Below are 56,771 nucleotides of genomic sequence, written 5' to 3' on the forward strand. Positions count from 1 at the left end.
TCGGCGTCGGCAGCGGCGAGGTGCTGGTGCCGATGCACCAGGTGGGCGCCGACGTCGTGGGCGCCGCCCTGGCGCTGCCGCTCCCCGCGATCACGGCCGCCCCCGCGTCCGAGACCGTCGACCCCGCCCCCGCCGAGGAGGTGCGGGCCTGCCCCGGCCCCCTCGTGCGCCTCTCCGACGAGTCGGGTCAGGACGCCACCGCCATCTCCGGCGTCGGCACCGCCCAGACCGGCGAGGCCGCCTCCACCCCCGAGGCGGCCATCGACGTCAGCGCCCTGCTCTCGCCCGACGACCGCACCTCCACCGCCGACTCCGCGCCGCTCCGCATCGCGCTGCCGGCCGACGAGGCCGCCACCGGCGACACGCTCTTCGCCGCCGCCCAGTCGCAGAACATCGCCGAGGGAGACCTCGTCGGCCTCGCCACCGCCGCCTGCGGCGAGGCCTCGGCCGACAGCTGGTTGGTAGCCGGTTCGACCACGGTCGGCCGCACCAGCTTCGTGGTGCTGGGCAATCCGGGCGACGTGCCGGCGGTCGTCGACCTCGCTCTCTACGGGGAGCAGGGGCCGATCGACGCGCCGGGCGCCTCGAAGATCGACGTGCCCGCGCGCTCGACGCGCATCCTGTCGCTGGCCGGGCTCGCGCCCGACCTCGCCTCACCCGTGCTGCACGTCACCGCCGAGGTGGGTGCCGTCACGGCCGCGCTGCAGCAGAGCGTCGTGCGGGGTCTGGCGCCCGGCGGCGTCGAGCTGGCCGGTGCCACCGCGGGGGCGTCGACCGAACAGGTGATCGCGGGCATCCGCGTGTCAGGCACCTCGTCGATCGCCGAAAAGGTGGGCAGCCCCGAGACGGCCGATCTGCAGAGCGTGCTGCGCCTGGTCGTGCCGGGCGCCGACCCGGCGTCGGTGACGATCAAGGTCGCCGAGGAGCGCACCGGCGGCACCGAGACCGAGTACCAGCTCGGGCTGACGCCGGGCGTGGTGACCGAGTTTCCGCTGCAGGACATCCCCGACGGCCTCTACTCCGTCACCATCGACTCCGACCAGCCCGTGGTGGCCGGCGCGCGCACCTCGACGATCGTCAACGGGACGACCGACTTCGCCTGGTACCAGCCGGTCGAGCAGCTCGACTCGCCGTTCTTCGTCACCATCGCCGACGGGCCGGGCGCCCGGCTGCACCTGGTGAACGAGAGCGAGGGTGACGCCGACGTGGTGTTCACCAAGACCGACGGATCCGAGTCGAGCGGCACCTTCGTGCCCGGCGCCCGCTCGCTCTCGCTCGAGCCCGGCTCGTACCTCGTCACGTCGTCGGTGCCCGTGGGTGCGGTGGTGAGCTACTTCGGCGACGGCGTGCTCTCGTCGTACACGATCGCCCGGCCCGGCCCCGAGGCGACGCCGATCACGGTCTACCCCTAGCCGGGGCGGCGGCGCAGCCGGCCCCGTGCCTCAGAAGTGCCGGAACCGCTCCGGCGCCAGATCCCACGGATCCTTGCCCAGCAGCTCCGCGACCGCCCGGAACACGCACGACTCGATCGCGAGCCGCCGATGCGTCTCGTCGTCCTCGTGCAGCCGCGACATCCGCTCGATGGGCAGCCGGAACATGATCACCCGCGATGTCGTGACCGCCCAGCGGTCGACGTGGTCGGGCGAGCCGAAGCTGCCGAACGGCATGGTCGCCACCTCGAACCGCACCCCGTCGAGCTCGGCCGGCCAGAGGCTCTTGAGGTACTCGGCGGTCGACGCGACGGTCTGGTCGAAAAGATCGATGCGCGTGCGCAGGAACGGCAGGTGCGGCCCCGCCACCGACGAGCGCAGCTCGCGCCCGTGCCGGCTGCGGCTGCGCGCCCGCACGGCCGCCGATCGCGGAGACCTGCGGGAACGTGCCATGCCCCCAGTCTAGAGCGGCGCCGACCGGCTCCGACCGGCATCGGCCCGGCGCCGGCTGCTCCTGCGGGCGACACGGTGCGCGCCTGCGGCCCGGTGTCGGAGGCCGCGGTTAGGCTGGCAGCGATGACGAACAGGGAATGCTCTCGGCCCTCGTGCCGTGGTGAGGCCACCACGACGCTCACCTACGACTACGCCGATTCGCTCATCGTCGTCGGCCCGCTCAGCCCCGTCGCCGAGCCGCACAGCTACGACCTCTGCGCCCGCCACATCGACCGCTTCTCGGCCCCTCAGGGCTGGCAGGTCATGCGGCACGTGTTCATCGAGAACTAGACGCTCCCGCTGCCGGCGGGGTTCCGGATGCGCGTTCCGCCCGCTCCCCGGCGAGCCGCCGTTCGCGCGCCGAGAGGAACAGCGGGAACGCGAACGCCAGCGCCACGAGCGGCACCAGCAGCACGTAGAGCCAGAGGCCGCGCATCCGGAGCCGACGCCCCTCGACGACCATGAGCACGATGGCGGCGACCGCCACCACGGCGAGGTCGACCCCGAGCGAGTCGACCGACGGCCCACTGCCGAACCACTCGCCGAGGAAGTCGCGCCGCTCGACGATCGCGACGACGTTGAACGTCCAGGTGCCGACGAGGCCCACCACCGCCAGCACGAGGTAGACCACGGCGGCGGGCGTCCACCGCCCCGGGGCATGGCCGCGACCGGCCGCGCGAACGCCCCCGCTCCCGGCGCTCCCGGCGCTCACGCGCGCACCCCGTCGCTCCCGGCGCTCACGCGCGCACCCCGTCGCTCGCCACGCCCACCGTCTCGCCCGCCCCGTGCGACGACGACGCCGCCACCGCCGCCGCACCCGACGCCGCAGCCGCAGCGGCACCCGACGCCGCAGCGGCGCTCGACGGCGGGGTCGGCGCCGCACCCGACGGCCCTCGCTCAGGCCACGGCGCCGCCGCCGCCCCTCGACCCACCCGGGCCGCCCGAACCAGCACCGCCGCCGCCGCGAGGAGCACCCCGCCCGCCACCGCCCAGCCCGCCACGAGCACCGCGCCCGACGGCTGCATGATCGACTGCCCCGCCAGCGCCTGCGCGGTCAGCACCGCGAGCCCGCCCGCGTACCCCGCCACGACCACGACCACGAGCCGCCGCCGCACCCGGTCGTCGGCAAGCACCCGCACCCGCCGCCCGAGCAGGTCGAGCCCGATCGCGACGAGCGGGATCAGCTGCAGCGCGTGCATGCCCACGAAGTGCGGGATGCGGAGGTCGCCCGCCACGGTGCTCCACCCGAGCACCGGCAGCCCCGGCCCGCCGTCGGCGAGCCCCACCGTGTGCGCCCCGACCACACCCTGCCAGTCGTCGAGCTGTGCGGCCGTCGGCCCCGTCATCAGGAAGGCCAGCCCCATGCCGACCAGGGCGAGCGCGGCCCCCGCCCGCACGGCGAGGGTGAGCGACGGCGTCGGCAGCCGGAACCAGAACAGCAGCACCGTCGTCACGAAGGTCGCGACGTAGAGCACGGTGATCGAGACGGCCATGGTGGCCCAGACCGCCGCCGAGAATCCGCTCGAGACGTTGAAGTGGCTCGTGGTGCCCGCGGCCGCCGCACCCACGATGGCCACCTGCTCCACCGCGAGGGCCACCGCGATCACGATGCCGGCCCCGTGCGCCAGCCGCCGGAAGCGGGGGAGGTGCGCTATCAGCCACGCCCACGTGACGCTGTACACGAGGATCGACAGCGAGAACTTCAGCGGCTTCAGCCACACCTCGGCCCCCGTCACCTGCCGCGGGTCGACGAGCGCGCCCACGAGACAGACGACCGAGCACAGCACCATCAGGGCGGCGACGGCCATCAGCGGCCGGTGCCAGCCGAAGGCCCGCAGCAGGGCGGGGCGGGAAGCGGTCATCGGAGGTTCCTCTCAGCGGTGCGGTGGGCCTGGGCGATGCGCCGGAGGCCGAGGGAGAGCGTGTCGCCGAGCACGGTGCCGACGACCATGAGCTCGGTGCGGTCGGCCCGGTCGGCGATGGCGCCCACCGCGTCGAGATCGGCCGAGGCGACCGTGGCGGCGGCCTCGGCGTAGCGGTCGAGGTAGTCGTCGGTGAGCGGATGCCCCGCCTTCGCGAACGCGTCGATCGTCTGCGCCACGATGCGGCGCCCGACGTTGTCGCCGCAGTGCGCCCACCCGGCGCGCTCGATCACCCCGTCGGCGCGCTCGTAGCTCTCGGCCCCCGGCTCGGAGACCCCGGGCACCGCGTCGCGCGACAGCGCGTTCTGCGCGGTCTCGAAGGTCTCCGCGATCGGCCGCTCGTCGTCGAGGGCCTCGAGCACGGCCGACACCGAGCCGATCGAGAGCTTGCCCACCTCGAGCAGGGCCCGGATGAGCCTCAGCCGGTGCAGGTGCGAGTCGTCGTAGCTGGTGCGGTTGCCGCCCTCCCGGGTGCCCGCCGGCAGCAGCCCCTCCCGCACGTAGTACTTGATCGTGGCGGCGGGGGTGCCCGAGACGTCGGCGAGGGCGGAGATGAGCATGCGCCGATAGTAGCACTACCGGTAGCGCCACTACCAGCTCGAATACGACGACCTTCTGGGCGGGCCGGACCGATCAGCGGTCGGGGAACCCGTTCGGCAGACCCCTCAGCACCGGGTCGACGCGCGAGAGCCGCTCCCGCTCGATCATCAGCGCGCGGTACTCCCGGTCGCGCCGCAGGGCGGCGACCCCCACCAGGAAGGTCTCCGGATGCACGTTCGGCAGCGGGGACACGAACGGCGACGTCTCGGCGGCGAGCTCGTGGGCGAGCCGGGCACGCGTGGCCGGGGTCATCCGCGAGGCCTGGGTGAGGAAGGCCACGAGCCGCCGGGACAGGCGGTCGGGCAGCTTCGCCACGTCGGCGGTCTGCGCCCAGAGCGCGAGCTCGGCCGGCACCCCGACGGAGAAGGGCCGCGGGGCGGGCACCCGCTCGTGCTGGCTGTAGGTGCCGGCCAGCAGGTCGCCGAGCCGCTTCGAGCGGGAGTTCAGCAGCGAGGTCACGAAGGCGAGCCCGCCGAAGGTGGCGAAGATCTCGACGAAGCCGAGCAGGCCGCGGATGATGCTGTGCCGCAGGGCGATGGATCCTCCGTCGTCGCGCACGATGCGGGCGCCGATGACGAGCCGGCCGAGGGAACGGCCGCCCGAGGCGAACTCGACCACGATCGGGGCGATCACGAGGAAGGCGATCACGAGGGCGATCGACAGCGCCTGGGTGAGCGCCGGATCGAACGCGACCCCGCTGGCCACCACCGCGGAGAAGACCCAGATGGCGCCGATGAGCGGGAGCACGTAGGCGGCGAAGTCGATGGCGCCGCTGGCGCTCCGCAGCAGGAAGCTCGCGGGCCGCACGTCGAGGGCGACGGCCTCGCCGGTGAGCAGCTCGTCGTCGGCGACCGAGGCGCTCGACCCCGAGGCGCCCGACACCGAGGCGCTCGACCCCGAGGCGCTCGCGCTCGCGCTCGCTCCCACCGCGCTTGTTCCCCCCACGGACGGCTGCGACATGAATATCATCTAATCAGATGGATCTTGACGCGTACTCCGAAGCCCATCGCGACGAGTGGACTCGTCTCGATGACCTCGGGCGACGGCGCTCGTTCTCGGGCCGCGAGGCCGACGAGCTGATCGAGCGGTACCAGTCGGGGTCGACCCAGCTCTCGGCCATCAAGACGGTGGCGGGCTCCACGGCCCAGGGCGACCGCTTGTCGGTCTCGCTCTCGCGGGCCCGGCTGCGGTTCACCGGCGCCGGGTCGAACCTGCTGCGGCAGCTGCCGCTCTTCTTCGCGGTGCAGCTTCCCGCCGCCCTCTACCGGTTGCGCTGGCTCACCCTCGCCGTCGCGGTCGCGACCGTCGTGATCGCCGGGCTCTATGCGATCTGGATCTCGCAGAACCCCGCGGTGCTGGCCGCCCTCGGCGACGACGCGACGTTGAAGAAGCTGGCGGAGGAGGACTTCGTCGACTACTACTCCGAGAATCCGGCGGCCTCGTTCACGGGGCTCGTCTGGACGAACAACGCCTGGATCGCCGCCCAGTGCATCGCCTTCGGCATCCTCGGCTTCTACGTGCCCGCGATCATCATCAGCAACGCCCAGAACCTGGGCGTGAACGCCGCCGTCATGTTCGAGTACGGCCACGGCGACATCTTCTTCCTCTACATCATGCCGCACGGGCTGCTCGAGCTGACGGCCATCTTCGTGGCCGCGGCGGCCGGGCTCCGCATCTTCTGGGCCTGGGTCGCGCCCGGGGCGAAGACCCGTGGGCGCTCGCTCGCCGAGAACGGGCGGTCGCTGTTCACGGTGGCGATCGGCCTGGTGTTCGTGCTGTTCGTCTCGGGGGTCATCGAGGGCTTCGTGACACCGGCGCCCTGGCCCTGGCCCGTGAAGATCGGCATCGGAGCGCTCGCTCTGCTGGCGTTCCTGTTCTACATGGTCGTCATCGGCGGCCGGGCCGCGCGGGCGGGCCAGACGGGCGACCTCGAGGAGTTCGAGGCGGGGGCCACCCAGCTCGTCGCGGGCTGAGCGGATGGCCCGGCCACTGGCATCCTGGACGGCCCGCTAGAGCCGACCGGCCGCCTTCAGCGCGATGTACCGGTCGGCGAGGGCCGGTGGCAGCTCGGCCGGCGACCCGGTGATGACGTCGGCGCCGAACCGCTTCAGCACCGTGGTCACACGGGCCGCGTCGAGCAGCGCCCGCTCGGCCGCCGCCGCGCGGTAGACCTCCTCGCGATCGCCGCGGTGGTGCACGCCGGCGGTCACGTCGGGATCGGTCACCGAGCTCACGACGACGGTGTGGTCGCGGGTGAGCTGCGGCACGATCGCCATCAGCTCGCGGGAGATGCCGGGGGAGTCGATCGCCGTGGCGAGCACGACCAGCGAGCGCTGCGTCGTGCCCTGTCGCACGAGGCCGGGCACCGCCGTCCAGTCCATCTCGATCAGGTCGGGATCGATCGGCGCCATCACGTCGACCATCCGAGAGAGCAGTTCGGGGCCGGACGCCCCGTGCACCCGGCCGCGCAGCCGGCGGTCGTAGAGGATGACGTCGACCCGGTCGCCCGCGCGGGTGGCGAGAGCCGCGAGCAGCAGCGCGCTCTCGAACGCGGTGTCGATGCGCGGCTCGTCGTCGATGCGCGCGGCCTGAGTGCGCCCGGTGTCGATCACGATCACCACACGCCGGTCGCGCTCGGGCCGCCAGGTGCGCACCATCACGTCGCTGTGCCGGGCGGTGGCCCGCCAGTCGATGGAGCGCACGTCGTCGCCCCGCACGTACTCGCGCAGGCTGTCGAACTCGGTGCCCTGGCCCCGGATCATCACGCTCGCCCGCCCGTCGAGCTCGCGCAGCCGGGCCAGCCGGGAGGGCAGGTGCTTGCGGGCGTTGAACGGGGGCAGCACGCGGATGCGCCCCGGCGCCGTCAGGGTCGCCTGGCGGGCGGCCAGCCCGAGCGGTCCGAGGCTCCGCACGGTGATGCGCTCGGTGCGCCGCTCGCCGCGCCGGAAGGGCGTGAGGGTCAGGGTCAGGGCCCGGCGCTCTCCGGCGGGGATCGTGACCGGCAGGCGTGCGGTGCTCGCCCCGGCCGAGGGCTGCCAGGCGTCGCGGACGACGGCTCTGAGCATCCGTCGACCGGTGTTGGTGAGGTACAGGGTGCTCGTGGCCGTGTCACCGAGTCGCACCCGGGCCGGCAGGGTGCGGTCGACGCCGAGGCGCCGGGGTGAGGCGGCGGCGACCAGGTCGATCACGACGAGCACCACGACGAGCACGATCCAGGCCAGCAGCGCCTCAAGCGCGCGGTCGTAGAACTCGCCGATCAGCACCACCGGCACGACGCCGAGGGCCACGAGGGCGACGAGCCGCCCCGTGACCGTCACGGCCGGGCCGCCTCTGCCGGGTGGGGGAGCCTCATCAGATCGGCACCCGCACCTGCGTGAGGATCGACCGCAGGATGGCGTCGACCGACACGCCCTCGAGCTCGGCCTCGGGCCGCAGCTGGATGCGGTGCCGGAGCACCGGCAGCACCATCGCCTGCACGTGGTCGGGCGTGATGCCGGGCGAGCCGTTCAGCCAGGCCCAGGCCTTGGCCGCCGCCAGCAGCGCGGTCGAGCCGCGCGGCGAGACGCCGAGCTTGACCGACGGGCTCTGCCGGGTGGCCCGCGCGAGGTCGACGATGTAGCCGAGCACGTCGGGGGAGGCCTGCACCCGCGCCACCGCGCGCTGCGCCTGGGTGAGCTCGGCCGCGCCGAGCACCGGTGTGACCCCCGCCGCGGTCAGGTCGCGCGGGTTGAACCCGCCCGCGTGCCGGGTCAGCACGTGGACCTCGACCGCGCGCTCGGGCAGGTCGAGCACGAGCTTCAGCAGGAAGCGGTCGAGCTGCGCCTCGGGCAGCGTGTAGGTGCCCTCGTACTCGATCGGGTTCTGCGTGGCGGCGACGAGGAACGGGTCGGGCAGCGCACGCGTGACGCCGTCGGCGCTCACCTGACGCTCCTCCATCGCCTCCAGGAGCGACGACTGCGTCTTGGGGGGCGTGCGGTTGATCTCGTCGGCGAGCAGGATGTTCGTGAACACCGGCCCCTCGCGGAACGAGAACTCGCCGGCCTTGGCGTCGTAGATCAGCGAACCGGTCACGTCGCCCGGCATCAGGTCGGGGGTGAACTGCACGCGCTTGGTGTCGAGACTGAGCGCCTGGCTGACGGAGCGCACCAGCAGCGTCTTGGCGACACCGGGCACACCCTCCAGCAGCACGTGGCCGCGGGCCAGCAGGGCGATGATCATGCCGGTGACGGCGCCGTCCTGGCCGACCACGGCCTTGCCGACCTCGGTGCGCACCTGGGCGAGGGTGCGCCGCAGCTCGTCGTCGCTGGGGGCTGCGGTGTACTGGTCTGTCATCGGTGGTTCCTCACTGCTTCGCGGAGCTGGGTGGTCGACTGGGCCGGGATCATGGGGTCAACGGGGGGTGTTCGCGGCGACCTGCTGCTCGAGCACGAGCAGACGGTCGGAGTAGTCGAGGAGCTCGCGCTCCGAGCGCGGCACCGCTCCGACGAGGATGTCGTACACCTCGTCGACCCCTCGGCCGGTGCTGTTCGCGACGGAGCGGCTGACCTCGACGACGTCGGCGTACCGCGGCAGGTTCAGCGCCGTGGTGAGCCGGGAGATCGTGCCGATGCGCAGCGCGTCGAGCGCCCGGCCGTGGGCCGACTGCCGCGCGTACAGGCGCGCCCGGCCCTCCATCGTCTCCGACGCCCGCACCGTGACGGGCAGGTTCTCGACGACCACGGGGCCGAAGCGGCGGCCGCGCCAGATGCCGGCGGCCACGGTGGTGAGCAGCAGCACCAGGATGACCGGGGTGACCCAGCCCGGGGTCAGTTCGCCGAGCGTGGGGGTCGCCCCGTCGAAGTCCTCGTAGCCGGGCTGGTACCAGACCAGGGTCTCGTGCGTGCCCAGGAGGCCCAGCACGAGGGCCGCGTTGCCCTGCAGCGCGACGGAGTCGTTCGTCAGGGCGTCGCCGGCTCCGAGCACGGTGACCGTCCCGGCGCCCGCGGGCTGCTGCAGCAGGGAGTAGGAGTCGTCGCCCGCGGGGAAGCAGCGAACGGTGTCGGCTCGGGTCGCCTCGGCGTCGGCGTCGAGCAGGCGGTAGGCCCAGGAGGGCTGGGAGATCGTCCCGGCGCGCTCGGCGGCCGGCAGCGCGCATCCGGCACCCACCGTGGAGTCGTCGGCGGCGGCCCCCGCGTTCGCGATGCCGTCGGCCATCGACTCGAGCTCGTCGGAGCCGGGTTCGACGAGCACCAGGTCGGCGCCTCCCTCGGCGAGGGCGCGCACGGCGTCGCGGCCGTCGTCGTCGAGGTAGCCCGAGGCGTCGGAGAACAGGATGCCCGCCCGCCCGCCCGCCTCCTCGACCGCCGACCGGGCCTCGTCGAGCGTCGTCGCCTCGACCACGTCGACGCCCTGCTGGCGCAGCACCTCGGCGACGGCGCGGCTGCCGGTCGCACCGGCGTTGCCGATCGAGAAGCGCTCGCCGTCGGGGATGCCCGAGGCGCTGGAGAAGACGGTGAACAGGGCGCCGAGGATCGCCAGCACGATGGCGGCGATCCAGAACAGCCGGCGCCTGAGGGTCGTGCGGAGGCGCGGTGTCTCGGTGATGGCCTCGGCCGGGGCGATGCTCATCGCACCAGCTCGCCGGGCACGGCCTCGAGCGCGACCGGTCGCTCGGCCTGCAGCCGGCGGTCGAGCAGCACGATGCGGTCGTAGTCGGCCCGGTCGGCCGAGCGGTCGAGGTAGCGCACCCCGTCGAACAGTCCGGCTCCGTCGGCGAGCTCGCCCCGGGCTCCGGGGAAGGAGGTGGCGGCGCGGCGGGAGAAGTCCTGCGCGGTGGTGCCGGGGGAGGTCGTGACGATGGTGCGTTCGGTCAGCCCCCGGGCCAGGCCGCGGAACGCCTCCTCGACGGCCACCGTGAAGTCGCCGGCGGCGGCCGCCCGCGCGGCGGAGGCGCGGAGCTCGGCGGCGGAGCGGGTGTCGTCGGTGCCGAACAGGCCGCCGATCTCGACCCGGCTGCGGCGGTTCAGGCGCGGACGGCCGTAGACGAGGAACACGACCACCAGCACCACGACCACGATGACGACCCCGATCAGCGGGATCAGGCCGCCGAAGCCCGAGCCGTCGGGCACCCGGAGGGACGAGAACCAGTCGGCGACCGCCTGCGACACCCGGTCGAACCAGGTCGGCTGGGCGGCCTGGTAGGGCGCCTTGCTGAGCTCGCCGATCATCCACTCGCGTGCCTCGTCGGCGCCCGGCTCCACCGGCACGTCGGCGACGACGGCGGTCGTGGCTGCCGCGAGGGCGGAGATCATGCCCGGGGCCCGGTGGGCGACGCGGTGGTGGCGTAGGGGTCGGGCCAGGCGTCGAGGCCGTCCTGGCGCGACTCGACGAAGCGCTGCAGCTCGAGGTCGAGCCCCTCCTTGCGCATGCGCAGGTCGAGGTAGACCACGGCGACCGTGGCGGCCTGCACCACGGAGGTGACGGCACCGAGCAGCAGGCTCAGGGCGAGGAACAGCACGTAGAGCACGATCAGCGCCGCGATGCCCGCCCCCGTGTTGTTGGGGTCGATCACGGTCAGGACCATGGGCAGCAGGAAGGAGAAGGGCGCCTGGATGATCTGGCCGGCGGCCGAGAGGATGATCGAGACGAGCGCGATCACTCCGAAGGTGCGCCAGAAGTTGCCGTTCGTGAGGCCCCACGACCGCCGCACGGCGGCCACCAGACCGGCCCGCTCGAGCACGATCACGCTCGGGACGAGGGCGAGCTTCGTGGCGAGCCAGGCGCCGAGCACCGCGAGGGCGAGGGCGAGCAGGATCGCGACGACGACACCCACCGCGAGCCCCACCGATCCGCCGACGAGGTTGGCGAGCAGCACGATGCCCACCAGCAGGGCGACCACCACGATCACGGCGGCGACCGTGATGGCGAACCAGCCCGTGAGGGGGAGGGTGCGCTTGAAGGCGGCCTTCCAGAGCTCGCCGAGCCGGCGCTTCTCACCCAGGGTGGCGCGGGCCACCTCGAGCACGAGCACCGCCTGCAGGAGGGCCGAGGCGAACAGCGAGAGCACGAGCGGCACGACGAAGGAGACGAGCACGATGCCGACGCTGCCGGCGTTCACCGCGTCGGCGTCGGCCTGCCCCTCGGCCGAGACCGAGCGCGAGATCGCCCAGAACACGGCGGCCCCCACGAAGACACCCGTGACCAGCACGATCACGAGCTGCACCAGCAGCCCGGAGCCGAAGGTGGCCTTGGGGTTGCGGCGCACCGCCTGGAACGGGGCGCCGAGCAGCGTGCCGAAGCCGAGGGGGCGCAGCGGGATGAGCCCGGGCTTCGGGGGCGGGGCCCACTGCGGCGGCGGGGCGGCGTAGCCGGTGCTCGGGGCGGCGTACTGCCAGGCCGGGGGCTGCTGCGGCACCGGTGGCGCGTACTGCCCGTACTGCGGAGCGGCGGGCGGCGCGTACTGCCCGTACGGCGGCACGGGCGGCAGCGCCGAGGGCGGCGGCGTCACGGGCTGATCGGCCCGGGCATCCGGCTGCTCGCCGGGCTCAGCGCCGGGCGCGGCCCAGCTGCCTCCATCGCTCATCGGCACTCCTCGACCTCTGTGACGACCCGACCCCCACGCCGACGCCCCGACTTGATGCCCCCATGCTTTCACACTCGCTCGGAGTTCGCCCGGCAAGCGCCCGGGTGGCCCGGGCATCCGCCGGACGCCGACCCTGCTCGACTACTCTGGTCGCCATGGACCCTCGCATTCTCGTTGTCGACGACGACACGGCCCTTGCGGAGATGATCGGCATCGTGCTGCGCGCGGAGGGCTTCGACCCCGTGTTCTGCGCCGACGGCTCGGAGGCGCTCGACGCCTTCCGCGATGCCAAGCCCGACCTCGTGCTGCTCGACCTGATGCTGCCCGGCATGGACGGCATCGAGGTCTGCGGCCTGATCCGGGCCGAGTCCGGCACCCCCATCATCATGCTGACCGCGCGCACCGACACCTCCGACGTCGTGAAGGGCCTCGAGTCGGGCGCCGACGACTACGTGGTCAAGCCCTTCAATCCCAAGGAGTTGGTGGCACGCATCCGCACCCGCCTGCGCCCCGCGCCCGAGTCGACGCCCGAGACCCTGCAGATCGGCGACCTCACCCTCGACGTGGCCGGCCACGAGGTGCGCCGCGGAGCATACCGCATCAACCTCACCCCGCTCGAGTTCGACCTGCTGCTCGCCCTGGCCTCCAAGCCCCAGCAGGTGTTCACCCGCGAGATGCTGCTCGAGCAGGTCTGGGGCTACCACTACAAGGCCGACACCCGCCTGGTGAACGTGCACGTGCAGCGGCTGCGCGCCAAGGTCGAGGAAGACCCCGACAACCCCAAGATCGTGATGACCGTGCGCGGGGTCGGCTACCGCGCCGGGTCGTCCTGATGCCGTGACCGACGGGCGGGGCATCCGTCGCCCCTCGGCGGTGCTGCGCGACTGGCGCTCGTGGCCGCGCCGCACGGTGCGCGCGTGGCGGCGCTCGCTGCAGTTCCGCACCGTCGTGATCACCGTCGCGCTCTCGGCCGTCGCCGTGCTCGTCACCGGCAGTTACATGTCGATCTCGATCGGCAACGACCTGTTCCAGTCGCGCCTGCAGCAGGTGCTCGTGGAGTCGAAGAACGCGGCCTCGGCGGCGCAGACCATCTTCGACTCCTCCGACGCGGGGGGCGAGGCCTCGACGATCTCCCTGCTCTCCTCGGCGAAGTCGGCCATCATCGCCTCGTCGTCGAGCCGGCTGATCGCGCTCTACGCCACGCCGGGCCAGTCCACCGGCGAGACCACCGTGCTCTCGTTCGCGAGCCCCGAGCTCGCCGGCAATGGCGTCATCACGCAGCAGCTCCAGGATGCGGTGGCCGGCGACACCGACGACCAGCAGTACTGGCAGTCGGTGCCGTTGCCCGATCAGACCGGGGGGACCGACCCGGGCATCGTGGTCGGCTCCCCGCTCACCATCCCGGGCGCCGGGCAGTTCGAGCTGTACATCGGCTACAACCTCGCCGAGGCCGAGCAGACGCTCGTGTTCGTGCAGCAGACGCTGCTGCTGTCGAGCCTCGCGCTGATCATCCTGATCGGGCTGATCGCCGGCCTGATCGTGCGGCTCGTCGTGAAGCCCATCCGCACCGCCGCCGAGACGAGCGAGAAGCTCGCCGCCGGGCAGCTCGAGGTGCGCATCCCCGAGCGGGGGCAGGACGTCATCTCCACCCTCGCCCGCTCGTTCAACGGGATGGCCGACAGCATGCAGGCCCAGATCACCCAGCTGGCCGAGCTGTCGCAGGTGCAGCAGCGCTTCGTCTCCGACGTCTCGCACGAGCTGCGCACCCCGCTCACCACGATCCGGCTCGCCGGCGACGTGCTCTACGACCAGCGCGAGAGCTTCCCGCCCGCCACCGGTCGCACGGCAGAGCTGCTGCACACCCAGACCGAGCGCTTCGAGCTGCTGCTCGGCGACCTGCTGGAGATCAGCCGCTTCGACGCCGGCTCCGCCTCGCTCGACACCGAGCCCACCAACCTCGTGCGCCTCGCCGAGGACGCCATCGAGCAGATGGAGTCGCTCGCCGAGCAGGCCGGGTCGCCGCTGCGCCTCGTCGCCCCGGGCGGGTACTTCGAGGCCGAGGTGGATGCGCGGCGCATCCGCCGGATCGTGCGCAACCTGCTCGGCAACGCGATCGAGCACGGAGAGGGCAAGCCGATCGTGGTCAGCGTCGACAGCGACGAGCGGTTCGTGGCGCTGTCGGTGCGCGATTACGGCAGCGGGATGACCGAGGAGGAGGCCGAGCGCGTGTTCGACCGGTTCTGGCGGGCCGACCCGTCGCGGAAGCGCACGATCGGGGGCACCGGGCTCGGGCTCGCGATCTCGCTCGAGGACGCCACGCTGCACAAGGGGGCGTTGGAGGTGTGGTCGCGGCCGGGGGCCGGGAGCTGCTTCCGGTTGACGCTGCCGCGAGTGCAGGGGCGGGTCGGGGCCGGCGCGGGCTCGGGTTCCGGTCTTGGTGCCGGTGCAGTGGTCGCGGGCGGGCAGTCCTCGCCCCTGCCGCTGGTGCCGGGCGACGCGTTCGGCGAGGCCCCGGCCGTGGCCGAGCTGCGCGCGCCCACCGGTTCGACGTCGATGGTGGGGGACGACCGTGGCTGAGCGCGTTCTCGCCGGGAGCGGCTCGCCGCGCATCCGCTCGCTCACCCGGTGGCTGGGAGCCCTGCTCGCCCTCGTGGTGCTGGCCGGGCTCGCCGCGTGCACCGGCATCCCGCGCTCGGGCGACGTGCAGCCGGGCGACGCGATCGGCACCGACGACGACATCGACGTGGTGTTCCTCGCGGAGGGACCGACGGCCGGAGCGTCGCAGCAGGCCATCCTGAACGGCTTCATCCAGGCGGCCAAGAGCCCGCAGGACGACTACGCCATCGCCCGCCAGTACCTCACCCCCGCCGCCGCCGCGAGCTGGAAGCCGAACGAGAAGACGCTCGTCGACTCGGGCACCCGGCCGACCAGCCGAAGCGACGAGTTCACCCTGCAGATGACGGCGACTCCCGTGGCGACGGTCGACGCCTCGGGCATCTACGCGACGAGCCCCTCGAACGCGCCGACGTCGCTGAGCTTCGGCTTCACCCAGCAGGACGGCGAGTGGCGCATCAACGGCCTCGACGACGGCACGGTGATCGAGGACGTCTTCTTCGACCAGATCTTCAGTTCGTACTCCCTCTACTTCTTCGACCCCACCTTCACCTACCTCGTGCCCGACCTGCGCTGGTTCGCGACCTCGTCGGCGGTGGGCACCCGGGTGGTGAAGGCGCTGCTGAAGGGCCCGGTGGCCTGGCTCGGCGGCGGTGCCGTGGTGTCGGCGTTCCCCGAGGGCACGACGACGACCTCGGTGGTGACCGCGTCGGGGCAGACCCGGGTGGAGCTGTCGAGCAATGTGCTGCAGTCCGACGAGACCGACCTGCGGCGCATGCAGGCGCAGCTGCGCTCGAGTCTCAGCGGGCTCGCCTCGGCGTCGAGCGTGGTGATCTCGGTCGACCAGAACGTGGTGCCGTTCCCGGCCTCCGACTCGACGGTCGCCGATGCGACCCCGCGGGTCAACTCGCTGCCGCTCGTGGTCAGCGACGGCGAGTTCGGCTACCTCAGCGGCGGCGCGGTGAGCCCGATCGAGGGGATCAGCGAGGGCGTGAAGTCGGTGCAGCCCCAGTCGGCCGCCTACTCGGCGGTGTCGGGCACGGTGGCGGTGAAGGCCGGAAACGGCTCCGTCGTGGCGGTGCGCGAGACCTCGGGCGGCGTGCCGATCGTGCAGCAGATCGACACCCGGCCGGGCCTGATCGACCCGGCCGTCGACCCGTGGGGCTTCGTCTGGTCCATCCCGTCGGGGGAGCCGACGGCGGTGCTGGCCGGGGGCGCCTCGACCGACGCGCCCCTGTCCATCCCCACCACCTGGGACGGCGCCTCCAGCATCACGAGCTTCGAGATCTCGCGCGACGGCACCCGCGCCGTGGCGTTCCTCGAGGTCGCGGGGGCGGCGAAGCTCGTGGTGGCCGCGGTCATCCGCGACCAGAACGGGGTTCCGCAGCAGCTCGGGCAGGCCGTCGAGCTCACCACCGGGCCGGGCACGCCGATCGACGCCACCTGGGTCGACCAGTTCTCGGTCGCCTCGGCGACGGCGCTGCCCGGCGAGGTGCGGGTGGTCGCGCAGCAGCTCGGCGGGCGCTCGACGAACCTCGGTGCGCCGTCCTCGGCCGTGTCGCTCTCGGGGTCGAACGACCTCGACGGCCTGCGGGTGCTCGGCACCGACGGCAGCCTGCTGCAGCAGCGGGGGAGCGCCTGGCAGGCGACGACGAGCGGGGTGTCCGAGCTCGGGGTGCAGAACTAGTACGGCACATCCGGTCGGGTCGGCGCAGTTCTGCACAGGTGGCCGGATGCGCGTCCCGCCCGGTCGGGGCTCGTGCACTCTGGGCGCATGACCCGTGACGTCCTGCGCAGCTGGCTCGGTGAGGCGGCCGCCGTCGTGTCGCCCGTGCGCTGCGCCGGATGCGGGGCGGCCGACATCGGGGTCTGCGCCGCGTGCCGGGCCGCCGTGCTGCCGTCGGTGCGTGGAGTGCAGGTCGGCGGGCTGACCGTCGTCGTGGCGCTCGAGTACGGCGGGGTGGTCGCTCGGCTGCTGGGGGCGGTGAAGGAGCGGGGGCGGACGGATGCGCTGGGGGTGCTGGCGGGGGCGATGGGGGTGGCGCTGCGGGCTGGCGTTGTCGGGTGCGCTGGTGTTGGCGGTGTTGGCGGTGTGGCGGGGGTCGCGACTTCCGTCGTGCTCGTGGCGGTGCCGTCGGCGCGGGCGGCGGTGCGGCGTCGGGGCTTCCGGCCGGTCGACGAGCTGGTGCGGCGGAGCGGCTCGGGGCGGCCTGCGCGCCGGGGTCTCGTGCTGGTTCGGGACGTGGCCGACCAGGCCGGGCTGGGGGTGGAAGAGCGTCGGGCGAACCTCGAGGGGGCGCTCCGGGCATCCGCTCGCCTGGCCGGTCGCCGGGTGCTCATCGTCGACGACGTGGTGACCACGGGGGCGACGATCGGCGAGGCGCGGCGGGCCCTCGAGGCGGTCGGTGGCGAGGTCGCGGGGGCCGTCTGCCTCGCCTACACCAGGCGGCGGGACGGGCGCGAGAGCACTCAGGTGACGCCGGGTCGACCGGCAGGGAACTAACCGGTGACTATCCGGAGCGGGCGTACTACGGTGAGGGTCACAAGGCGCGAAGGGCCCCGGCTTGTCGGGGCTGCGCCACCCAATATGGCTAGGAGGTCTCCATGGAAGTCAACATCACTGGAAGAAACCTAGGGATCACGGATCGCTTTCGCGAGTACGCGAGCGAGAAGGCGGAGAAGGTCGCGCATCTCGCCGACAAGGCTCTCGCCCTCGAGATCAAAGTGAGCCGCCACAACTCGGCCAACGGCACCCAGAGCGGCGACGATCGGGTGGAGCTCACGCTCATCGGCCCCGGCCCGCTGGTGCGTGCCGAGTGCGCGGCCTCCGACAAGTACGCGGCGTTCGACCTCGCGCTCGCCAAGCTCATGCAGCGCGTGCGGCGCGCCAAGGATCGCAAAAAGGTGCACCGCGGTCAGCACCGGCCCGTGTCGGTGCACGAGGTCGCGACCGGAGCGTTCAGCGCGCTGAGCGTCGAGCCCGCCGGGGTCGAGGTGCTCACCGGGGTGCCGTCCGCGCGTGGCGATGACGAGGCGCCCGCCGTCGGGTCGTCGTCGTCGTCCGCTCCGGGTGACGGGTCGTCGTCGTCCGCGTCGGCCGACGGTGAGGACGACTACTGCCCGGTGGTCATCCGCAAGAAGGTCTACGGGGCGGCACCGATGACGGTCGACGACGCGCTCTACCACATGGAGCTCGTGGGCCACGACTTCTACCTGTTCATCGATTCCGAGACGAACAGACCGAGTGTCGTCTACCGCCGCAAGGGCTGGGACTACGGCGTGATCGGCCTCGACGAGAACGCCGCGGCCTTCGCCGAGCTCACCTCCGAGACGATCGGAGCCTCCGCCCGCTGATCCCGCGGGGCCCGACTGGGGCCACGGAGCACTCACCGGATCTCCCGCCGACGCTCAGGGACGAGCAACTAGTATGGCTATCGCTCATGCGATCCGTACGAGCCCGAAAGCAGTGGGAGAGTCTCCGTGGCCTCAGTTCTCGAAAAGGTCCTTCGTGTCGGCGAGGGCCGCACCCTTCGCAAGCTCCAGGCCTACGCGAAGGCGATCAACGCGCTCGAAGAAGACTTCCAGGCGCTGTCCGACGAGGAGCTCAAGGACGAGACTCCCCGCCTGCGCGAGCGCTACGAGGCCGGCGAGAGCCTCGACCACCTGCTGCCCGAGGCCTTCGCCGCGGTGCGCGAGGCCTCGAGCCGCACGCTCGGCCTCCGCCACTTCGACGTGCAGCTGATGGGTGGCGCGGCGCTCCACCTCGGCAACATCGCCGAGATGAAGACCGGTGAGGGCAAGACGCTCGTCGCCACCACAGCGGCTTACCTCAACGCCATCGCCGGCAAGGGTGTGCACGTCATCACGGTGAACGACTACCTCGCCGGCTACCAGAGCGAGTTGATGGGGCGCGTGTTCCGCGCCCTCGGCATGACCACCGGCTGCATCCTGGCCGGCCAGACGCCGGCCGAGCGCCGCGTGCAGTACGAGGCCGACATCACCTACGGCACGAACAACGAGTTCGGCTTCGACTACCTGCGCGACAACATGGCCTGGCAGGCCGCCGACATGGTGCAGCGCGGCCACTTCTTCGCCGTCGTCGACGAGGTCGACTCCATCCTGATCGACGAGGCCCGCACGCCGCTCATCATCTCCGGGCCCGCCTCGGGCGAGGCGAACCGCTGGTTCAACGAGTTCGCGGTCATCGCCACGAAGCTCGTGCCCGACGTCGACTACGAGGTCGACGAGAAGAAGCGCACCGTCGGCGTGCTCGAGCCCGGCATCGAGAAGGTCGAGGACTACCTCGGCATCGACAACCTCTACGAGTCGGCCAACACGCCGCTGATCTCGTTCCTCAACAACGCCATCAAGGCCACCGCCCTGTTCAAGAAAGACAAGGACTACGTCGTGCTGAACGGCGAGGTGCTCATCGTCGACGAGCACACCGGCCGCATCCTGGCCGGCCGGCGGTACAACGAGGGCATCCACCAGGCCATCGAGGCCAAGGAGGGCGTGGCCGTCAAGGCCGAGAACCAGACCCTCGCCACGGTGACGCTGCAGAACTACTTCCGCCTCTACGACAAGCTCTCGGGCATGACGGGCACGGCCGAGACCGAAGCCGCCGAGTTCATGAGCACCTACAAGCTCGGCGTCGTCGCCATCCCCACGAACCGGCCGATGCAGCGCATCGACCAGCCCGACCTCGTCTACAAGAACGAGCAGTCGAAGTTCGACCAGGTGGTCGAAGACATCGTGGAGCGCCACGAGAAGGGCCAGCCGGTACTGGTCGGCACCACGAGCGTCGAGAAGAGCGAGTACCTCTCGCGGCTGCTCGCCAAGCGCGGTGTTCGTCACGAGGTGCTGAACGCGAAGAACCACGCCCGTGAGGCCGCCATCGTCGCCCAGGCGGGCCGGCTCGGCTCGGTCACCGTCGCCACCAACATGGCCGGCCGTGGAACCGACATCATGCTCGGCGGCAACGCCGAGTTCCTCGCGGTCGCCGAGATGAACGCCCGGGGCCTCAGCCCGGTCGAGACGCCCGAGGAGTACGAGGCCGCGTGGGACGAGGTGTTCGCCGCCGTCAAGGCCGACGTCGACACCGAGGCCGCCAAGGTCATCGACGCCGGCGGTCTCTACGTGCTCGGCACCGAGCGACACGAGTCGCGCCGCATCGACAATCAGCTCCGCGGCCGCAGCGGCCGCCAGGGCGATCCCGGCGAGAGCCGCTTCTACCTCTCGCTCACCGACGACCTGATGCGCCTGTTCAACGCCGGTGCGGCCGAGAGCCTGATGGGTCGCAACGGCGTTCCCGACGACCTGGCCATCGAGTCGAAGGTCGTCTCGCGGGCCATCCGCAGCGCGCAGTCGCAGGTCGAGGGCCGCAACGCCGAGATCCGCAAGAACGTGCTGAAGTACGACGACGTGCTGAACCGCCAGCGCGAGGCGATCTACAGCGACCGCCGCCACATCCTCGAGGGCGACAACCTCCAGGACCGTGCGCAGAAGTTCCTCGAAGACGTCATCGAGGCGATCGTCACCGACCACGCCGCCGCCGGCAGCGCCGACGACTGGGACTTCGACGCGCTCTGGGCCGAGCTGAAGACGCTCTACCCGATCTCGATCACCATCGACGAGGTCGTCGCCGAGGCCGGCAACAAGGGCCGCATCAACCGCGACTTCGTGCTGCGCGAGGTGCTGTCGGATGCGAAGCTCGCCTATCAGCGCCGCGAGGAGACCCTCGGCGAACCCGCCATGCGGGAGCTCGAGCGTCGCGTGGTGCTCTCGGTGATCGACCGCCGCTGGCGCGACCACCTCTACGAGATGGACTACCTGAAGGACGGCATCGGCCTGCGCGCCATGGCGCAGCGCGACCCGCTGGTCGAGTACCAGCGCGAGGGCTTCGCCCTGTTCCAGTCGATGATGGGGCAGATCCGCGAGGAGACCGTCGGCTTCCTGTTCAACCTCGAGGTCGAGGTCAACGCGGCCCCCACCGCCGTGGGTGCGCCCACCGTCGAGGCCAAGGGCCTGGCCCAGCCGACCGCCCCGGCCGAGAAGCTCAGCTTCTCCGCCCCGAGCGACTCGGGCGGCGTCGAGGTGCGCAACCAGCGCGGCCAGATCGAGCAGGCCGCCACGGCGCGGGCTCAGCAGGCGGAGGAGAAGGCGGCGCCGCCGGTCTCGAGCGCGTTCGCGCGGGGCGGCGGGGCGTCGTCGTCGGGCTCGTCGGCGTCCGGCAAGGCGTCGTCCTCGGGCGGCTCGTCGAAGGGCTCGGGCTCCGGGTCGAACGCGCAGAAGTCGTCCGCCAAGGCGGCCCCGTCGTCGGCGAACCGCGCCCAGCGCCGGGCCCAGGGCAAGAAGAAGTAGCCCGCCCGAACGCCCTCGACGTCCCCACCCGCTGCTGCGGCGTGGGGACGTCGTCGTTGCGGGCCCGTGGCCCTCGACGGAGATGTCGCCGTCGGGTGGCCTGGTCGTCGTGCGCGCTCGTCGCCGTCGGGTGGCCTGGCCGTCGTGTGGCCTGGAAGTCGTGTGCGCCCGTCGCCGTCGGGTGGCCTCACCGTCGCGCACGCGCCAGTCGACATCGCGCGGGGGAGGTGCGCTGGTCCGACGTCGGCGAAGCGGTTCGGCGGTCGTCGCTCAGAGCACGTGGACGGCGCTCGCCCGCCACCGGGCGCCGAGCGCCTCGAGTCGCAGAGCCACGGCGCGGGAGCGCGCCCGGCCGTGCACGATGACCACCGCCTCGACGACGCCCTCGCTCGGCTCGCAGAGCACCGTCGACCCCAGGGTGAACGAGAACCGCCCGGGAGACTCGCCCCGGAGCGTGCGGGCACGACGTGCCAGCACCACCCGTTTCATCAGGTGAGCGTGCACATCCGTCGACAGCCAGCGGGCGATCTGGTCGATGTCCCGCGTGCCGGCCAGCACCTCCACCACGCAGCGTGCCAGCGTCTCGGCCAACGGGCGCGGGTCGGGCAGCAGCCGCGCCTCGCCGCCGCCCGGCCGGGTCGGATCGCCGCGGGTCGAATCGCCGTGGGGTGCATCGTCGTGGGGTGCACCGTCGTCAGGCGCATCGCGGTCGGGCCGGTCGTCGTCGGGCAGGTGGCCACCCGTCGGGTCGCCGTTGATCAGCTCGTCGTCGACGGGCGTGCCGCGCAGCGACCCGGCACCCGGAGGAGCGGCGGGCCGGAACGCGGGCTCGGCCCGCGCGATGGCGGGTGGAACCGGCGTCACCACTCGGGTGCGCTCGCGCACCGGCGTGGCGGCGAGGGAGGGAGAGGTCACGGTTGCTCCTTTCGCCCGCATGCTTGAAGTAAGCATTGCTCAATAAGGTGTCGGCGGCTGTACTCAACCAGTGTCGAGATTGCTTGTCCAGATGCGTTTGTGCCCTGTGGAATTCCCCCGGTGGCGCCCGTCACTGAGTGGGAATTGCTCATAACGCCCTCGCGGCGACCGATGGTGGACTGTGTCTCGGAACCACACAGGTTCAGACTTCCGGCCGGGGTGCCCGTTCCCCCCGACTGCCGCATCCCCGGCCGGAATGAAACTGCTCCCGCGGTCGCTTCGTAGGGAAACGCGGCCGCGGGAGCGCCTTAGCCGTACCCCGTCTGTTCTACGGGCTTGGCGCCCGCATCGCATCCACCACCCGGGCGCCGCGCGGCGGCGCAACGGCTCCGCAACGGCTCGGCCACAGCGCCGCAACGGCGCCGCAACGGCTCGGCCACAGCTCCGCGACGGCGTCCGCGAGCACGCACCGTAGGCTAGAACCCGTGTCAACTCTCAGCGACCTCGTCACCACCCACGGCCGTTCCACCGAGGCCGACGTCGAGTGGCTGCACCTCCTCGTCAGCGACTGCCAGCTGCTGGCCGACCTCGCCTTCGCCGACATCGTGCTCTGGGTGCCGACGCACGAGGGCACCTTCGTGGCCGTCGCCCACTCCCGCCCGTCGAGCTCCGCGACCCTCTTCTACCGCGACTTCGTCGGCCAGACCATCAAGCCCGAGTGGCGCAAGCAGGTCACCGACGCCTTCGAGAGCGCACAGATCGTCGACACCGCAGCGCCCGACTGGTACGAGGAGACCCCGACCCGGGTGCGCGCCGTCCCGGTGCTCCGCCGTCTCTCGGTGAGCGAGCAGACCACCACCGACCGCCCCGTCGCCGTCATCACCCGGCACACCAACCTCAGCGAGGCGCGAACCCCCAGCCGCCAGGAGCTCACCTTCAACGAGTGCGCGAACGATCTGTTCGCGATGATCTCCGCCGGCGACTTCCCCGACCTGGGCGCACCGACCGGGCCGCGCCGCGGGGCGCCCCGCGCATCCGACGGCCTGATCAGGCTCGACGTCGACGGCATCGTGACCTTCGCCAGCCCGAACGGCCTGTCGGCGTTCAACCGCATGGGCTTCGCGGGGGAGCTCGAGGGGCAGTCGCTCGCCGAGGTCACGACCGGGCTGCTCGCCGGACGGCTGATCGTCGACGAGTCGCTTCCGCTCGTCGTGACCGGGCGCGCGCCGTGGCGCACCGACATCGAGGCGCGCGGGGTGACCGTGTCGCTCCGGGCGATCCCGCTGCGCACCCGGGGGCACCGCTTCGGCGCCATCGTCATGACCCGCGACGTGACCGAGCTGCGCCACCAGGAGCGCGAGCTGATCACGAAGGACGCGACGATCCGCGAGATCCACCACCGCGTCAAGAACAATCTCCAGACGGTGGCGTCGCTGCTGCGCATCCAGGCCCGTCGCACCCACTCGGACGAGGCGCGCGACGCCCTCACCCAGGCGATGCGCCGCGTGGCCGCGATCGCCGTCGTGCATGACACCCTCTCGGAGGGCCTGAACCAGCGCGTCGACTTCGACACCGTGTTCGACCGGGTGCTGCTGCTCGTCGCGGAGGTCGCGTCGGCGCACAACACCACCGTGCACCCCAAGTCGACCGGAAGCTTCGGCGTGCTGCCGAGCGAGTACGCCACGCCGCTCGCGCTCGCGCTGACCGAGCTCGTCACCAACGCCGTCGAGCACGGGCTCGCCGGACAGGAGGGCGAGGTCGAGATCGTCGCCTCTCGCTCCGAGGAGACCCTCACGGTCGAGGTGCGTGACAGCGGAACCGGCCTGCCCGAGGGCAAGGTCGGCTCGGGGCTCGGCACGCAGATCGTGCGCACGCTGATCCAGGGCGAGCTCGGCGGCACGATCGACTGGCACACCATGGTGGGCACGGGCACGGTCGTGACGATCGAGATCCCGACGCGCTGGCTGAAGAAGCCGTAGCGGCCCGGCGGCGCTCCGCCGGTTCCGGATGCGCGGCCGCGCCAGGCGCGGTGGGTGGCGTTCATCCGCAGACGCGGTGGTGCCCGCGAGCTACGGATGCGCGGCATGCCACGGCCGGTGGCCGAGGGGCCGCTGCAGACGCGGCGACGCCCGGCCCCTCGGGGGAGGCCGGGCGTCGTCGCGTCGGGTCGGAGCGGTGCGGTGGCGCTAGGAGGCCCGGCGGGCGCGGGCGGCGCGGCGCTTGAGGGCGCGGCGCTCGTCTTCGCTGAGGCCACCCCAGACACCCGAGTCCTGGCCGGTCTCGAGGGCGTACTGCAGGCACACCTCCGTGACGGAGCAGCGTGCGCACACGGCTTTGGCTTTGTCGATCTGATCGACGGCCGGCCCGGTGTTCCCGACGGGGAAGAACAGTTCGGGGTCGGCGGTCAGGCAGGCGGCTTTGTCGCGCCAGTCCATAGCGGGAGCTCCTTTGTTGCATGGTGCTGCGGTCGAACGACCGAGTGATTCGGGTAGAAGGTCAAAGGCACGGTAGACGTTGCAGTCAGATCAGACTGCACCCGCTCACGTCACTGTGAGCAACATTGACCTCAAATATGGTCGCATACTGGTATTTGCAAATCAAGGGTTTTCTCGGGAGTGCAGGCGTGGTTGACGAGGCGAACGACAGACGAACACCCGATGAACGCCTCACCGGCGAGCGTGTCGCAGCCCGTCGGCGGCCACCGCTGCTGACCCTTCTCGCGGTGATCGTGGGTGCCGAGGCGCTCGTCATGGCGGGCGTCGTGGTCTGGCTTCTGATCGAGCTGCTGACCGAGCAGCCGGCGTCGTACGAGACCGCGCTGGCGATCGTCGTGCTCGCCGCCATCGCCGCGCTCTTCCTCGCGTTCGCCGCGATCCACACGCTGCGCGCCGCCGCCTGGACCCGCGCGGGCACCCTCACCTGGCAGCTCTTCCAGATCGTGATCGCGATCGGCTGCTTCCAGGGCATCGTCGCGACACCGGCGGTGGGGTGGTGGCTGCTCGTGCCCGCCCTGCTGGCGCTCGTGCTGCTGTTCACGCCGTCGGTGGTGGCGGCGACTCGCCGCATCTGACCCGCTGCCAATGACCCGGCAGCGACCGCCGCGCAGCCGCTACGCGTCGATCTTCAGCTTCTTGCGCAACGACGCCACGTGCCCGGTCGCCTTGACGTTGTAGAGCGCGAGCGTCACGACGCCCTGCTCGTCGAGCACGAACGTCGACCGCAGCACGCCCGTGACCGTCTTGCCGTAGAGCGACTTCTCGCCCCACGCCCCGTACAGCTCGTGCACGGCCTTGTCGGTGTCGGACAGCAGCGTGAAGTTCAGCCCCTGCTCCTCCTCGAAGCCCTTCAGCTTCGCCGGCTTGTCGCGAGAGATGCCGAGCACCGTGTAGCCCGCGCTCTTCAGCGAGTTCAGGTTGTCGCGGAAGTCGCACGCCTCGGTCGTGCACCCCGGCGTGCCCGCCTCGGGGTAGAAGTACACGATGACTCGCTGCCCGCGGTAGTCGGAGAGCGAGCGCTCGACCCCGTCGGCGTCGAGCAGGGTGAAGTCGGGAGCGGGCTGTCCGGCGGCGATGCGCGAGGAGGTGTCGGTCATGGCATCAGTATTTCGCATCCCTCCGACACCGCGCCCTCGCAGGGTCGAAGACCGCAGATTGAGTAAGAACTACTCCTCACGCCCAGCGGATGCTCGCCCCGACCATGGCCTCATGACCAATCGATCCCTACCTCTCGCCCTGGCCGCCGCAGCGACAGCAATCGTCCTCTCCCTCACCGGCTGTGCCGGCGGCGGCACCTCCGACCCCACGCGCGCGGTCGGCGACCCGGGCTCGTCCCACTCGGCCCCTCCCGGAGTCAAGACCGACGTCTTCACGGTCGAACCCGGCGACTGCGTCGACGACACCGACGACGAGAACGTCACCGAGCTCCCCGTGGTCGACTGCGCCGGTCCGCACGACTTCGAGGCATTCACGTCCTTCGAGTTCGATCCGGGGGAGTACCCAGGCGATGACGCCGTGCACTCGCACGCGCAGGAGGCCTGCGCGGCTGCGATGGGCGAGTTCGTCGGTCTCTCCTACGACGACTCCACGCTCGACGTGCAGTACCTCACGCCCACCGAAGACTCCTGGAACGGCCTCGACGACCGCACGGTCGTCTGCCTCGTCTACGACCCCGCCGGTAAGCTCACCGGCACGGTCGAGAACGCCGCGATCTGACCCTCCAGCCCTCCGCTCCGGCACCCGTTGCGGGGCATCCACACCGACTCCGGCGGGGTGCGCGACGCCGGTTCGCGAACCCCGTCGGAGCATGCTAATGTTGTCGACTGGCTCACCAAGAGCCACGCACCTCTAGCTCAATTGGCAGAGCAACTGACTCTTAATCAGTGGGTTCTCGGTTCAAGTCCGAGGGGGTGCACCACACCGAAACCGCCCAGGCCAGATCTGGGCGGTTTCGTCGTTAAGCCGTAGGGGCCTCCGGGGGTTCACCGCAGTCGATCGGATCCCGGTGACCGGGCGCGACAGACGGTCGTGCAGGGCCGACTGCTGAGTAGTCGCTCAGGCACTACGCAACGCGAGCCCGGGGGCTACGTAATCCCGCCGGAAACCCCGATGCGGGGTCGAAATCGTGAGTAGAACCTACTCAGGCGCACAGCCCTGGCGCCCGAGAAGGAGAACCCCATGGCACCTCGATCCGCAGCGACGTCGACGTCGCGCAGCACCAAGCAAGCCCTGTTCGCACCGGGCGGTCACCGCCTGCACGGCCGCGACCGCGCGTTCGCCCAGACCGTCGCGGCCCTCACCGCCCGAGGCCGCCGAGCCGTCGTGCTCGTCACGGGCCGGCCGGGCGTCGGCCGCACGGCGTTCCTCGACGCGGTCACAGAGGCGGTGGCGGCCGAGTTGACCGTCCACGTCATCCGCGGGCGGTCGGATCTACGGAGCGTGCCGCTCGGCGCGCTGGCGCCGGTGCTCGCGACGCTGCCGATCGGCGGAGGCGACAGTGCAGCCGTGGTGGAGTTCCACCGCGCGATGAACGAGCCGGGCATCCTTCTGGTCGTCGACGACGCCGACCACCTCGACGCCGCCAGCCGCTGTCTGCTCGAGCAGGTCGTCAACGCGGGCCAGGCCTCGGTCCTCGTGGCCAAGGCGACCCGCGAGTTCCGCGGCGCCGCCCGAGGCCGCCGTGGCCGTCGCACGGACGCCCACGACGACGAAGCTGCCCCCCGCGACGAGAAAGCGGCCGTCCGCGGCGAGGCGGCGCCCTCCCGAGGCGAGGAGCCCCGCAGCGAGGAGATCGGCGCCCAACGCGAGGTGACCCATCGCGAGGAGACCCAAGGCGAGGAGGCTGACGTCGACGCCGCCGCGTTCTGGCGGCACGCCGGGGTCGTCGTCGATCTTCCGCCGCTGTCGGCCGCCGACGCCCTCGCCATCGTGAAGGACCGCCTCGGCCGCAGCGTCGGGTCGGCGGCCGCCGACGAGATGGTGCGGCTGGCCGCCGGCAGTACCCGCACGCTGGTGGAGCTCGCCGAGGCCGCCGTGGGGGTCTGCGACCTCGCCGACGACGCGGGGGAGTGGCGCACCGCCTGGACCGTGCTCTCCGACGGCATCATCGCCTCGCTGCCCGTCGACCCGCTGGCGGCCGACGAGTTCGTGGGCGACCTCCTGGCGCTGCTCGCGGTCTCCGGTGAGCTGCCGGTCGAGCAGGGCGGCACCTCGGGCGTGAGCGCCCGCGCGACACGCCTCGCCGAGGCCGCGGGCTACGTGGAGACGAGAAAGGGCGACGGGCGGGTCTGGGTCGGGCTCGCGCATCCGCTCTTCGCGCCCGTGATGCGCAGCACGGTCTCAGAGGCGGAATTGCCCGGATTCTCGGCCGCCGGAGCCGACATGCTCGACGGCTACCCCGAGCACGTGGTGCGGCGCTCGCTGCTGCAGCTCGCGGCGGGGCAGCCCGTCGCGGCGCCGACCCTGCTCGAACTCGCCCGCCGCGAGCTGAGCGAGCAGCGATACTCCACCGCCATCACGCTCGGCGCCCACGCGGTGGCCGGCGGCGCGGCGGAGCCCGTGCTGCGCGCCACCGGCGAGTTCGTGCGGGCGCAAGCGCTGTCGCAGATCGGCCGCATCCGCGAGGCGTCGGAGTACTTCGCCGCCGCCTGGCGGGCCGTCGAGCAGGCCGGCCCCGACGCGCCCGAGCCCTTCCTGGCGCAGCTCGCGCAGGCCGAGGGCAATCACCTCGCCTTCCGCACGCTGCAGCCCAAGCTCGCGGTCACCCGGGTCGAGCCCGTGCTCGCGCACATCGGCGACGCCTCGCTGCGGGCGCACGTCGAGTCCGACCTCGTGAAGTGGCGGCTGATGGCCGGGACGGGCCTGTCGACCGAGCTCGAATCGGTCTCGGTGCTCGGGCCCGTCGAGACGCCGAGCGACCTCAACCTGCTCATCCTCACCGCGACCCTGCACACGATGGGCGGCAACCTCACGCTCGCCGGTGAGGCGGTTCAGCGTGGGCTCGCCGAGTGCGACCGCTTCCGCGACGTGCTGCCCAACGCGCGCGACCTGCTGCAGCTGAGCGAGGTGCTGGTGCTCTCGTTCACGGCGAGGTTCCCGGATGCTCGGGCCGCCGCCAGGGCCAACTTGGCCCGCGCGGAGGAATCGAACCCCAGCGCCCGCGGCATGTGGAAGTTCGCGCTCGCGATGATCGAGCTGCACACGGGGTCGCCCGCGCGGGCGTGGAAGTACATCCAGGAGGGGCGGCGCGACCTGGTCTGGCGCGACATCGCCGGGCTGCTGCCCACGGCCGACGCGCTGTCGGCGGCGATCGCCGCCCGCACGGGACGGTTCGCGATCGCCCGCAGCTGGCTCGACCAGCTCACCGCGACCGAGGTGCGCGACCCCCGGGTCGAGCTCTACGCCTCGCTCGCGCGGGCGTGGGTGTCGGCGTCGGCGGGGCGGCCGGGGTTCGCCATCCGGAGCCTCGGGCCTGCCCTGCACAAGGCCGCCGACGGCGGGCAGCGGTACCTGGCCGCGCTCGTGGCCTACGAGGCGGTGCGGATCGAGCCGGTGGTCGGAGCGACGGTGATGCTGCCGCACCTCATCGCAGCCCGGAGCGCCTTCCCGATCTGCGAGTCGCACGCTCGGGCGATCATCGCGCGGAACGACGTGCTGCCGATCGCGAAGGAGCTGGCCGAGGCCGGGCTGCTCGGGCCGGCGATCGACGCGGCGCGCTGGGCCGCCGACCACTGCGACGGTGACCTCGTGCGGGCGTCGCGGGCGCACCGGCTGGCCGACTCGTGGACGGTGCGGGCGGGGGTGGCGATGGCGCATCGACGGCGGCAGACGCATCCGCGGGTGATGCCGCTGACCGACCGGGAGTGGCAGCTGGCCTCAGGGGCGGCGTCGCACCGCACGAGTGCCGAGCTCGCGGCCGAGTACGGCATCTCGGTGCGCACGGTCGACAACCACCTGGCGCGCATCTACAAGAAGCTGGGTATCGCCAGCCGGCGGGAGCTCGCGGCGGAGCTGAGCGCGCTGCAGCTCGAGAACCCGTACGAGGAGCACTCGCTCACGGCCGAGTGACCGCCGCGCGAAGTCGAGTAGTGATTACTCATCACACCCCTCTCGGCCCGGCGGACAGAATGACAGAGGCATCACGCCGGGTCATCTCCGGCGCGGTCGTGGCCGGCAGAAGTCGGCGCAGCCCCGTTCAATCGTCAGCTCGGGGTGGTGGGCGATCGCGCGATGACCGACGGGTGGGGGCGGCCTTCGGGTGGTCGCCTCCGCCCGTCACCTCATCGCCCGGTTCCCGGCGGCACCTCGCCGCGCGGATGCCCGGTGGCCCCGCGCCACGGCGGAGCGCCGCGGCGAGCCAGGTGAGCGGTGCCGGCGCGGCCGCACGAAGTGCGCAGCGGAGTGGCTCGCGCGAAGCCGTGTCTCCGCGGTGAGGCCGTTGCGGCTCGGGGGCAGGGCGATACTGTGAGATCCATGACGCAACGTGTCGACACGCTCCTGATCTTCGGAGCCAGCGGGGACCTGACGGCCCGCCTCCTCCTCCCCGGACTCGCCCAGCTGCTCACCTCGCAGCCCGAGCGCTCCCTCACGCTCATCGGTGCCGGCGGCGCGGACTGGAACGACGAGGAGTGGCGGAAGGTCGTCACCGATTCCTTCTCCCAGGTCGACGCCAAGGGCGCGGCCGTCGAGTCGCTGCTGAAGGGCACCCGCTACGTCAAGGCCGACGTCACCGACCCCGCCGAGCTCACGAAGCTGCTCGGCCTGGCGACCGGAACCCCCGCCATCTACTTCGCCCTGCCGCCCGCGGTGGCCGCCAAGTCCGTCACCGCCTTGCAGGGCGTCGACATCCCGAAGGGCCTCACGCTCGCCCTCGAGAAGCCCTTCGGCATGGATGTCGCCAGCGCCGAAGCGCTCAACGGCGAGCTGGCGAAGCTCGTGCCCGAGAACCAGGTGCACCGGGTCGACCACTTCCTCGGCCGGTCGACGGTGTTCAACATCCTCGGTCTGCGCTTCGCGAACCGCATCTTCGAGCCGCTGTGGAACGCGGAGCAGATCGCGAAGATCGACATCGTCTACGACGAGATGCTCGCCCTCGAGGGCCGGGCCGGCTACTACGACTCGGCGGGCGCGCTGATCGACATGATCCAGAGCCACCTGCTGCAGGTCATGGCCGTGCTGGCGATGGAGCCGCCGTCGACGCTGGGGCAGAACGATCTCCGCGACGCCAAGGAGCTCGTGCTCCGCGCCACCCACGTCTGGGGCGACGACCCCACGGCGTCCAGCCGCCGCGCTCGGTACACCGCCGGCACCATCGACGGCCGTGAGCTGCCGAGCTACGCGGACGAGAAGGGCGTCGACCCCGCCCGCGAGACCGAGACGCTCGCCGAGGTCACACTCGAGATCCAGACCTGGCGCTGGAAGGGTGTTCCGATCACCCTCCGCTCGGGCAAGGCCATCGGGGAGCGCCGTCGCGAGATCGTGATCACGTTCAAGCCGGCGCAGCAGGTGCCGGTGGGGCTGACCGGGGTGAACACGCCGACGGTGCTGCGCATCTTCGTCGCGCCCGACGCGATGTCGCTCGAGATCGACATCAACGGTCCGGGCGACCCGTACGAGCTGGAGCGGGCGAGCCTGGAGGCGACGTTCGGCGACGGGCAGCTGCTGGCCTACCGCGAGGTGCTGGCGGGCATCCTCGACGGCGACCCGTCGCTCAGCGTGCGCGGCGACTCCGCGGTGGAGGGCTGGCGCATCCTGGCGCCGGTGATCGCCGCGTGGAAGTCCGACGAGGTTCCGCTCGACGAGTACCCCGCGGGCAGCGAGGGGCCGAGCAGCTGGAAGCCCATCGGCTGAGGCGAACGGCTGGGAGGCGAGGGGCGGAGAAGCCCTGAGCCCCGAGCCCTACGCCGAGGTGCGCACTCCGCTGCCGAGCCGTTTGGCAGCCGCAGCCGCCTCGACCTCGGCGTGGTGCGCCACGAGGGCGCGCAGAGCGTCGTCGTCGCGCGGATCGAGGGTCGGAGCATCCGGAACAGCACCGGCAGACTGGCCAGTACTCACAGGCTGCCCAACACCCACCGCCGCGACCATCCCGGCGAGCCGCCGATCCACCTCGACCCGATCCACGGGCGCGAGTGCCGGCCGAACCGGCTGGGCGATCCGCGCCCGAGGCGTGAACACGGGAGCAGCCACCGGCGCCGGAGCCGCGACCGCGGTGGTGGTCTTCACCGAGATGCCGTTCTCGGCGAGCGTCGCGACGATGTCGCGGGCGACCGAGCGGGCCAGGGCGGTGTGGAAGATGTCGTCGGTGTCGGAGGTGCTGCGGCGCGTGATCGCGTACGATCCCAGCGGGCCGAAGTTCTCCATCAGGGTCTGGTTGACGAGTTCGTAGAGGCGTTCCTGGCTCACAACACTCTCGCGCTGAGCCTTCGCGCGACGCCTCCAGCCGATCATCGCAACTCCCTTCGCGCCACCCTTGTGTGAACAGTGTGCGGGCTGGGCATCCCGGGGGTCGCTCGACACGCCGCAGGCAGGGTCTCGATGCCCTGATTAGGCTGGAATTCATGGCAATCGAACGAACCTGGACCGCCTTCGCCGTCTCGACCGTCTCCGCCCTCGTCGCGGCCGTCGTCGTGACGGCGCTCGTGACGCTCATCGTGCGGGCGGCCGGCCGCCGCCGCCGCTGGCCGAACGCGCTCGTGCGCCGGTCGCGCATCCCGTTCCGCATCTTCCTCTTGGTGGTGCTGCTCTGGATCGGGGTCGACCTGACCATCCCGGTCGGCGACTACCAACCCGTCGTCGACCAGCTCTTCCTGATCGCGACCATCGCGCTCGGCGCCTGGCTCGTCTGCAGCCTTGCGATGTTCCTCGAGGACGTCGCCCTCGCCCGCTACACGATCGACCGGCCCGACAACCGCATCGCGCGGCGGCTGCGCACTCAGGTGCTGATCCTGCGCCGGCTCGGCATGGCGGTGGTCATCGTGCTGGCGATCGGGGCGATCCTGCTCACCTTCCCGGGCGCGCAGGCGGTCGGCACGAGCGTGCTCGCCTCGGCCGGGCTCGTATCGATCATCGCCGGTCTCGCGGCGCAATCGACGCTGTCGAACGTGTTCGCGGGCATGCAGATCGCCTTCAGCGACGCGGTGCGGGTCGACGACGTCGTGATCGTCGAGGCGGAGTGGGGCCGCATCGAGGAGATCACCCTCACCTACGTCGTCGTGCACCTCTGGGACGACCGGCGCCTGGTGCTCCCGAGCACCTACTTCACCTCGCAGCCGTTCCAGAACTGGACGCGGCGCAACTCCGAGCTGCTCGGCGCCGTCGAATTCGACCTCGACTGGCGGGTGACGCCGCACGAGATGCGGGCCGAGCTCGACCGCATCCTCGCCCGCACCGACCTCTGGGACGGGCGGGTCTCGGTGCTGCAGGTGACGGATGCGGTCGGGGGCTACGTGCGCATCCGCATCCTGGTGACGGCCGTCGACGCGCCCACGCTGTTCGACCTGCGCTGCTTCGTGCGCGAGGAGATGATCGTCTGGCTGCACCGCGAGAGCCCGCAGTCGCTGCCGCGCAACCGCGTGCGCATCGTCGAGGACGAGCCCGACATCACCCGCCGGGCGCCGCGCGACGACACGCGCGGGCACGAGGCGTCCGGCCTGTTCCACGGCGACGTGGGGGCCGAGGGGCGGGCGAGTCTGTTCACCGGGCCCATCCAGACCTCGCGCATCGAGCCCGACGAGCGGTAGTCAGCGCACCGCCAGACCGGGCTGATTCAGGATGCGCTGGGCGGCGTCATGGGCTTCCGCGGCGTTTTGGGGGCCGCGGCGTCGGCCGGGGCATCCGGGGTCTCGTAGGGGCGGGTCTGCGTCACGTCGTCGTGGCCGGCGGAGGGCGACGCGGAGGGCGACGGAGCAGGGGCAGCAGGCGGCGCTGCGGCAGCCGGCGCGGCAGCCGACGGCGCGGCGGCTGGAGGCTCGGCGGTAGCCGGGCCCTCCCCGACCCGCGTCACCGGCCACACGAACCGCGCCGACTCCCCGTTCTTCGCCAGATACACCTGCGCTGCGCGCGTGCCGAACCACAGGAACCGCACCAGCAGCGCGATCAGCAGCAGCACGAGCAGGAACGCGATCGCCCCCGCGACGAGCGAGAACACACCGCCGATCACGTGCAGCAGGGCCGAGAGCACGCCCCCGCCGGGCCCATAGCTCATCTCAGCGGCCCAGCTCGCGGGCGTCCTCGTCGCTCTGCAGCACGCTGCCGACCGCGAGCGCGAGCGTGATGCCCCAGCTCAGCCACATCAGCACGAGCCGCCAGTCGCGCGGCCCCTTGCGGGTGGTCTGCACCACCGAGAAGCCACCGATGATCGAACTGATGATGCTGCTGTTCAGGATGAATTTGCGCACGGTCTCCCCGTTCTCGAACGTCGTGCTGCCTACGCTACCCCGGGCCGCCGAGAGGTGCCCCTGGTAGGGTGAACGAAGGAGATCCGGCCCGGATCCGTGCGGATCCGCTCGCCTCGCCGACTCGCTGAACGGACACATGCCTTCCTCGAAGAACCCCCCGACAGACTCATCCGCCGCCTTCCCCTTCGTGGTCGTGTCGAACCGCCTGCCGGTCGACCGCCAGGTGCACGCCGACGGCACGCTGTCGTTCCGCACCTCGCCGGGCGGCCTCGTCACGGCCCTGGAGCCCGTGATGCGCGAGGCCGACGGCGCCTGGATCGGCTGGACCGGCTCGGCCGACGACGAGACCGACCCGTTCGAGCACGACGGCATCCACCTCATCCCCGTCACGCTGACGGCCGACGACGTCGAGCTCTACTACGAGGGCTTCTCGAACGACACCCTGTGGCCGCTGTACCACGACGTGATCGCGCCGCCGGCCTACCACCGCGAATGGTGGGAGAGCTACGTCACGGTGAACCAGCGCTTCGCCGACCGCGCCGCCGCGGTGACCGCCGAGAACGGCACGGTCTGGGTGCAGGACTACCAGCTGCAGCTCGTGCCGAAGATGCTCCGCGAGCAGCGGCCCGACCTCACCATCGGCTTCTTCAATCACATTCCGTTCCCGGCATACGGCATCTACTCGCAGCTGCCGTGGCGCACCCAGATCATCGAGGGCCTGCTCGGCGCCGATGTCATCGGCTTCCAGCGCACGGCGGATGCCGGCAACTTCACGAGGGCGGTGCGCCGCCTGCTCGGGCATCAGACCAAGGGCACCGTCATCGACGTGCCGGTCGAGGCCGAGGCCGAGGTGAAGAGCGCGAAGCACCGCATCTCCCGGGTGCGCGACGACAAGCTCGTGCGCACCGTCGTGGCGAAGGCGTTCCCCATCTCGATCGACGCCGCCCGCTACGAGGAGCTCGCCCGCCGTCCCGACATCCAGGAGCGCGCCCGCGAGATCCGCGAGGGCCTCGGCAACCCGAAGGTCGTGATGCTCGGGGTCGACCGCCTCGATTACACCAAGGGCATCGGCCACCGCCTGAAGGCGTTCGGCGAGCTCCTGGCCGACGGCACGGTCGACGTCGAGGACGTCACGCTCGTGCAGGTCGCCAGCCCCAGCCGCGAACGGGTCACCGCCTACCAGAACCTCCGCGACGAGATCGAGCTCACGGTCGGCCGCATCAACGGCGACTTCGGCACCATCAGCCACACCGCCATCAGCTACCTGCACCACGGCTACCCCCGCGAGGAGATGGTCGCCCTCTACCTCGCCGCCGACGTGATGCTCGTCACCGCCCTGCGCGACGGCATGAACCTCGTCGCCAAGGAGTACGTCGCCTCGCGCTTCGACAACGACGGCGTGCTCGTGCTGAGCGAGTTCGCCGGCGCGAGCGACGAGCTGCGCACGGCGCTCCGGGTCAACCCGCACGACATCGAAGGTCTGAAGGAGTCCATCCTCCAGGCCGTCGCGATGCCCAAGAGCGAGCGGTCGAGACGGATGCGCGCCATGCGCAAGCGCGTGCAGGAGAACGACGTGGCGCGGTGGTCGTCGTCATTCCTCGCCACGCTCACCACGCCCTCCGACGGTCTCGCGCTGCCGAAGGCCAACAAGGCGGCCCCGGTGATCGACACCGACGCGGCCCTCGACGAGGCCGCCGAATGACGGGCGCGCCGACCTCCGCGGTGCTGCAACGCCTCGCCTCGACCGAGGTGCTCCTGGTCGCCCTCGACTTCGACGGCACGCTCGCCCCCATCGTCGACGTGCCGGCGGATGCCCGGGCGCTCCCCGAGGCGAGCGCGGCCGTGCTGGCGCTGCTCGACCTCCCCGGCACCCACGTGGCCTACGTCTCGGGGCGAGCGATGGACAGCCTCGCCGCCGTCAGCGACCTCCCCGACGAGGCGCTGCTCGCCGGCTCGCACGGCGTCGAGGTGCGCACCGACGGCCGGGTCGAGCTCGACCTCAGCGACACCGAGCGGGCCGAGCGCGAGCGCCTCGGCCCCCTGCTCGCCGACATCGCCGAGCCGCTCGACGGCGTCTGGATCGAGGAGAAGCCCGCGGGCTTCGCGATCCACACCCGCCTGGCCGACGAGGCCGCGACCGCTCGAGCCGAGGAGCAGGCGCTCGCCGCGGCCGACGCCGAGGCGCACGGCATCACCGTGCGGCACGGCCAGGACATCCTCGAGTTCTCGGTGCGCGGCACCACGAAGGGCGACGCGGTCTCGCGCCTGCGCGAGCACACCGGGTCGACCGCCGTGCTGTTCGCCGGTGACGACGTCACCGACGAGGACGGCTTCGGCGCGCTGAGCGGCGACGACGTGGGGGTGAAAGTGGGCTCCGGGGCGACCTCGGCCGCCTTCCGGGTCGACGGCCCCGCCGAGATGGCCGCCGTGCTGGCCGAACTGGGGGTGCTTCGACGCGATCGGGGTGCATGAGCATCCGTTCGGCGGTTCTAAACTACGTAACATGCCGGAAATAGACATGAAGCCTCGCAGCCGCACCGTCACCGATGGGATCGAAGCCCTCACCTCGCGCGGCATGCTGCGCGGCGTCGGAATGGGCGACGGCGACTGGGAGAAGCCCCAGATCGGCATCGCGAGCTCGTGGAACGAGATCACGCCCTGCAACCTCTCGCTCGAGCGTCTCGCGCGGGCCTCGAAAGAGGGTGTGCACTCCGGCGGCGGCTACCCGCTGCAGTTCGGCACCATCTCCGTCAGCGACGGCATCTCGATGGGTCACGAGGGGATGCACTTCTCGCTCGTCTCGCGCGAGGTCATCGCCGACTCGGTCGAGACCGTGATGATGGCCGAGCGCCTCGACGGTTCGGTGCTGCTCGCCGGCTGCGACAAGTCGCTGCCCGGCATGCTGATGGCCGCGGCCCGCCTCGACCTCGCGTCGGTCTTCCTCTACGCCGGATCGATCGCGCCCGGCTGGGTGAAGCTATCCGACGGCACCGAGAAGGACATCACGATCATCGACTCCTTCGAGGCCGTCGGCGCCGTGCGCGCCGGCCGTATGTCGATGGAGGACGCGCACCGCATCGAGTGCGCCTTCGCCCCCGGCGAGGGCTCCTGTGGCGGTATGTACACCGCCAACACCATGGCGAGCGCCGCCGAGGCGATGGGCATGAGCCTGCCGGGCTCGGCCTCGCCGGCCGCCGCCGACCGTCGCCGCGACTACTTCGCCCACCGCTCGGGCGAGGCCGTGGTGAACATGCTGCGCCTCGGCCTCACCGCCCGCGACATCATCACCAAGAAGTCGCTCGAGAACGCGATCGCCGTGGGCATGGCCTTCGGCGGCTCCACCAACCTCGTGCTGCACCTGCTCGCCATCGCGAATGAGGCCGAGGTCGAGCTGACCCTGGCCGACTTCAACAAGGTCGGCGACAAGGTGCCGCACATCGGCGACCTGAAGCCCTTCGGACGCTTCGTGATGAACGACGTCGACCGCCACGGCGGCGTGCCCGCCGTGATGAAGGCGCTGCTCGACGAGGGTCTGCTGCACGGCGACGCCATGACCGTCACCGGCAAGACCGTGGAGGAGAACCTCGCCGAGATGGACATCGCGCCGCTCGACGGCGAGGTGCTGCGCCCGCTGTCGAACCCCATCCACAAGTCCGGCGGGCTCACCATCCTGCAGGGCTCGATGGCGCCCGAGGGTGCGGTCGTGAAGTCGGCCGGCTTCGATGCCGACGTGTTCGAGGGCCCGGCCAAGGTGTTCGAGCGCGAGCGGGCGGCGATGGATGCGCTGACCGAGGGCCGGATCGAAGCGGGCGACGTGGTCGTCATCCGCTACGAGGGCCCGAAGGGCGGCCCGGGCATGCGCGAGATGCTGGCCATCACCGCGGCCATCAAGGGCGCAGGGCTCGGCAAAGATGTACTACTCTTGACGGACGGACGATTCTCAGGCGGCACAACCGGCCTGTGCATCGGCCACATAGCACCCGAAGCGGTCGACGCAGGTCCGATCGCCTTCGTGCGCGATGGTGATCTGATACGGGTCGATATCGCAGCTCGTTCGCTCGACCTACTTGTCGAACCAGAAGAGCTTGCAGCTCGCCGAGACGGCTGGGCTCCGCTTCCCCCGCGCTATACCCGTGGCGTTCTCGCGAAGTACTCCAAGCTCGTGCACTCCGCCGCGGAGGGCGCGATCACGGGGTGACCCGCGCATCCATCTACCGTGCTCTCTGACTGAGGAAACCACCATGTCCACGGACGCCTTCCCCGTGCCAACCAAGAAGTCGCCGCCCAGCGCGGAGTCCTCGCCCGAGATCCTCACCGGATCGGGGGCGGTGCTCCGCACCCTCGAGCACCTCGGCGTCAAGGACGTCTTCGGGCTCCCGGGCGGCGCGATCATCCCGTTCTACGACGAGCTGATGACGCAGGACACGATCCGCCACATCCTCGTGCGTCACGAGCAGGGCGCCGGCCACGCGGCCGAGGGCTACGCGGCCGCCAGCGGCAAGGTCGGCGTCGCCATCGCGACGTCGGGCCCCGGCGCCACGAACCTCGTCACGGCCATCGCGGACGCCTACATGGACTCGGTGCCGCTGCTCGCCATCACCGGCCAGGTGTTCTCGCACCTGATGGGCACCGACGCGTTCCAGGAAGCCGACATCGTCGGCATCACGATGCCGATCACGAAGCACTCCTTCCTCGTGAAGCGGGCCGAAGACGTGCCGGCGACCCTGGCGGCGGCCTATCAGATCGCGTCGACCGGCCGCCCCGGCCCGGTGCTCGTCGACATCACGAAGGATGCGCAGCAGAACAAGGCGCCCTTCATCTGGCCGCCGAAGATCGACCTGCCGGGTTACCGGCCGATCACGAAGGCCCACGGCAAGCAGATCCAGGCGGCGGCTCAGCTGCTCGCCGAGGCGAAGAAGCCCGTGTTCTACGTGGGTGGCGGTGTCATCCGCTCGGAGGCGTCGGCGGAGCTGCTGCAGCTCGTCGAGGCGACCGGTGCTCCCGTGGTCACCACGCTGATGGCGCGCGGCGCCTTCCCCGACTCGCACCCGCAGCACCTCGGTATGCCCGGCATGCACGGCACGGTGCCCGCGGTGCTGGCGCTGCAGGAGAGCGATCTGCTCATCTCGCTCGGCGCCCGCTTCGACGACCGCGTCACCGGCAAGGCGAGCGAGTTCGCGCCGCACGCCAAGGTCGTGCACGTCGACATCGACCCGGCCGAGATCTCGAAGATCCGTATCGCCGACGTGCCGATCGTGGGCGACGCGAAAGACGTCATCACCGACCTCACCGCGGCCTACGCCGAGGTGTCGGGCGCGCCGCTCGAACTCGAGGAGTGGTGGAGCTACCTGCACGGCCTGCAGACCGAGTTCCCGCTCGGCTACGCCGAGCCGACCGACGGTCTGCTCGCCCCGCAGTACGTGATCAAGCGCATCGGCGAGCTGTCGGGGCCCGAGGCGATCTACGCCTCCGGCGTCGGCCAGCACCAGATGTGGGCGGCTCAGTTCATCAAGTACGAGCGCCCGCACGCCTGGCTGAACTCCGGCGGCGCCGGCACCATGGGCTACTCGGTGCCCGCCGCGATGGGCGCCAAGGTCGCCGAGCCGCAGCGCACCGTCTGGGCGATCGACGGCGACGGCTGCTTCCAGATGACCAATCAGGAGCTCGCGACCTGCACGATCAACGACATCCCGATCAAGGTCGCGATCATCAACAACTCCTCGCTCGGCATGGTGCGGCAGTGGCAGACGCTGTTCTACGACGGCCGGCACTCCTTCACCGACCTGAACACCGGTCACGAGACGCGCATGGTGCCCGATTTCGTGAAGCTGGCCGAGGCGTACGGCGCACTGGGCATCCGTGTCACCAAGCTCGAGGAGGTCGATGCGGCCATCACGCTCGCGCTCGAGACGAACGACCGGCCCGTGGTGATCGACTTCGTCGTGTCGGCCGACGCCATGGTGTGGCCGATGGTGCCGCAGGGCGTCAGCAACAGCTTCGTGCAGTACGCCAAGGAGCACGCTCCGGAATGGGATGAGGAGTAGACCATGAGCACCCACGTCCTGAGCCTCCTCGTGGAGGACAAGCCGGGTCTCTTGACCCGCGTCGCCGGACTGTTCGCCCGCCGCGGCTTCAACATCGAGTCGCTCGCCGTCGGCCACTCCGAGATCGCCGGGCTCTCGCGCATCACGGTCGTCGTCGACGTCGAGGACCTGCCGCTCGAGCAGGTCACGAAGCAGCTGAACAAGCTGATCAACGTCATCAAGATCGTCGAGCTCGACCCGGCGCAGTCGGTGCAGCGCGAGCACCTGCTGATCAAGGTGCGCGTCGACAACACCACGCGCTCGCAGGTGCTCGAGGCCGTGAACCTGTTCCGGGCCCGGGTCGTCGACGTGTCGACGGATGCGCTCGTGATCGAGGTCACGGGCGACTCCGGCAAGACGCAGGCCTTCATCAAGGTGATCGAGCCCTACGGCATCAAGGAGATCGCCCAGTCGGGCCTCCTCGCCATCGGACGCGGCGGCAAGAGCATCACCGAACGCGTCTTCAAGAACTGACCTTTTTCCACCCACTTCGCACTTCGCACTTCGCACTTCACCCAACACAAGGAGAGAAACACGTGACCGAGATCTTCTACGACCAGGATGCCGACCTGTCCCTGATCCAGGGCAAGAAGGTGGCCGTCGTCGGCTACGGCTCGCAGGGCCACGCCCACGCCCTCAACCTGCGCGACTCGGGCGTCGAGGTCGTCGTGGCGCTGAAGGAGGGGTCGAAGTCGATCCCCAAGGCCGAAGAGGCCGGCTTCACGGTGCTCTCCGTGGCCGAGGCCACCGCGTGGGCCGACGTCATCGTCATCCTCGCGCCCGACCAGCACCAGCGCGGCATCTACGCCCAGGACATCCAGCCGAACCTCGCCGACGGCAAGACCCTCGTCTTCGGCCACGGCTTCAACATCCGCTTCGGCTACATCGAGGCGCCCGAGGGCGTCGACGTGATCATGGTCGCCCCCAAGGGCCCGGGCCACACGGTGCGCCGCGAGTACGAGGCCGGCCGCGGCGTTCCCGTGATCGTCGCCGTCGAGAAGGACGCGACCGGCTCGGCCTGGGCGCTCGCCTGGAGCTACGCCAAGGGCATCGGCGGCCTGCGCGCCGGCGGCATCAAGACCACCTTCACCGAGGAGACCGAGACCGACCTGTTCGGTGAGCAGGCCGTTCTCTGCGGCGGTGTCTCGCAGCTCGTGCAGTACGGCTTCGAGACGCTGACGGAGGCCGGCTACCAGCCGCAGATCGCCTACTTCGAGGTGCTGCACGAGCTGAAGCTCATCGTCGACCTGATGTGGGAGGGCGGCATCGCCAAGCAGCGCTGGTCGGTCTCCGACACGGCCGAGTACGGCGACTACGTCTCGGGCCCGCGCGTGATCGACCCGCACGTGAAGGAGAACATGCAGGCCGTGCTCGCCGACATCCAGTCGGGCGCGTTCGCCAAGCGTTTCATCGACGACCAGGACGCCGGCGCCCCCGAGTTCCTCGCGCTCCGCGAGAAGGGTGCCGCGCACCCCATCGAGGCCACGGGCAAGGAGCTGCGCGCGCTCTTCGCGTGGAAGCAGCAGGACGCGGACTACACGGATGGCAGCGCTGCGCGCTGACCTCCGTGCAGTCCGCACGCGGACGCTCTGCTGGTCGGTGAGGATGCGCACGCGCATCCTCACGCGGACGGCAGCGCTGCGCGCTGACCTCTGGCACCACCCCGAGGGCCCCGGAGCATCCGCTCCGGGGCCCTCTCCCGTCCCGCCGCCGATCGAGCCGTCGCAAACCGCCCTCTCGCGCCTCTGAGAGGGCGATTTGCGACGGCTCGACGGGCGCTACGGGGTGGGGAGGGGCGCCGGGGAGCGGAGGACCAGGCGGGGGCGGACGAGGCGGTGGCGGGGGTCGGTCGCCGGGCCCGCGTCGGGGCGGCCGCGGTGGGCGCCCGTGAGCAGCTCGAGCACGCCGGAGGCGACCTCGTCGAGCGGCTGCTCGACGCTCGAGAGTCCGAGGGCCTGGGCGACGGGGGTGTTGTCGTAGCCGATCACGGGGATCGCGCCCGCCGAGGCGATCAGGGCGCCGAGCGCGAGGGAGTCCGAGGCGCAGACGACGGCGTCCACGGGATCGACGCCGGGGCTCCCGGCGAGCAGGGCGCGGAGGGCGGCGCCGCCCGGGGTGACGCCGTCGGGGGTGGCGATCGCGAGGGGCGCGAGCTGAGCATCCGTGAGCCCGCTGCCGGCGAGCATGGCGTCGTGCCAGCCGCGACGGCGGTCGTCGCCGGTGCCGGAGGGGCTCGGCCAGCCGATGTAGCCGACGCGCCGGCGGCCCTGGGCGAGCAGCGCGGTCGTCGCCTCGTGCAGCCCCCACCAGCCGTCGACATCGACCCAGAGGTGCGCGGGGTCGTTCATGTCGTCGATGCCCCAGGGTCGCCCGAAGGTGACGAACGACTGCTCGTTCTCGATCAGCCACTCGGTGCGCGGGTCGCCGTGGAAGGTGCTCGTGAGCACGAAGGCGTCGACGTCGGCGCCGTCACGCAGGCGGGCGAACTGGCGGATCTCGTCGTCGGGGTCGGTCGCGGTGAAGAGCATCACGCGAAGGCCTTGAGCCGCAGCCTGCTCGGTGAGGGCGTGCAGGAAGCGGTCGAGAACGCTGCCCGAGATGCCGTCGGTCATCGGGTCGATGCGGATGCCGATTGTCGAGCTCTTGCGGGTGCGCAGACGGCGCGCGGACTCGTGCGGGCGGTAGCCCAGCTCGGCGATCGCGGTGGTGACCCGGTCGCGGGTGTCGGGCCGCACGATGTCGGGGGAGTTCAGCACGTTCGACACCGTCTGGCGCGAGACACCGGCGACCCGGGCGACGTCGTGGATGGTGGGGAGTGCGCCCATGCTCACCCTCCTGTCGCGTCGGCGGACTGTCCGTTTCACGAGGCTAACACCCGCGCCGCGCCTCGATCGGTTGCACAGCCGAAGCCCCCGGGTTAGGCTGGCGAGCAGGAATTTGAACGATCAAATTGCACAAGGAGAACACCATGCAACGACGCAGCTCCCTTGCCGTCGCGCTCGGCCTCGCCGCCGCGACCGCACTCACCCTCTCGGCCTGCGGCTCGGGCTTCGACGACGCCGGCTCGACCGGCGCCGCCCAGGACGACAGCGCCGGCCTCACCGTGCTGATCGGCTCGAGCGGCGACGCCGAGACCAAGGCCGTCACCGACGCCGTGGCGTCCTGGTCGGAGGAGTCGGGCACGGAGGCCACTCTCAACACGGCCTCCGACCTCAACCAGCAGCTCAGCCAGGGCTTCGCCAGCGGCAAGCCGGCCGACGTCTTCTACGTCTCGACCGACGCCCTCGCAGGCTACGCCGCCAACGGCTCGCTGTACCCCTACGGCGACCAGCTCTCGAACAAGGACGACTTCTACCCGACCCTCGTCGACTCCTTCACCTACGACGGCCAGTTCTACTGCGCCCCGAAGGACTTCTCGACCCTCGCCCTGATCATCAACACCGACCTGTGGACGGCCGCCGGCCTCACCGACGCCGACGTGCCGACCACCTGGGACCAGCTGACCGCCGTCGCGCAGAAGCTGACCACCCCCGAGCACGTCGGACTGGCCTTCTCTCCCGAATACGCCCGGGTCGGCGCCTTCATGGCCGAGGCGGGCGGCAGCCTGCTGAACGCCGACGGCACCGAGGCCACGGTCGACAGCCCCGAGAACCTGAAGGCGCTCGAGTACGTCAAGTCGCTGTTCAGCTCGGGGGTCGCGAAGTACTCCTCCGACCTCGGGGCCGGCTGGGGCGGCGAGGCCTTCGGCAAGGGCCAGGCCGCGATGACCATCGAGGGCAACTGGATCGCCGGCGGCCTGCAGGCCGACTACCCCGACGTGAAGTACACGGTCGCCTCCCTGCCCGCGGGCCCCGGCGGTGAGGGCACGCTCCAGTTCAGCAACTGCTGGGGCATCGCCGCCGACAGCCCCAATCAGGAGGCCGCCCTCGCCCTGGTCGAGAAGCTGACGAGCACCGACCAGCAGCTCGCCTTCGCCAAGGCTTTCGGCGTGATGCCGTCGGTGCAGTCGGCCGCCGAGCAGTGGAAGACCGAGAACCCCGACAAGGCCGCCTTCCTCGACTCCGCCGACTACGCCCAGGGCGTGCCGACCCTCGAGGGCTCGGCCGACGTGATCAAGGACCTCAACTCGCAGCTGGAGTCGCTGTCCACCGGTGACCCTGCCGCGATCCTCGAGACCGCGCAGAAGAACATGGAGGCGATCGTCCAGTAGGACGGTCGGACCCGTGATCGCGACAACGAGGTCGAGGAGGATCGAATGAGTGCATCCGTGACGGTGCCGCCCACCGCGGCGGCACCCGGCGGCCCCGGGCCCGGCGGGAAGAGCGCCAAGAGGCCGTCGAGCAGCGGCCGCCGCGCCCCGAAGGGCATCCGCCGCTCGGAGGGCATCGCCGGCTGGCTGTTCACCGCGCCGATGCTGATCATCCTCGGCCTCTTTCTCGTCGTGCCGGTGCTGATGGCCCTGTGGGTCAGCTTCTCCGACTGGTCGGGCCGGGGGAGTCCTTTCGCGTCGAGCGTCAACTTCGTCGGCCTCGACAACTACGACCAGCTGCTCGCCGGCGGCGGGCTCGCCGAACGCGACTTCGGCGTCGCCCTCCGCAACAACGCCTGGTACGTGCTGCTCGTGGTGCCGATCCAGACTGCGCTGTCGCTGTTCCTGGCCGTGCTGGTGAACCGGCAGGTGCTGAAGGGGCGCGGGTTCTTCCGCACCGCGTTCTACTTCCCGAGCGTGACCAGTTCGGTGGCCATCACGGTGCTGTGGCTCTTCCTCTTCGGAGCATCCGGAGCCGTCAACAAGGTGCTGTCGTGGTTCGGCGTCAACGGCCCGAACTGGTTCCAGGACCCGTCGGGCGTCGTGCACAACCTGCTCGCCGCCGTCGGCATCACGCAGGGCCCGGCCTGGATGACCGAGAACACCACACTCGGCGTCTCGTGGTGGGACTGGTGGGCGGGGCCGAGCGTCGCGATGTCGGCGTTCGTGCTGATGGCCGTGTTCACCACCTCCGGCACCTTCATGCTGCTGTTCATCGCGGCGCTGCAGAACCTCGGCGGCGACGTGCAGGAGGCGGCGATGATCGACGGCGCCAACGGCTGGCAGCGCTTCTGGCGGGTCACCCTGCCGCAGCTGAGGCCGACTCTGTTCACCGTGCTCACGCTCGGTCTGATCGGCACCTGGCAGGTGTTCGACCAGATCTACACCGGCACGCAGGGCGGTCCGGGCAAGACCACGGTCACTCCCGCCTACCTCTCGTACACCTCGGCGTTCGAGAGCCAGGACTGGGGCCGCGGCGCCGCGATCGCGTTCGTGCTGTTCGTGATCATCGTGGTGCTGACGATCATCCAGCGCATCGTGCTGCGCGACCGGCCGGTGTCGAAGCGACGGATGCGCGCCTACAGCATCGCGAGCAGCCAGACCGCGAACAAGGAGGGCCGGGCATGAGCGCCGCCGTCACGACCGCGCCGGTGACCACCGGCAGAGCGCCGAACAACCGGCGGCCCCGCCGGAGCGGACGCTTCGTCGCGAGCACCTCGGTGCTCTACGCCATCCTCGTCGTCATCGCGATCGTCTACATCTTCCCGTTCCTGATCGACGTTGCCACCTCGTTCAAGACCGACGCCGAGGCGGCGAGCGACCCGCTCTCCCTGATCCCGCAGACCTGGACGACGGCCGCCTACGAGCGCCTGTTCCTGAACTCCGACTTCCCGACCTGGTTCGCGAACTCGGCGGTCGTGACGGTGTTCGTCACCGCCGGGCGGGTGTTCCTCGCCTCCCTCGCCGGGTACGCGCTGGCGCGGCTCGACTTCCGCGGCCGCAACGTCATCTTCGCCGGACTCGTCGCGGTGATGTCGGTGCCGCTCGTGGTGCTGCTCATCCCGAAGTTCCTCGTGATCAACCAGCTCGGCATCTACGACTCCTACGCGGGCATGATCATCCCGCTGCTGGTCGACGCCGCCGGGGTGTTCATCATGAAGAACTTCTTCGAGTCGATCCCCGCGAGCGTCGAGGAGCAGGCCCGCATCGACGGCGCCGGCACTTTCCGCATCTTCTGGTCGGTGGTGCTGCCGATGGCACGGCCCGCGCTGATCACCATCGTGATCCTGTCGTTCCAGGGCTCGTGGAACGAGCTCTCGCACTTCATCGTCTCGACCCAGTCGCCCGAGCTGACGACGCTCACCAAGGGCGTCGCCTCGCTCGCCTCTGGGCAGCTCAGTCAGGGCACCCAGTATCCGCTGAAGCTGGCGGCGGCGGCGATCATGACCGTGCCGGTCGCGGTCATGTTCTTCATCTTCCAGCGCCGCATCATGAACGCCAGCGAGGGGGCCGTCAAGGAATGACCGCCGTGCTCCCCTCCCCGTCGACCTCCCAGGAGATCCCCGCCATGCCCCTGCCCTCGCAGCCCGTGCAGCCTCTGCAGCCCTTCCTCAACGACGCCACCGTGGTGCTCGCCGCGCCGACCCAGGCGTGGTCGGCGGCCTCGGGGGCGATGACGGAGTCGATCCACGGTGTCTACCACTCCGACTCGCGGGTCGTTCGCGGTCTCGCCCTCGAGGTCGGCGGGTCGGCGGTCGAGACGGTCTCGCACTCGGTCGTCGACGCGTCGACCACCGTGTTCACGGCTTTGGTGCGCTCGATCGACGACTCGAGCGCCGACCCGCGGGTGCGCCTCGACCTGCGCCGCTCGGTGGCGCCGGGCGGTCTCGCCGAGCGGCTGCGGTTCAGCTCGGCGCTGGGGCACGAGGTGGTCACCGAGGTGCGGCTGACCCTCGTCGCCGACGGGGCGCCGATGCAGGTCGTGAAGGCGGGGCTCGCGGGCTCCGGCGTCGACACGGCTCCGGATGCCCGTGCCGCCCTCCCGGCGGTGACCGCCGTCACCCGTGACGGGGCCGTGCTCCTCGCGGCCGGCAGCTGGTCGGCGCGGCTCGACGCCCCCGGCGCGGCGATCGCGGTGGCGGCGCCCGGATCGGCCGCCGCGGCCGACGCCGAGGCGCCCGACCGCGCATCCGTCGCCGACGCCGAGGGGCCGGCTCGCGCCGCCGTCGCCGACGCCGAGGGGCCCGCCCGCGCATCCGTCGCCGACCCCGCCGCCCGCGTCACCCTCACCTGGCCGCTGGTCATACCGGCGCACGGCACCGCCATGCTCACCTGGGCGCTCGCGCTCGACGACCGGGCCGCCGTCGTGACGGGTGCCTCCGGCTCGCCCGAGTGGGCCGACGCCAGCGTCGACGCCGGCGACAGCCGCCTCGCCCGGTGGAACCGCCGCGCCCTCGACGACCTCACCGCCCTGCGGATGGAGACGAGCCGCGCCCCGGGCGAGCCCTTCCTCGCGGCCGGCGCGCCCTGGTTCTTCACCCTGTTCGGCCGCGACTCGCTCTGGGCCGCCCGCCTGCTGCTGCCGCTCGGCACCGAGCTCGCCGCCTCGACCCTGCGCGTGCTCGCCGGGCTGCAGGGCGAGCGCACGGTGGGGGAGACCGCCGAGCAGCCGGGCAAGATCATGCACGAACTCCGCCCCGGCGAGCTCCGGATGCCGGGGGAGGGCATCACGCTCCCTCCGCTCTACTACGGCACCGTCGACGCCACCGCCCTCTGGGTCGTGCTGCTCGCCGAGGCGCGTCGCTGGGGGCTGTCCGACGACGAGGTGCGGCCGCTGCTGCCGAACCTCAGGCGCGCCCTCGAGTGGATGCGCGACCACGGCGACAGCGACGGCGACGGCTTCCTCGAGTACGCCGACACGACGGGGCACGGTCTCGCGAACCAGGGCTGGAAGGACTCCGGCGACTCGGTGCAGTGGCGCGACGGACGCCTCGCCGAGGGCCCGATCGCCCTCTGCGAGGTGCAGGGCTACGCCTACCAGGCGGCCGTCGAGGGGGCCGAGCTGCTCGACGCGTTCGGCGAGCCGGGCGGAGACGAGTGGCGTGCCTGGGCGGCGGCGCTCGCCGATCGCTTCCGGGCCTCCTTCTGGATCGAGCACGACGGCGGCCGCTACCCCGCGATCGCGCTCGACGCGGCGAAGCGACCGGTGGACACGCTGACCAGCAACATCGGGCACCTGCTCGGCACGGGCATCCTGAACGCCGACGAGGCCGCCGACGTCGCCCGGCTGCTCGTCGACGAGCGGCTCGACTCGGGTTTCGGCCTGCGCACCATGGCCACCGACTCGGCCGGATTCTGGCCGCTCAGCTACCACGGCGGCACCGTCTGGGCGCACGACACGGCCATCGCGGTGCAGGGGCTCGCCCGGGAGGGCTTCCGCGCCGAGGCCGCGACGCTCGGCCGGGGGCTGCTGCGCGCGGCCGAGGCGTTCGGCTACCGCATGCCCGAGCTGCACTCCGGCGACTCGGCGGCGGTCGTCGACGTGCCGGCGCCGTACCCCGCGGCGTGCCGGCCGCAGGCGTGGTCGGCGGCGGCCGCCGTGGCGGTGGCGGTGGCGGCGACGGATGCGCGTCCCGCGCCCGACCGCCGGACCCTCCTCGTGGCGCCGCTCGCCGACGCCGCCCTCGGCCACGTCACGATCGACGGCCTCCGCGTCGCGGGCCGCCCCTTCCGCGTGGACGCGACCCCCACCTCGGCGACGGCCACCCCGCACACCTGACGCCGACCATCGAACCGTCGAAAAACGCCCTCTCGGGGTCGGGAGAGGGCGATTTTCGACGGCTCGACGAGAGGGTCGGCCCGGGTAGGGTGTGGGGATGAGCGACGCGCGGGACGAGGAAGGGCTGGGGTGGGCCGGGGACGACGATCCGACGCTCGCGCCCGAGGTTCGGGGCGGGCCGGGGGCGGCGCCGCGGCGCACCGTGCTCGACGAGGCCGAGGACGCGGAGGACCGCGCGGCCGAGCACGAGCTCGAGGAGGCGGAACGCGCATCCGCTCAGCTGAGCTCGGTGGCGCTGATCGGGCTCGGCGTGCTCGGCGGGGTCTACCTGCTCTACACGATCGGCTGGGCGGTGTTCTTCAGCCGCTACGAGCTGGCGATCGACGTGACGTTCGGCGTGTTCAGCGACCTGATCGCGCGCACGCTCGCGATCGCCGCCGCGCCGCTGTGGTTCGTGGCGACGCTGCTGCTGACGCAGCGCCGCGACCTGCGGTACCGCTTCCTCTGGCTCGTGATCGGAGTGCTCGTGCTCGTGCCCTGGCCGTTCCTGATCGGGGGAGCGGCATGACCGCCGCGACCGCCGGCGCCCCGGCCGCGCCCGCCAAGCGCGGCTTCCGCACCTTCGGCCGCTCGGGCTGGGCGGTGGCCGTCGTCTCCGCCTTCCTGTACGCGTACCACCTGTGGGGCGGCCTGGCGAACCTGATCGGCGTCGTCTCGCTGCTGAACAGCTACGGCACCGCGCCCGACGCCGGGCTCTGGACGCTCATCATCGGCTACGCCGTCGTGCCGATCGTCGTGTACCTCGCGGCGCTTCTCGTGGGCCGCACCCTGCGCAACTGGGAGCGCGCGGTGGTCTTCGCGGTCGGCTTCGCGGTCGTCTCGGTGGTGTCGCTGAGTCTGCTGTCGATCTAGGGACCGGCCGGGCGCCTCTTCAGAAGAACGCCACCAGAAGGATCAGCCCCGCCAGCACGATCTGCGCGATCAGCCGCGGCACGAACGGGACGGCGAGCGACCCGAACCGCTCCCGCCGCGTCGCCGCGTAGGCGTTCGCCGGGAAGACCGCCGCGAGGAACACCACGAGCGCGATCCCCGCGACGATCCGCGTCGGCGGGAAGACGAGCCCCAGCCCGCCCGCGATCTCGCACACGCCGGTGAGGTACACCAGGTTCAGCGGGGCCAGGATGCCCGTCCCGCGGATCCGCGGAGGGATCATCGCGGCCATCGTGCGGGCCGAGCGCGGCACGAAGTGATTCACGCCCATCAGCACGAACACGGCGGCGATCAGCAGGCGGAGCACGTCGAGGACGACGCCCGACGTCATGAAGTCCATCGGCCCATTCTGCCTGCACTACGCTGGACGGGTTCCCCGCCGATGAACCCGAAGGACCCGCCCCGTGTCGAAGCCGGTCGTGCTGATCGCCGAAGAATTGTCCCCCGCCACCGTCGACGCCCTCGGGCCCGATTTCGACGTGCGCTCCGTCGACGGCACCGACCGACCGGCGCTGATCGCCGCCCTCGCCGACGCCCACGCGGTGCTCGTGCGCTCGGCCACGAAGGTCGACGCGGAGGCCATCGCGGCCGCCCCGCAGCTGAAGGTCGTCGCCCGTGCCGGCGTGGGTCTCGACAACGTCGACATCAAGGCCGCCACCACCGCCGGCGTGATGGTCGTGAACGCGCCCACCTCGAACATCATCTCGGCCGCCGAACTGACGGTCGGCCACATCCTGAGCCTCGCCCGCCACATCCCCGCCGCGCACGCCGCGCTCGCGCAAGGGCAGTGGAAGCGCTCCGCCTACACCGGCGTCGAGCTGTTCGAGAAGACCGTCGGCATCATCGGGCTCGGCCGCATCGGCGCCCTGATCACCGCCCGACTGCAGGCCTTCGGCGTGAACGTCATCGCCTACGACCCCTACGTCACCAGCGCCCGCGCGCAGCAGCTCGGCGTCACCCTCGTCACCCTCGACGAGCTGCTCGCCCAGAGCGACTTCATCACCATCCACATGCCGAAGACGCCCGAGACCACGGGCATGATCTCCGACGAGCAGCTGGCGCTGATGAAGCCCACCTCGTTCATCGTGAACGTCGCCCGCGGCGGCCTCATCGACGAGGATGCGCTGTACCGCGCCCTGACGTCGAAGACCATCGCCGGGGCCGGCCTCGACGTGTTCGTCAGCGAGCCGCCGAAGGAGTCGCCGCTGCTCGCCCTGCCGAACGTCGTCGTCACCCCGCACCTCGGTGCCTCGACCGACGAGGCGCAGGAGAAGGCGGGCGTCTCGGTCGCGAAGTCGGTGCGCCTCGCGCTCTCGGGCGAGCTCGTGCCCGACGCCGTCAACGTCGCCGGCGGTGTCATCGACCCGTACGTGCGCCCCGGCATCGCCCTCGTCGAGAAGCTCGGCCAGGTCTTCTCGGGGCTCGCCGGCAGCCCGCTCACGAGCGTCGACGTGGTGGTCAAGGGCGAGCTCGCCGACTACGACGTCAGCGTGCTGAAGCTCGCGGCGCTGAAGGGCGTGTTCACGAACGTCGTCAGCGAGACCGTGTCCTACGTCAACGCCCCGCTCCTCGCCGAACAGCGCGGGGTCGCCGTGCGCCTGATCACCGACCCCGAGTCGGCCGAGTACCGCAACGTCATCACGCTCACCGGCGCGCTCAGCGACGGCTCGCAGATCTCGGTCTCGGGCACGCTGACCGGCTCGAAGCAGATCGAGAAGATCGTCGAGATCAACGGCTACGACGTCGAGGTGCCGTTCGCGAAGCACCTGATCGTCATGCTCTACACCGACCGCCCCGGCATCGTCGCGGTCTACGGCAAGGAGTTCGGCGAGGCCCAGGTCAACATCGCGGGCATGCAGATCGCGCGCCACGAGGCCGGCGGCAAGGCGCTGAGCGTGCTGACCGTCGACTCCCCGGTGCCCGACGGGCTGCTCGACACGCTGCGCGACGCGATCGAGGCCGACGTCATGGTCGAGGTCGACATCACCGCCTGACCGGGCGGCGAAGGGCCAGGCCGGCCCGTCGCGACCGCCGCCCCGCGCGGCAATAAGCTGGGCGCATGGAACGAACCATCAAGCTCGCGCTCATCCCCGGTGACGGCATCGGGCCGGAGGTCGTGGCCGAGGCCGTCAAGGTGCTCGACGCGGTCGCCCCCGGCGCGGGGGTGGAGTTCGACAAGACGACCTTCTCGCTCGGCGCCGCCCGCTTCCTCGAGACGGGCGACGTGCTCACCGACGACGACCTGGCCGCGATCGCGTCGAACGACGTCATCCTGCTCGGCGCCGTCGGCGGCGTTCCCGGCGACCCGCGGTTGAAGAACGCGAACATCGAGCGGGGCCTGCTGCTGAAGCTGCGCTTCTCGCTCGACCACTACGTCAACCTCCGCCCCACCGTCATCTACCCGGGCGTGCCCTCTCCGCTCGCCGAGCACGGCGAGGTCGACTTCGTCGTCGTGCGCGAGGGCACCGAGGGCCCCTACGTCGGCAACGGCGGCGCCATCCGCACCGGCACGCCGCACGAGATCGCCAACGAGGTGTCGATCAACACGGCCTACGGGGTCGAGCGGGTCGTGCGCGACGCGTTCGCGCGAGCATCCGCCCGTCGCAAGAAGCTGACCCTCGTGCACAAGACCAACGTGCTCACCTTCGCCGGCGGGCTCTGGAAGCGCGTCGTCGACGAGGTGGGGGCCACCTTCCCGGAAGTGGCCGTGGACTACCTGCACGTCGACGCCGCGACCATCTTCCTCGTCACCGACCCTGCTAGATTCGATGTCATCGTCACGGACAACCTCTTCGGCGACATCCTCACCGATCTGGCCGGCGCGATCAGCGGCGGCATCGGCTTGGCGGCCTCGGGCAACATCAACCCCGACGGCGCGTTCCCCTCGATGTTCGAGCCGGTCCACGGATCCGCGCCCGACATCGCCGGCCAGCAGAAGGCCGACCCCACCGCCGCGATCCTCTCGGCGGCGCTGCTGCTCGACCACCTCGGGCTGACGGATGCGGCCGACCGCGTGCGCACCGCGGTGGTCGCCGACATCGCCTCGCGAGACGGCCGGCCGGCACGCACGACAGCCGAGATCGGCGACGCGGTGGTGGCGGCCCTCGGCGCCCCCGAAACCACACCGACCCACTGACGAAAGACAGCCCATGACCATCGCAGAGTCCTCCACGTTCCCCCTGAAGTTCGAGCTCACGCCCTCGCAGGCGGCTCGCGACGAGGCGGAGCGGGAGGTCATCCTCGCCGACCCCGGCTTCGGCAAGCACTTCACCGACCACATGATCAAGATCGACTGGACCATCGAGGACGGCTGGCACGACGCCGAGGTCATCCCCTACGGTCCGCTGATGCTCGACCCCTCGGCGGCCGTGCTGCACTACGCCCAGGAGATCTTCGAGGGGCTCAAGGCCTACCGCCACGCCGACGGCTCGATCTGGACCTTCCGGCCGGGCAAGAACGCCGAACGCCTGCAGCGCTCCGCCCGCCGCCTCGCGCTGCCCGAGCTCGCCACCGAGGACTTCGTCGAGTCGCTGAAGCAGCTCGTGGCCGTCGACGGATCGTGGGTGCCGAGCGCGCCCGAGACGAGCCTCTACATCCGCCCGTTCATGATCGCGAACGAGTCGTTCCTCGGCGTGCGGCCCTCGCAGCGCGTGGCGTACTACGTGATCGCGAGCCCGGCGGGTGCCTACTTCCACGGCGGCGTCGCCCCGGTGTCGATCTGGCTGTCGACCGAGTACTCGCGCGCCGGCCGCGGCGGCACGGGGGCGGCCAAGTGCGGCGGCAACTACGCTGCCTCGCTGCTGCCGCAGCAGGAGGCCTACGAGAACGGATGCGCGCAGGTGCTCTTCCTCGACGGGGAGACCGGTCAGCACATCGACGAGCTGGGCGGCATGAACATCTTCTTCGTGCACGCGGGCGGGAAGATCGTCACCCCGCGTCTGACGGGCACCATCCTCGAGGGCATCACGCGCGACAGCATCATCCAGCTCGCGACAGACCGTGGGCTCACCGTGGAGGAGCGCGACGTGACCGTCGAGGAGTGGCGCCAGGGTGTCGCCGACGGAACGATCACCGAGGTTTTCGCGTGCGGCACCGCCGCGGTGATCACGCCCATCTCGGCGCTGAAGTCGGCCGACGGCGTGATCGGCGACGAGAACGCCCCGGCCGGTGAGCTGACCATGTCGATCCGGCAGGAGCTGACCGACATCCAGTACGGCCGCATCGCCGACCGCCACGGCTGGCTGACTAGGCTCGACGCATGAAGATCGCACGGTTCAGCCATCAGGGCGCCATCACCTTCGGCATCCTCGACGAGAGCGACGCGGGGGTGCCCGAGCTGGTCGTGCTGAACGGCGACCCGATGTTCGCGGGCTTCGACACGACGGGGGAGCGCGTGCCGCTCGCCGACGCGACGCTGCTCGCGCCGGTCATCCCGCGCTCGAAGGTGATCGGCATCGGCAAGAACTACCTCGACCACGTGGCCGAGATGGGCACCGGTGAGGCACCGGCGGAGCCGCTGATGTTCCTGAAGCCGAACACCTCGGTGATCGGCCCGGGCGACCGCATCGTGCGGCCGGCCCAGTCGAACCGCGTCGACTTCGAGGGCGAGCTCGCCGTCGTGATCGGCAGCATCGCCAAGAACGTGCGGGCAGCCGACGCGGCGAGCGTGGTCTTCGGCTACACGATCGCGAACGACGTCACGGCGCGCGACCTGCAGAAGAGCGACGGGCAGTGGACGCGGGCCAAGGGCTTCGACACCTTCTGCCCGCTCGGGCCCGTGATCGAGACCGAGTTCGACCTCGCCGCGGCCACCGTGGAGACGCGGCTGAACGGGGTGCTGGCGCAGAGCGCTCCGGTGACCGACATGATCCACTCGGTCGCCGAGATCATCGCGTACGCCTCGTCGGTGTTCACGCTGCTGCCGGGTGACGTCATCCTCACGGGCACGCCGGCCGGGGTCGCGGCGATCGAGGCGGGGGACACCGTCGAGATCGAGATCGCGGGCATCGGGGTGCTGTCGAACCCGGTGCTCTAACGGTTCGGCGCTAGTCGGCCGTCGTGCTGTCGGCCACCAGCTCGAGCGCGTCGATCGCGTCGGTGAGCCGCTCGATCTGATCGGTGTCGAGCTCGTCGAAGAGCTGCAGCACCCGTTCGGCCCGCTGCTGCCGGGCGAGTGCGATCGCGACCTCGCCGGCCTCGGTGGCGGTGACGAAGAACGATCGGCCGTCGTCGGGGTCGGCGCTGCGGGTGATGAGCGCGCGGTTCTCGAGCTCGGTGAGCAGCCGGGTGATGGTCGGAGCCGCGACCCGCTCGGCCCGCGCGATGTCGCCCGGGCGGATCGGCCCCTGCCGCACGATGATCGACAGCGCCGAGACCTGGCCGGGCGTCAGATCTCCGGCGGGACGGATGCGGCGGTTCAGCCGTCCGACCGCGACGGCGAGTCGCGCAGCGATCTCGGCTCGATCGGAGCCGGCATGGTTCGTCATTCGGGAAGCCTTCGGTCACCGGGGGATGTACCGGAAGTCTGGCACACCCGTCCGGCCTCGTCGCCCCGGAGGCCGGGGGTGGCGCGAGGCCGCCATCGATGTGTACACTGTTCACATTCCGGGCCGGGGAATAGATGGGCAGCCGTCAGGGGTTGCCCAGTCAGACCCTGTGTCCACGCCGGTCGCCCCGGCCCCTCACGCTCCGCGATCCAGCCGCCTCCTCCACGTTCAGACGGGACCTCCATGACCGCTACCGCTCCCTCCGAGACCCGCGTCGCACCCCGCGACCGGCTCGTCATCAACCTCCTGCTCGTCTCGGCCTTCGTCGTCATCCTGAACGAGACGATCATGGGTGTGGCCATCCCGCACCTCGTCACCGATCTCGGCATCACTGAGGTCGCGGCGCAGTGGCTCTCCACCGCGTTCATGCTGACGATGGCCGTGGTCATCCCGATCACCGGCTTCCTGCTGCAGCGGTTCAACACCCGGCCCATCTTCATCGCCGCGATGTCGCTGTTCTCCCTCGGCACCCTGATCGCCGCGATGGCGCCGGGCTTCGAGGTGCTGCTCGTCGGCCGCGTCGTGCAGGCCAGCGGAACCGCCATCATGATGCCCCTGCTGATGACCACCGTCATGACGCTCGTGCCACCGGCGGTGCGCGGCCGCACCATGGGCAACATCTCGATCGTCATCTCCGTCGCCCCGGCGATTGGCCCGACCATCTCCGGCATCATCCTCAGCACCCTGTCCTGGCGGTGGATGTTCATCCTCGTGCTGCCGATCGCGCTCGGCGCCCTGCTGCTCGGCGCCCTGCGCGTGGTGAATGTGACCGAGCCGCGTCGGGTTCCGATCGACGTCGTGTCGATCATCCTCTCGGCCTTCGGTTTCGGCGGACTGGTCTACGGCCTCAGCACCCTGGGCGGCGCGGACTCGACCTTCCTGTCGAGCTGGCTGCCCCTGATCGTCGGGATCGTGGCGCTGGCCTCGTTCGTGCTGCGCCAGCTGTCGCTGCAGCGACGTGACCGGGCGCTGCTCGACCTGCGCACCTTCCGCAAGCGCACCTTCACGGTGTCGATCCTGCTGATGGCGGTGAGCATGATGGCGCTGTTCGGCACCATCATCGTGCTGCCGTTCCTGCTGCAGGGGGTGCTGGGTCTGGATCCGCTGGCCACCGGGTTGCTGCTGCTGCCGGGCGGGCTCGTGATGGGCGCGCTCGCGCCGTTCGTCGGCCGGCTCTACGACCGGGTCGGCCCGCGTCCGCTCATCGTCCCGGGCGCCATCACCGTGAGTCTCGTGCTCTGGGCGCTGACGATGGTCGACCAGAACACCTCGGTCTGGTTCGTGCTCGGGGCCCACATCGCCCTGAGCGCCGGCCTCGCGTTCATGTTCACGCCGTTGTTCACCGCCGGCCTCGGGTCGCTGACCCCGCGCCTGTACTCGCATGGCTCGGCCATCATCGGCACCGTGCAGCAGCTCGCGGGCGCCGCCGGAACGGCGCTGTTCGTGGCGCTGATGGCGAGCGTCACGGCCCAGCGAATCACGGCCGGGGCCACCCAGGTGGCGGCGACGGCGTCGGGCATCCAGGCCGCGTTCCTGTGCGGCGCGATCATCTCGGTGCTCGGGGTGGTGGCGTCGCTGTTCATGCGGCGCCCGGCCGAGAGCGTCGACGAGGGCGAGCGGATGCCCGAGGGCACCCCGGCCGCGGCGCCGACCCACTAGGCACGGCGCACCCGCCGCCGGCCCTGGCCAGACTCCGGGGTGGCGGGGTCGTCAGAACTGCGGTGGCGCCCAGGACCGTAGTTGCGTCAGAACTGCGGCGGTTCCGGCGGCGCCTGGGGCGG

51 protein-coding genes and 1 tRNA gene are annotated in these 56,771 nt (G+C 71.4%); 33 read left to right on the forward strand and 19 right to left on the reverse strand.

Annotation, left to right across the window (positions count from 1 at the left end; all coding sequences use genetic code 11):
• Positions 1 to 1,412, forward strand: a 1,412-nt coding sequence (locus tag NVV95_RS17385) for a DUF5719 family protein (RefSeq protein ID WP_259487829.1), incomplete at its 5' end; no start/stop codon positions are given.
• A gap of 30 nt (positions 1,413 to 1,442) precedes the next feature.
• Here NVV95_RS17385 and NVV95_RS17390 read toward each other — a convergent pair.
• Positions 1,443 to 1,883 (reverse strand): metallopeptidase family protein, encoded by a 441-nt coding sequence (locus NVV95_RS17390; RefSeq protein WP_259487830.1) that lies wholly within the window; start codon positions 1,881 to 1,883, stop codon positions 1,443 to 1,445.
• 123 nt (positions 1,884 to 2,006) lie between these two features.
• Here NVV95_RS17390 and NVV95_RS17395 point away from each other — a divergent pair, with 123 nt between their 5' ends.
• Entirely contained in the window at positions 2,007 to 2,213 is a 207-nt protein-coding gene (locus tag NVV95_RS17395; protein ID WP_259487831.1) for a DUF3499 family protein, read from the forward strand.
• Here the strand turns inward: NVV95_RS17395 and NVV95_RS17400 are convergent.
• From NVV95_RS17400 to NVV95_RS17415, 4 genes are all read right to left on the reverse strand, one after another.
• Entirely contained in the window at positions 2,200 to 2,634 is a 435-nt protein-coding gene (locus tag NVV95_RS17400; protein WP_310796092.1) for a DUF2834 domain-containing protein, read from the reverse strand. The genes NVV95_RS17395 and NVV95_RS17400 overlap by 14 nt on opposite strands.
• A gap of 25 nt (positions 2,635 to 2,659) precedes the next feature.
• Positions 2,660 to 3,784 carry a hypothetical protein gene (locus NVV95_RS17405; protein ID WP_259487832.1) on the reverse strand — a complete coding sequence of 375 codons (1,125 nt, stop codon included), beginning with the start codon at positions 3,782 to 3,784 and terminating at the stop codon, positions 2,660 to 2,662.
• Entirely contained in the window at positions 3,781 to 4,404 is a 624-nt protein-coding gene (locus tag NVV95_RS17410; RefSeq protein ID WP_259487833.1) for a MerR family transcriptional regulator, read from the reverse strand. The genes NVV95_RS17405 and NVV95_RS17410 overlap by 4 nt, the downstream gene beginning before the upstream one ends.
• Before the next feature lie 73 nt (positions 4,405 to 4,477).
• A complete protein-coding gene (locus tag NVV95_RS17415) occupies positions 4,478 to 5,404 on the reverse strand; it encodes an RDD family protein (protein WP_259487834.1) in 927 nt (308 codons plus the stop codon).
• Positions 5,405 to 5,421: 17 nt separating this feature from the next.
• On the opposite strand from NVV95_RS17415, the gene NVV95_RS17420 reads away from it, so the two are divergent.
• Entirely contained in the window at positions 5,422 to 6,417 is a 996-nt protein-coding gene (locus tag NVV95_RS17420) for a stage II sporulation protein M (protein ID WP_259487835.1), read from the forward strand.
• A 36-nt stretch (positions 6,418 to 6,453) separates the two neighbouring features.
• Here NVV95_RS17420 and NVV95_RS17425 read toward each other — a convergent pair whose 3' ends face one another.
• From NVV95_RS17425 to NVV95_RS17445, 5 genes are read right to left on the reverse strand one after another with little or no spacing between them, the layout of a single operon-like run.
• Complete coding sequence (locus NVV95_RS17425) at positions 6,454 to 7,761, reverse strand: DUF58 domain-containing protein (RefSeq protein WP_259487836.1); 1,308 nt, start codon at positions 7,759 to 7,761, stop codon at positions 6,454 to 6,456.
• A 34-nt stretch (positions 7,762 to 7,795) separates the two neighbouring features.
• On the reverse strand, positions 7,796 to 8,776 hold the full coding sequence (locus NVV95_RS17430; protein WP_259487837.1) for an AAA family ATPase: 981 nt from the start codon (positions 8,774 to 8,776) through the stop codon (positions 7,796 to 7,798).
• A 57-nt stretch (positions 8,777 to 8,833) separates the two neighbouring features.
• Entirely contained in the window at positions 8,834 to 10,051 is a 1,218-nt protein-coding gene (locus tag NVV95_RS17435; protein WP_259487838.1) for a DUF4350 domain-containing protein, read from the reverse strand.
• Positions 10,048 to 10,734, reverse strand: coding sequence for a DUF4129 domain-containing protein (locus NVV95_RS17440; protein ID WP_259487839.1), 687 nt, complete (start codon positions 10,732 to 10,734; stop codon positions 10,048 to 10,050). Before NVV95_RS17440 ends, NVV95_RS17435 begins: the two co-directional genes overlap by 4 nt.
• Entirely contained in the window at positions 10,731 to 12,005 is a 1,275-nt protein-coding gene (locus NVV95_RS17445) for a DUF7847 domain-containing protein (protein ID WP_259487841.1), read from the reverse strand. The genes NVV95_RS17440 and NVV95_RS17445 overlap by 4 nt, the downstream gene beginning before the upstream one ends.
• A gap of 155 nt (positions 12,006 to 12,160) precedes the next feature.
• Here NVV95_RS17445 and mtrA point away from each other — a divergent pair, with 155 nt between their 5' ends.
• The 6 genes from mtrA to secA all read left to right on the forward strand — a co-directional run bounded on the left by mtrA (position 12,161) and on the right by secA (position 20,978).
• Positions 12,161 to 12,838, forward strand: coding sequence for an MtrAB system response regulator MtrA (gene mtrA, locus NVV95_RS17450; RefSeq protein ID WP_259487842.1), 678 nt, complete (start codon positions 12,161 to 12,163; stop codon positions 12,836 to 12,838).
• A 4-nt stretch (positions 12,839 to 12,842) separates the two neighbouring features.
• Positions 12,843 to 14,582, forward strand: coding sequence for an MtrAB system histidine kinase MtrB (mtrB, locus tag NVV95_RS17455; RefSeq protein WP_259487843.1), 1,740 nt, complete (start codon positions 12,843 to 12,845; stop codon positions 14,580 to 14,582).
• Positions 14,575 to 16,305, forward strand: coding sequence for an LpqB family beta-propeller domain-containing protein (locus tag NVV95_RS17460; protein ID WP_259487845.1), 1,731 nt, complete (start codon positions 14,575 to 14,577; stop codon positions 16,303 to 16,305). Before mtrB ends, NVV95_RS17460 begins: the two co-directional genes overlap by 8 nt.
• 87 nt (positions 16,306 to 16,392) lie before the next feature.
• The gene (locus NVV95_RS18435; RefSeq protein ID WP_269909056.1) at positions 16,393 to 17,121 is read left to right on the forward strand and encodes a ComF family protein; all 729 of its coding nucleotides are present in this window, start codon (positions 16,393 to 16,395) and stop codon (positions 17,119 to 17,121) included.
• Positions 17,122 to 17,222: 101 nt separating this feature from the next.
• Entirely contained in the window at positions 17,223 to 17,972 is a 750-nt protein-coding gene (gene hpf / locus NVV95_RS17470; RefSeq protein WP_259487846.1) for a ribosome hibernation-promoting factor, HPF/YfiA family, read from the forward strand.
• Positions 17,973 to 18,098: 126 nt separating this feature from the next.
• Positions 18,099 to 20,978, forward strand: coding sequence for a preprotein translocase subunit SecA (gene secA, locus NVV95_RS17475; protein ID WP_259487847.1), 2,880 nt, complete (start codon positions 18,099 to 18,101; stop codon positions 20,976 to 20,978).
• A gap of 270 nt (positions 20,979 to 21,248) precedes the next feature.
• Here secA and NVV95_RS17480 read toward each other — a convergent pair whose 3' ends face one another.
• Positions 21,249 to 21,893, reverse strand: a complete 645-nt coding sequence (locus NVV95_RS17480) for an Rv3235 family protein (protein ID WP_259487848.1) — start codon at positions 21,891 to 21,893, stop codon at positions 21,249 to 21,251.
• A gap of 485 nt (positions 21,894 to 22,378) precedes the next feature.
• Between NVV95_RS17480 and NVV95_RS17485 the strand changes: the two genes are divergently transcribed.
• Positions 22,379 to 23,872 carry a sensor histidine kinase gene (locus tag NVV95_RS17485; protein ID WP_259487849.1) on the forward strand — a complete coding sequence of 498 codons (1,494 nt, stop codon included), beginning with the start codon at positions 22,379 to 22,381 and terminating at the stop codon, positions 23,870 to 23,872.
• A 207-nt stretch (positions 23,873 to 24,079) separates the two neighbouring features.
• Here NVV95_RS17485 and NVV95_RS17490 read toward each other — a convergent pair whose 3' ends face one another.
• On the reverse strand, positions 24,080 to 24,328 hold the full coding sequence (locus tag NVV95_RS17490; protein ID WP_077055322.1) for a WhiB family transcriptional regulator: 249 nt from the start codon (positions 24,326 to 24,328) through the stop codon (positions 24,080 to 24,082).
• Between the two features lie 188 nt (positions 24,329 to 24,516).
• Here NVV95_RS17490 and NVV95_RS17495 point away from each other — a divergent pair, with 188 nt between their 5' ends.
• Entirely contained in the window at positions 24,517 to 24,963 is a 447-nt protein-coding gene (locus tag NVV95_RS17495) for a hypothetical protein (RefSeq protein ID WP_259487851.1), read from the forward strand.
• Between the two features lie 39 nt (positions 24,964 to 25,002).
• On the opposite strand, the gene bcp is transcribed toward NVV95_RS17495, so the two are convergent.
• The gene (bcp, locus tag NVV95_RS17500; protein WP_259487852.1) at positions 25,003 to 25,485 is read right to left on the reverse strand and encodes a thioredoxin-dependent thiol peroxidase; all 483 of its coding nucleotides are present in this window, start codon (positions 25,483 to 25,485) and stop codon (positions 25,003 to 25,005) included.
• Positions 25,486 to 25,597: 112 nt separating this feature from the next.
• On the opposite strand from bcp, the gene NVV95_RS17505 reads away from it, so the two are divergent.
• The 4 genes from NVV95_RS17505 to NVV95_RS17520 all read left to right on the forward strand — a co-directional run bounded on the left by NVV95_RS17505 (position 25,598) and on the right by NVV95_RS17520 (position 31,237).
• Positions 25,598 to 26,104, forward strand: coding sequence for a septum formation family protein (locus NVV95_RS17505; protein WP_259487853.1), 507 nt, complete (start codon positions 25,598 to 25,600; stop codon positions 26,102 to 26,104).
• Positions 26,105 to 26,230: 126 nt separating this feature from the next.
• Positions 26,231 to 26,306: transfer RNA gene (locus NVV95_RS17510), tRNA-Lys, on the forward strand.
• 260 nt (positions 26,307 to 26,566) lie between these two features.
• Positions 26,567 to 29,455, forward strand: a complete 2,889-nt coding sequence (locus NVV95_RS17515; protein ID WP_259487855.1) for a helix-turn-helix transcriptional regulator — start codon at positions 26,567 to 26,569, stop codon at positions 29,453 to 29,455.
• Between the two features lie 405 nt (positions 29,456 to 29,860).
• Entirely contained in the window at positions 29,861 to 31,237 is a 1,377-nt protein-coding gene (locus NVV95_RS17520) for a glucose-6-phosphate dehydrogenase (RefSeq protein ID WP_259487856.1), read from the forward strand.
• 48 nt (positions 31,238 to 31,285) lie between these two features.
• Here NVV95_RS17520 and NVV95_RS17525 read toward each other — a convergent pair whose 3' ends face one another.
• Positions 31,286 to 31,789, reverse strand: coding sequence for a hypothetical protein (locus NVV95_RS17525; protein ID WP_259487857.1), 504 nt, complete (start codon positions 31,787 to 31,789; stop codon positions 31,286 to 31,288).
• 155 nt (positions 31,790 to 31,944) lie between these two features.
• Between NVV95_RS17525 and NVV95_RS17530 the strand changes: the two genes are divergently transcribed.
• Positions 31,945 to 33,126 carry a mechanosensitive ion channel family protein gene (locus tag NVV95_RS17530; RefSeq protein WP_259487858.1) on the forward strand — a complete coding sequence of 394 codons (1,182 nt, stop codon included), beginning with the start codon at positions 31,945 to 31,947 and terminating at the stop codon, positions 33,124 to 33,126.
• 26 nt (positions 33,127 to 33,152) lie between these two features.
• On the opposite strand, the gene NVV95_RS17535 is transcribed toward NVV95_RS17530, so the two are convergent.
• Together NVV95_RS17535 and NVV95_RS17540 are read right to left on the reverse strand one after the other, a co-directional pair.
• Positions 33,153 to 33,590 carry a hypothetical protein gene (locus NVV95_RS17535; RefSeq protein WP_259487859.1) on the reverse strand — a complete coding sequence of 146 codons (438 nt, stop codon included), beginning with the start codon at positions 33,588 to 33,590 and terminating at the stop codon, positions 33,153 to 33,155.
• Position 33,591: 1 nt separating this feature from the next.
• Positions 33,592 to 33,783 (reverse strand): hypothetical protein, encoded by a 192-nt coding sequence (locus NVV95_RS17540; protein WP_259487860.1) that lies wholly within the window; start codon positions 33,781 to 33,783, stop codon positions 33,592 to 33,594.
• A gap of 136 nt (positions 33,784 to 33,919) precedes the next feature.
• Between NVV95_RS17540 and otsA the strand changes: the two genes are divergently transcribed.
• The 6 genes from otsA to ilvC all read left to right on the forward strand — a co-directional run bounded on the left by otsA (position 33,920) and on the right by ilvC (position 41,428).
• On the forward strand, positions 33,920 to 35,485 hold the full coding sequence (gene otsA / locus NVV95_RS17545) for an alpha,alpha-trehalose-phosphate synthase (UDP-forming) (protein WP_259487861.1): 1,566 nt from the start codon (positions 33,920 to 33,922) through the stop codon (positions 35,483 to 35,485).
• Positions 35,482 to 36,255 (forward strand): trehalose-phosphatase, encoded by a 774-nt coding sequence (gene otsB / locus NVV95_RS17550; protein ID WP_259487862.1) that lies wholly within the window; start codon positions 35,482 to 35,484, stop codon positions 36,253 to 36,255. The genes otsA and otsB overlap by 4 nt, the downstream gene beginning before the upstream one ends.
• A gap of 31 nt (positions 36,256 to 36,286) precedes the next feature.
• Positions 36,287 to 37,981, forward strand: coding sequence for a dihydroxy-acid dehydratase (ilvD, locus tag NVV95_RS17555; protein ID WP_259487863.1), 1,695 nt, complete (start codon positions 36,287 to 36,289; stop codon positions 37,979 to 37,981).
• Positions 37,982 to 38,024: 43 nt separating this feature from the next.
• The gene (locus tag NVV95_RS17560) at positions 38,025 to 39,827 is read left to right on the forward strand and encodes an acetolactate synthase large subunit (RefSeq protein ID WP_259487864.1); all 1,803 of its coding nucleotides are present in this window, start codon (positions 38,025 to 38,027) and stop codon (positions 39,825 to 39,827) included.
• A gap of 3 nt (positions 39,828 to 39,830) precedes the next feature.
• Complete coding sequence (gene ilvN, locus NVV95_RS17565; protein ID WP_259487865.1) at positions 39,831 to 40,340, forward strand: acetolactate synthase small subunit; 510 nt, start codon at positions 39,831 to 39,833, stop codon at positions 40,338 to 40,340.
• Between the two features lie 62 nt (positions 40,341 to 40,402).
• Positions 40,403 to 41,428: a ketol-acid reductoisomerase gene (ilvC, locus tag NVV95_RS17570; protein WP_259487866.1), complete on the forward strand. Its 1,026-nt coding sequence runs from the start codon at positions 40,403 to 40,405 to the stop codon at positions 41,426 to 41,428.
• 216 nt (positions 41,429 to 41,644) lie between these two features.
• Here the strand turns inward: ilvC and NVV95_RS17575 are convergent, their stop codons facing one another.
• A complete protein-coding gene (locus NVV95_RS17575; RefSeq protein ID WP_259487867.1) occupies positions 41,645 to 42,691 on the reverse strand; it encodes a LacI family DNA-binding transcriptional regulator in 1,047 nt (348 codons plus the stop codon).
• 143 nt (positions 42,692 to 42,834) lie between these two features.
• Between NVV95_RS17575 and NVV95_RS17580 the strand changes: the two genes are divergently transcribed.
• From NVV95_RS17580 to NVV95_RS17605, 6 genes are all read left to right on the forward strand, one after another.
• Positions 42,835 to 44,076, forward strand: coding sequence for a sugar ABC transporter substrate-binding protein (locus NVV95_RS17580; RefSeq protein WP_259487868.1), 1,242 nt, complete (start codon positions 42,835 to 42,837; stop codon positions 44,074 to 44,076).
• A 45-nt stretch (positions 44,077 to 44,121) separates the two neighbouring features.
• Positions 44,122 to 45,303: a carbohydrate ABC transporter permease gene (locus tag NVV95_RS17585; protein WP_259487869.1), complete on the forward strand. Its 1,182-nt coding sequence runs from the start codon at positions 44,122 to 44,124 to the stop codon at positions 45,301 to 45,303.
• Positions 45,300 to 46,199 carry a carbohydrate ABC transporter permease gene (locus tag NVV95_RS17590; protein WP_259487870.1) on the forward strand — a complete coding sequence of 300 codons (900 nt, stop codon included), beginning with the start codon at positions 45,300 to 45,302 and terminating at the stop codon, positions 46,197 to 46,199. The genes NVV95_RS17585 and NVV95_RS17590 overlap by 4 nt, the downstream gene beginning before the upstream one ends.
• Positions 46,196 to 48,454: a glycogen debranching N-terminal domain-containing protein gene (locus NVV95_RS17595; protein WP_259487871.1), complete on the forward strand. Its 2,259-nt coding sequence runs from the start codon at positions 46,196 to 46,198 to the stop codon at positions 48,452 to 48,454. Before NVV95_RS17590 ends, NVV95_RS17595 begins: the two co-directional genes overlap by 4 nt.
• Positions 48,455 to 48,551: 97 nt before the next feature.
• A complete protein-coding gene (locus NVV95_RS17600) occupies positions 48,552 to 49,022 on the forward strand; it encodes a hypothetical protein (protein ID WP_259487872.1) in 471 nt (156 codons plus the stop codon).
• A complete protein-coding gene (locus tag NVV95_RS17605; RefSeq protein ID WP_259487873.1) occupies positions 49,019 to 49,366 on the forward strand; it encodes a hypothetical protein in 348 nt (115 codons plus the stop codon). Before NVV95_RS17600 ends, NVV95_RS17605 begins: the two co-directional genes overlap by 4 nt.
• Before the next feature lie 19 nt (positions 49,367 to 49,385).
• Here the strand turns inward: NVV95_RS17605 and NVV95_RS17610 are convergent, their stop codons facing one another.
• Positions 49,386 to 49,784, reverse strand: a complete 399-nt coding sequence (locus tag NVV95_RS17610) for a DoxX family protein (RefSeq protein WP_259487874.1) — start codon at positions 49,782 to 49,784, stop codon at positions 49,386 to 49,388.
• 64 nt (positions 49,785 to 49,848) lie between these two features.
• Between NVV95_RS17610 and serA the strand changes: the two genes are divergently transcribed.
• The 4 genes from serA to NVV95_RS17630 all read left to right on the forward strand — a co-directional run bounded on the left by serA (position 49,849) and on the right by NVV95_RS17630 (position 54,479).
• On the forward strand, positions 49,849 to 51,438 hold the full coding sequence (gene serA / locus NVV95_RS17615; RefSeq protein ID WP_259487875.1) for a phosphoglycerate dehydrogenase: 1,590 nt from the start codon (positions 49,849 to 49,851) through the stop codon (positions 51,436 to 51,438).
• A 65-nt stretch (positions 51,439 to 51,503) separates the two neighbouring features.
• The gene (locus NVV95_RS17620) at positions 51,504 to 52,580 is read left to right on the forward strand and encodes a 3-isopropylmalate dehydrogenase (RefSeq protein WP_259487876.1); all 1,077 of its coding nucleotides are present in this window, start codon (positions 51,504 to 51,506) and stop codon (positions 52,578 to 52,580) included.
• A 13-nt stretch (positions 52,581 to 52,593) separates the two neighbouring features.
• Positions 52,594 to 53,706, forward strand: coding sequence for a branched-chain amino acid aminotransferase (locus NVV95_RS17625; RefSeq protein ID WP_259487877.1), 1,113 nt, complete (start codon positions 52,594 to 52,596; stop codon positions 53,704 to 53,706).
• A complete protein-coding gene (locus NVV95_RS17630) occupies positions 53,703 to 54,479 on the forward strand; it encodes a fumarylacetoacetate hydrolase family protein (protein ID WP_259487879.1) in 777 nt (258 codons plus the stop codon). Before NVV95_RS17625 ends, NVV95_RS17630 begins: the two co-directional genes overlap by 4 nt.
• A gap of 10 nt (positions 54,480 to 54,489) precedes the next feature.
• Here NVV95_RS17630 and NVV95_RS17635 read toward each other — a convergent pair whose 3' ends face one another.
• Positions 54,490 to 54,930, reverse strand: coding sequence for a MarR family winged helix-turn-helix transcriptional regulator (locus tag NVV95_RS17635; protein ID WP_259487881.1), 441 nt, complete (start codon positions 54,928 to 54,930; stop codon positions 54,490 to 54,492).
• Between the two features lie 243 nt (positions 54,931 to 55,173).
• On the opposite strand from NVV95_RS17635, the gene NVV95_RS17640 reads away from it, so the two are divergent.
• Complete coding sequence (locus NVV95_RS17640; RefSeq protein WP_259487882.1) at positions 55,174 to 56,649, forward strand: MDR family MFS transporter; 1,476 nt, start codon at positions 55,174 to 55,176, stop codon at positions 56,647 to 56,649.
• The last annotated feature ends 122 nt before the right edge of the window (positions 56,650 to 56,771 follow it).

This window comes from Herbiconiux gentiana, from assembly GCF_024978135.1.
Lineage (GTDB): Bacteria > Actinomycetota > Actinomycetes > Actinomycetales > Microbacteriaceae > Herbiconiux > Herbiconiux gentiana.

Coding starts and splice junctions, on each gene's coding strand:
- NVV95_RS17420 (WP_259487835.1), top strand. CDS start 5,422: ATGGATCTTGACGCGTACTCCGAAGCCCATCGCGACGAGTGGACTCGT.
- NVV95_RS17630 (WP_259487879.1), top strand. CDS start 53,703: ATGAAGATCGCACGGTTCAGCCATCAGGGCGCCATCACCTTCGGCATC.
- otsB (WP_259487862.1), top strand. CDS start 35,482: ATGACGGGCGCGCCGACCTCCGCGGTGCTGCAACGCCTCGCCTCGACC.
- bcp (WP_259487852.1), bottom strand. CDS start 25,485: ATGACCGACACCTCCTCGCGCATCGCCGCCGGACAGCCCGCTCCCGAC.
- NVV95_RS17595 (WP_259487871.1), top strand. CDS start 46,196: ATGACCGCCGTGCTCCCCTCCCCGTCGACCTCCCAGGAGATCCCCGCC.
- mtrA (WP_259487842.1), top strand. CDS start 12,161: ATGGACCCTCGCATTCTCGTTGTCGACGACGACACGGCCCTTGCGGAG.
- NVV95_RS17535 (WP_259487859.1), bottom strand. CDS start 33,590: ATGAGCTATGGGCCCGGCGGGGGCGTGCTCTCGGCCCTGCTGCACGTG.
- NVV95_RS17430 (WP_259487837.1), bottom strand. CDS start 8,776: ATGACAGACCAGTACACCGCAGCCCCCAGCGACGACGAGCTGCGGCGC.
- NVV95_RS17625 (WP_259487877.1), top strand. CDS start 52,594: ATGACCATCGCAGAGTCCTCCACGTTCCCCCTGAAGTTCGAGCTCACG.
- NVV95_RS17410 (WP_259487833.1), bottom strand. CDS start 4,404: ATGCTCATCTCCGCCCTCGCCGACGTCTCGGGCACCCCCGCCGCCACG.
- NVV95_RS17635 (WP_259487881.1), bottom strand. CDS start 54,930: ATGACGAACCATGCCGGCTCCGATCGAGCCGAGATCGCTGCGCGACTC.
- NVV95_RS17490 (WP_077055322.1), bottom strand. CDS start 24,328: ATGGACTGGCGCGACAAAGCCGCCTGCCTGACCGCCGACCCCGAACTG.
- NVV95_RS17560 (WP_259487864.1), top strand. CDS start 38,025: ATGTCCACGGACGCCTTCCCCGTGCCAACCAAGAAGTCGCCGCCCAGC.
- hpf (WP_259487846.1), top strand. CDS start 17,223: ATGGAAGTCAACATCACTGGAAGAAACCTAGGGATCACGGATCGCTTT.
- NVV95_RS17585 (WP_259487869.1), top strand. CDS start 44,122: ATGAGTGCATCCGTGACGGTGCCGCCCACCGCGGCGGCACCCGGCGGC.
- ilvN (WP_259487865.1), top strand. CDS start 39,831: ATGAGCACCCACGTCCTGAGCCTCCTCGTGGAGGACAAGCCGGGTCTC.
- NVV95_RS17605 (WP_259487873.1), top strand. CDS start 49,019: ATGACCGCCGCGACCGCCGGCGCCCCGGCCGCGCCCGCCAAGCGCGGC.
- NVV95_RS18435 (WP_269909056.1), top strand. CDS start 16,393: ATGACCCGTGACGTCCTGCGCAGCTGGCTCGGTGAGGCGGCCGCCGTC.
- ilvD (WP_259487863.1), top strand. CDS start 36,287: ATGCCGGAAATAGACATGAAGCCTCGCAGCCGCACCGTCACCGATGGG.
- NVV95_RS17620 (WP_259487876.1), top strand. CDS start 51,504: ATGGAACGAACCATCAAGCTCGCGCTCATCCCCGGTGACGGCATCGGG.
- NVV95_RS17445 (WP_259487841.1), bottom strand. CDS start 12,005: ATGAGCGATGGAGGCAGCTGGGCCGCGCCCGGCGCTGAGCCCGGCGAG.
- NVV95_RS17395 (WP_259487831.1), top strand. CDS start 2,007: ATGACGAACAGGGAATGCTCTCGGCCCTCGTGCCGTGGTGAGGCCACC.
- NVV95_RS17580 (WP_259487868.1), top strand. CDS start 42,835: ATGCAACGACGCAGCTCCCTTGCCGTCGCGCTCGGCCTCGCCGCCGCG.
- NVV95_RS17520 (WP_259487856.1), top strand. CDS start 29,861: ATGACGCAACGTGTCGACACGCTCCTGATCTTCGGAGCCAGCGGGGAC.
- NVV95_RS17590 (WP_259487870.1), top strand. CDS start 45,300: ATGAGCGCCGCCGTCACGACCGCGCCGGTGACCACCGGCAGAGCGCCG.
- NVV95_RS17390 (WP_259487830.1), bottom strand. CDS start 1,883: ATGGCACGTTCCCGCAGGTCTCCGCGATCGGCGGCCGTGCGGGCGCGC.
- NVV95_RS17610 (WP_259487874.1), bottom strand. CDS start 49,784: ATGGACTTCATGACGTCGGGCGTCGTCCTCGACGTGCTCCGCCTGCTG.
- NVV95_RS17640 (WP_259487882.1), top strand. CDS start 55,174: ATGACCGCTACCGCTCCCTCCGAGACCCGCGTCGCACCCCGCGACCGG.
- NVV95_RS17575 (WP_259487867.1), bottom strand. CDS start 42,691: ATGGGCGCACTCCCCACCATCCACGACGTCGCCCGGGTCGCCGGTGTC.
- NVV95_RS17515 (WP_259487855.1), top strand. CDS start 26,567: ATGGCACCTCGATCCGCAGCGACGTCGACGTCGCGCAGCACCAAGCAA.
- NVV95_RS17415 (WP_259487834.1), bottom strand. CDS start 5,404: ATGTCGCAGCCGTCCGTGGGGGGAACAAGCGCGGTGGGAGCGAGCGCG.
- NVV95_RS17435 (WP_259487838.1), bottom strand. CDS start 10,051: ATGAGCATCGCCCCGGCCGAGGCCATCACCGAGACACCGCGCCTCCGC.
- NVV95_RS17600 (WP_259487872.1), top strand. CDS start 48,552: ATGAGCGACGCGCGGGACGAGGAAGGGCTGGGGTGGGCCGGGGACGAC.
- otsA (WP_259487861.1), top strand. CDS start 33,920: ATGCCTTCCTCGAAGAACCCCCCGACAGACTCATCCGCCGCCTTCCCC.
- NVV95_RS17440 (WP_259487839.1), bottom strand. CDS start 10,734: ATGATCTCCGCCCTCGCGGCAGCCACGACCGCCGTCGTCGCCGACGTG.
- NVV95_RS17405 (WP_259487832.1), bottom strand. CDS start 3,784: ATGACCGCTTCCCGCCCCGCCCTGCTGCGGGCCTTCGGCTGGCACCGG.
- NVV95_RS17505 (WP_259487853.1), top strand. CDS start 25,598: ATGACCAATCGATCCCTACCTCTCGCCCTGGCCGCCGCAGCGACAGCA.
- NVV95_RS17530 (WP_259487858.1), top strand. CDS start 31,945: ATGGCAATCGAACGAACCTGGACCGCCTTCGCCGTCTCGACCGTCTCC.